General features: G+C 64.2%; 53 protein-coding genes, 1 tRNA gene and 1 pseudogene (1 of these 55 cut by a window edge). 34 read left to right on the top strand and 21 right to left on the bottom strand.

All coding sequences use genetic code 11. The features are described 5' to 3' along the window. From AWB75_RS09755 to pssA, 5 genes are all read left to right on the top strand, one after another. Positions 1-89: the end of an acetolactate synthase 3 catalytic subunit gene (locus AWB75_RS09755; protein WP_061123891.1), read on the top strand. It extends 1,675 nt beyond the left edge of the window; the window shows 89 of its 1,764 coding nt (coding positions 1,676-1,764); its start codon lies off the left edge, out of view; the stop codon is at positions 87-89. A gap of 108 nt (positions 90-197) precedes the next feature. Beyond that, the gene (gene ilvN / locus AWB75_RS09750) at positions 198-689 is read left to right on the top strand and encodes an acetolactate synthase small subunit (RefSeq protein WP_008341906.1); all 492 of its coding nucleotides are present in this window, start codon (positions 198-200) and stop codon (positions 687-689) included. A gap of 63 nt (positions 690-752) precedes the next feature. Continuing rightward, the gene (gene ilvC, locus AWB75_RS09745) at positions 753-1,769 is read left to right on the top strand and encodes a ketol-acid reductoisomerase (protein WP_061123890.1); all 1,017 of its coding nucleotides are present in this window, start codon (positions 753-755) and stop codon (positions 1,767-1,769) included. A 105-nt stretch (positions 1,770-1,874) separates the two neighbouring features. Further along, positions 1,875-2,519, top strand: coding sequence for a phosphatidylserine decarboxylase (locus AWB75_RS09740; RefSeq protein WP_061123889.1), 645 nt, complete (start codon positions 1,875-1,877; stop codon positions 2,517-2,519). 13 nt (positions 2,520-2,532) lie between these two features. Then, positions 2,533-3,399: a CDP-diacylglycerol--serine O-phosphatidyltransferase gene (gene pssA / locus AWB75_RS09735; RefSeq protein ID WP_061123888.1), complete on the top strand. Its 867-nt coding sequence runs from the start codon at positions 2,533-2,535 to the stop codon at positions 3,397-3,399. An 82-nt stretch (positions 3,400-3,481) separates the two neighbouring features. Here pssA and AWB75_RS09730 read toward each other — a convergent pair whose 3' ends face one another. From AWB75_RS09730 to AWB75_RS09710, 5 genes are all read right to left on the bottom strand, one after another. Next, a complete protein-coding gene (locus AWB75_RS09730; RefSeq protein WP_061123887.1) occupies positions 3,482-4,222 on the bottom strand; it encodes a glycine zipper 2TM domain-containing protein in 741 nt (246 codons plus the stop codon). 274 nt (positions 4,223-4,496) lie between these two features. Further along, positions 4,497-6,023 (bottom strand): lysine--tRNA ligase, encoded by a 1,527-nt coding sequence (lysS, locus tag AWB75_RS09725; RefSeq protein ID WP_061124053.1) that lies wholly within the window; start codon positions 6,021-6,023, stop codon positions 4,497-4,499. Between the two features lie 85 nt (positions 6,024-6,108). Then, positions 6,109-7,213, bottom strand: a protein-coding gene (gene prfB, locus AWB75_RS09720; protein WP_096031691.1) for a peptide chain release factor 2 whose coding sequence is annotated in 2 segments (ribosomal slippage) — positions 6,109-7,131 and positions 7,133-7,213 — 1,104 coding nt in all. Because the reading frame shifts where the segments join, the coding sequence is not laid out codon by codon here. Between the two features lie 82 nt (positions 7,214-7,295). Next, complete coding sequence (gene recJ, locus AWB75_RS09715; RefSeq protein ID WP_061123886.1) at positions 7,296-8,999, bottom strand: single-stranded-DNA-specific exonuclease RecJ; 1,704 nt, start codon at positions 8,997-8,999, stop codon at positions 7,296-7,298. 13 nt (positions 9,000-9,012) lie between these two features. Continuing rightward, the gene (locus AWB75_RS09710) at positions 9,013-10,107 is read right to left on the bottom strand and encodes a hypothetical protein (RefSeq protein ID WP_061123885.1); all 1,095 of its coding nucleotides are present in this window, start codon (positions 10,105-10,107) and stop codon (positions 9,013-9,015) included. Between the two features lie 161 nt (positions 10,108-10,268). On the opposite strand from AWB75_RS09710, the gene AWB75_RS09705 reads away from it, so the two are divergent. The 9 genes from AWB75_RS09705 to ftsB all read left to right on the top strand — a co-directional run bounded on the left by AWB75_RS09705 (position 10,269) and on the right by ftsB (position 21,254). Then, positions 10,269-11,522 (top strand): lipoprotein-releasing ABC transporter permease subunit, encoded by a 1,254-nt coding sequence (locus AWB75_RS09705; protein ID WP_061123884.1) that lies wholly within the window; start codon positions 10,269-10,271, stop codon positions 11,520-11,522. After that, the gene (gene lolD, locus AWB75_RS09700; RefSeq protein WP_061123883.1) at positions 11,515-12,228 is read left to right on the top strand and encodes a lipoprotein-releasing ABC transporter ATP-binding protein LolD; all 714 of its coding nucleotides are present in this window, start codon (positions 11,515-11,517) and stop codon (positions 12,226-12,228) included. The genes AWB75_RS09705 and lolD overlap by 8 nt, the downstream gene beginning before the upstream one ends. 35 nt (positions 12,229-12,263) lie before the next feature. Continuing rightward, positions 12,264-13,052, top strand: a complete 789-nt coding sequence (locus AWB75_RS09695; RefSeq protein ID WP_061123882.1) for a TatD family hydrolase — start codon at positions 12,264-12,266, stop codon at positions 13,050-13,052. 52 nt (positions 13,053-13,104) lie between these two features. Then, positions 13,105-15,588, top strand: a complete 2,484-nt coding sequence (locus AWB75_RS09690; RefSeq protein ID WP_061123881.1) for a ComEC/Rec2 family competence protein — start codon at positions 13,105-13,107, stop codon at positions 15,586-15,588. 18 nt (positions 15,589-15,606) lie between these two features. After that, positions 15,607-16,428, top strand: coding sequence for an alpha/beta fold hydrolase (locus AWB75_RS09685; RefSeq protein ID WP_061123880.1), 822 nt, complete (start codon positions 15,607-15,609; stop codon positions 16,426-16,428). A gap of 172 nt (positions 16,429-16,600) precedes the next feature. Further along, on the top strand, positions 16,601-18,295 hold the full coding sequence (locus tag AWB75_RS09680; RefSeq protein WP_061123879.1) for a CTP synthase: 1,695 nt from the start codon (positions 16,601-16,603) through the stop codon (positions 18,293-18,295). Beyond that, a complete protein-coding gene (kdsA, locus tag AWB75_RS09675) occupies positions 18,292-19,146 on the top strand; it encodes a 3-deoxy-8-phosphooctulonate synthase (protein WP_061123878.1) in 855 nt (284 codons plus the stop codon). The genes AWB75_RS09680 and kdsA overlap by 4 nt, the downstream gene beginning before the upstream one ends. Before the next feature lie 247 nt (positions 19,147-19,393). Beyond that, the gene (eno, locus tag AWB75_RS09670; protein WP_061123877.1) at positions 19,394-20,677 is read left to right on the top strand and encodes a phosphopyruvate hydratase; all 1,284 of its coding nucleotides are present in this window, start codon (positions 19,394-19,396) and stop codon (positions 20,675-20,677) included. A 112-nt stretch (positions 20,678-20,789) separates the two neighbouring features. Beyond that, positions 20,790-21,254, top strand: coding sequence for a cell division protein FtsB (ftsB, locus tag AWB75_RS09665; protein ID WP_061123876.1), 465 nt, complete (start codon positions 20,790-20,792; stop codon positions 21,252-21,254). 85 nt (positions 21,255-21,339) lie between these two features. Here the strand turns inward: ftsB and AWB75_RS09660 are convergent, their stop codons facing one another. From AWB75_RS09660 to AWB75_RS09650, 3 genes are all read right to left on the bottom strand, one after another. Further along, on the bottom strand, positions 21,340-21,690 hold the full coding sequence (locus AWB75_RS09660; RefSeq protein WP_061123875.1) for a hypothetical protein: 351 nt from the start codon (positions 21,688-21,690) through the stop codon (positions 21,340-21,342). Between the two features lie 164 nt (positions 21,691-21,854). Next, positions 21,855-22,805, bottom strand: coding sequence for an Hsp33 family molecular chaperone HslO (gene hslO, locus AWB75_RS09655; protein ID WP_061123874.1), 951 nt, complete (start codon positions 22,803-22,805; stop codon positions 21,855-21,857). A gap of 42 nt (positions 22,806-22,847) precedes the next feature. Then, positions 22,848-23,372, bottom strand: a complete 525-nt coding sequence (locus AWB75_RS09650) for a gamma carbonic anhydrase family protein (protein ID WP_061123873.1) — start codon at positions 23,370-23,372, stop codon at positions 22,848-22,850. A gap of 209 nt (positions 23,373-23,581) precedes the next feature. On the opposite strand from AWB75_RS09650, the gene AWB75_RS09645 reads away from it, so the two are divergent. The 10 genes from AWB75_RS09645 to AWB75_RS09600 all read left to right on the top strand — a co-directional run bounded on the left by AWB75_RS09645 (position 23,582) and on the right by AWB75_RS09600 (position 32,739). Beyond that, a complete protein-coding gene (locus AWB75_RS09645) occupies positions 23,582-24,421 on the top strand; it encodes a ferritin-like domain-containing protein (protein ID WP_061123872.1) in 840 nt (279 codons plus the stop codon). Between the two features lie 58 nt (positions 24,422-24,479). Continuing rightward, positions 24,480-25,364 carry an alpha/beta fold hydrolase gene (locus AWB75_RS09640; RefSeq protein WP_061123871.1) on the top strand — a complete coding sequence of 295 codons (885 nt, stop codon included), beginning with the start codon at positions 24,480-24,482 and terminating at the stop codon, positions 25,362-25,364. Positions 25,365-25,434: 70 nt separating this feature from the next. Beyond that, positions 25,435-26,265, top strand: coding sequence for a 3',5'-nucleoside bisphosphate phosphatase (locus AWB75_RS09635; RefSeq protein WP_061123870.1), 831 nt, complete (start codon positions 25,435-25,437; stop codon positions 26,263-26,265). 147 nt (positions 26,266-26,412) lie between these two features. Then, complete coding sequence (locus AWB75_RS09630) at positions 26,413-27,042, top strand: L-threonylcarbamoyladenylate synthase (protein ID WP_061123869.1); 630 nt, start codon at positions 26,413-26,415, stop codon at positions 27,040-27,042. 132 nt (positions 27,043-27,174) lie between these two features. Next, positions 27,175-27,840, top strand: coding sequence for a site-2 protease family protein (locus AWB75_RS09625; RefSeq protein ID WP_061123868.1), 666 nt, complete (start codon positions 27,175-27,177; stop codon positions 27,838-27,840). A gap of 4 nt (positions 27,841-27,844) precedes the next feature. Beyond that, positions 27,845-29,047, top strand: a complete 1,203-nt coding sequence (locus tag AWB75_RS09620; RefSeq protein ID WP_061123867.1) for a tryptophan--tRNA ligase — start codon at positions 27,845-27,847, stop codon at positions 29,045-29,047. Continuing rightward, positions 29,047-29,643 carry a class I SAM-dependent methyltransferase gene (locus tag AWB75_RS09615; protein WP_061123866.1) on the top strand — a complete coding sequence of 199 codons (597 nt, stop codon included), beginning with the start codon at positions 29,047-29,049 and terminating at the stop codon, positions 29,641-29,643. Before AWB75_RS09620 ends, AWB75_RS09615 begins: the two co-directional genes overlap by 1 nt. A gap of 63 nt (positions 29,644-29,706) precedes the next feature. Next, positions 29,707-30,612 (top strand): 4-hydroxy-tetrahydrodipicolinate synthase, encoded by a 906-nt coding sequence (gene dapA / locus AWB75_RS09610; protein WP_061123865.1) that lies wholly within the window; start codon positions 29,707-29,709, stop codon positions 30,610-30,612. Positions 30,613-30,803: 191 nt separating this feature from the next. Further along, positions 30,804-31,946: an outer membrane protein assembly factor BamC gene (bamC, locus tag AWB75_RS09605; protein ID WP_061123864.1), complete on the top strand. Its 1,143-nt coding sequence runs from the start codon at positions 30,804-30,806 to the stop codon at positions 31,944-31,946. 19 nt (positions 31,947-31,965) lie between these two features. Further along, on the top strand, positions 31,966-32,739 hold the full coding sequence (locus tag AWB75_RS09600; protein ID WP_061123863.1) for an MBL fold metallo-hydrolase: 774 nt from the start codon (positions 31,966-31,968) through the stop codon (positions 32,737-32,739). Between the two features lie 140 nt (positions 32,740-32,879). Here AWB75_RS09600 and AWB75_RS38430 read toward each other — a convergent pair whose 3' ends face one another. Together AWB75_RS38430 and AWB75_RS09585 are read right to left on the bottom strand one after the other, a co-directional pair. Further along, the gene (locus tag AWB75_RS38430) at positions 32,880-33,134 is read right to left on the bottom strand and encodes a hypothetical protein (RefSeq protein ID WP_087086556.1); all 255 of its coding nucleotides are present in this window, start codon (positions 33,132-33,134) and stop codon (positions 32,880-32,882) included. 268 nt (positions 33,135-33,402) lie between these two features. Beyond that, entirely contained in the window at positions 33,403-34,641 is a 1,239-nt protein-coding gene (locus tag AWB75_RS09585; protein ID WP_061123862.1) for a cupin domain-containing protein, read from the bottom strand. Positions 34,642-34,674: 33 nt separating this feature from the next. Here AWB75_RS09585 and AWB75_RS09580 point away from each other — a divergent pair, with 33 nt between their 5' ends. Beyond that, entirely contained in the window at positions 34,675-35,226 is a 552-nt protein-coding gene (locus AWB75_RS09580) for an FKBP-type peptidyl-prolyl cis-trans isomerase (RefSeq protein WP_061123861.1), read from the top strand. 44 nt (positions 35,227-35,270) lie between these two features. On the opposite strand, the gene AWB75_RS09575 is transcribed toward AWB75_RS09580, so the two are convergent. The 5 genes from AWB75_RS09575 to AWB75_RS09555 all read right to left on the bottom strand — a co-directional run bounded on the left by AWB75_RS09575 (position 35,271) and on the right by AWB75_RS09555 (position 42,391). Further along, a complete protein-coding gene (locus tag AWB75_RS09575) occupies positions 35,271-36,599 on the bottom strand; it encodes a hypothetical protein (protein ID WP_235012050.1) in 1,329 nt (442 codons plus the stop codon). After that, positions 36,586-39,297: a DNA mismatch repair protein MutS gene (gene mutS / locus AWB75_RS09570; protein ID WP_061123859.1), complete on the bottom strand. Its 2,712-nt coding sequence runs from the start codon at positions 39,295-39,297 to the stop codon at positions 36,586-36,588. Before mutS ends, AWB75_RS09575 begins: the two co-directional genes overlap by 14 nt. 226 nt (positions 39,298-39,523) lie before the next feature. Further along, positions 39,524-39,892 (bottom strand): DUF883 family protein, encoded by a 369-nt coding sequence (locus AWB75_RS09565; protein ID WP_061123858.1) that lies wholly within the window; start codon positions 39,890-39,892, stop codon positions 39,524-39,526. Positions 39,893-40,093: 201 nt separating this feature from the next. Continuing rightward, positions 40,094-41,392 carry a lysophospholipid transporter LplT gene (gene lplT, locus AWB75_RS09560; protein WP_061124052.1) on the bottom strand — a complete coding sequence of 433 codons (1,299 nt, stop codon included), beginning with the start codon at positions 41,390-41,392 and terminating at the stop codon, positions 40,094-40,096. Positions 41,393-41,587: 195 nt separating this feature from the next. After that, positions 41,588-42,391, bottom strand: coding sequence for an inositol monophosphatase family protein (locus AWB75_RS09555; protein WP_061124051.1), 804 nt, complete (start codon positions 42,389-42,391; stop codon positions 41,588-41,590). Between the two features lie 275 nt (positions 42,392-42,666). Between AWB75_RS09555 and AWB75_RS09550 the strand changes: the two genes are divergently transcribed. Continuing rightward, on the top strand, positions 42,667-43,437 hold the full coding sequence (locus tag AWB75_RS09550; protein ID WP_061123857.1) for an RNA methyltransferase: 771 nt from the start codon (positions 42,667-42,669) through the stop codon (positions 43,435-43,437). Between the two features lie 166 nt (positions 43,438-43,603). After that, complete coding sequence (cysE, locus tag AWB75_RS09545; RefSeq protein WP_061123856.1) at positions 43,604-44,404, top strand: serine O-acetyltransferase; 801 nt, start codon at positions 43,604-43,606, stop codon at positions 44,402-44,404. Here the strand turns inward: cysE and AWB75_RS09540 are convergent. The 4 genes from AWB75_RS09540 to AWB75_RS09525 form a co-directional block, all read right to left on the bottom strand. Then, the gene (locus tag AWB75_RS09540) at positions 44,401-45,201 is read right to left on the bottom strand and encodes a UDP-2,3-diacylglucosamine diphosphatase (protein ID WP_061123855.1); all 801 of its coding nucleotides are present in this window, start codon (positions 45,199-45,201) and stop codon (positions 44,401-44,403) included. The two genes, cysE and AWB75_RS09540, sit on opposite strands and share 4 nt — an antisense overlap. A 13-nt stretch (positions 45,202-45,214) precedes the next feature. Then, positions 45,215-45,706 carry a peptidylprolyl isomerase gene (locus AWB75_RS09535; protein ID WP_061123854.1) on the bottom strand — a complete coding sequence of 164 codons (492 nt, stop codon included), beginning with the start codon at positions 45,704-45,706 and terminating at the stop codon, positions 45,215-45,217. A gap of 104 nt (positions 45,707-45,810) precedes the next feature. Then, entirely contained in the window at positions 45,811-46,392 is a 582-nt protein-coding gene (locus AWB75_RS09530) for a peptidylprolyl isomerase (RefSeq protein WP_061123853.1), read from the bottom strand. A 117-nt stretch (positions 46,393-46,509) separates the two neighbouring features. Beyond that, positions 46,510-47,340, bottom strand: a complete 831-nt coding sequence (locus AWB75_RS09525) for a tetratricopeptide repeat protein (protein ID WP_061123852.1) — start codon at positions 47,338-47,340, stop codon at positions 46,510-46,512. Between the two features lie 469 nt (positions 47,341-47,809). On the opposite strand from AWB75_RS09525, the gene cysS reads away from it, so the two are divergent. From cysS to AWB75_RS09490, 7 genes are all read left to right on the top strand, one after another. Next, the gene (cysS, locus tag AWB75_RS09520) at positions 47,810-49,207 is read left to right on the top strand and encodes a cysteine--tRNA ligase (RefSeq protein WP_061123851.1); all 1,398 of its coding nucleotides are present in this window, start codon (positions 47,810-47,812) and stop codon (positions 49,205-49,207) included. A gap of 47 nt (positions 49,208-49,254) precedes the next feature. Further along, a complete protein-coding gene (locus AWB75_RS09515; protein ID WP_061123850.1) occupies positions 49,255-50,307 on the top strand; it encodes an endonuclease III domain-containing protein in 1,053 nt (350 codons plus the stop codon). A gap of 129 nt (positions 50,308-50,436) precedes the next feature. Further along, on the top strand, positions 50,437-51,408 hold the full coding sequence (locus AWB75_RS09510; RefSeq protein ID WP_061123849.1) for an acetyl-CoA carboxylase carboxyltransferase subunit alpha: 972 nt from the start codon (positions 50,437-50,439) through the stop codon (positions 51,406-51,408). A gap of 30 nt (positions 51,409-51,438) precedes the next feature. After that, positions 51,439-52,866 (top strand): tRNA lysidine(34) synthetase TilS, encoded by a 1,428-nt coding sequence (gene tilS, locus AWB75_RS09505; protein ID WP_061123848.1) that lies wholly within the window; start codon positions 51,439-51,441, stop codon positions 52,864-52,866. 332 nt (positions 52,867-53,198) lie between these two features. Continuing rightward, positions 53,199-54,449, top strand: coding sequence for an aspartate kinase (locus AWB75_RS09500; RefSeq protein WP_061123847.1), 1,251 nt, complete (start codon positions 53,199-53,201; stop codon positions 54,447-54,449). A 183-nt stretch (positions 54,450-54,632) separates the two neighbouring features. Beyond that, a tRNA-Ser gene (locus AWB75_RS09495) sits at positions 54,633-54,725 on the top strand. Between the two features lie 317 nt (positions 54,726-55,042). Next, positions 55,043-55,546, top strand: coding sequence for a hypothetical protein (locus tag AWB75_RS09490; RefSeq protein ID WP_061123846.1), 504 nt, complete (start codon positions 55,043-55,045; stop codon positions 55,544-55,546). A gap of 278 nt (positions 55,547-55,824) precedes the next feature. Here the strand turns inward: AWB75_RS09490 and AWB75_RS09485 are convergent, their stop codons facing one another. After that, positions 55,825-56,199, bottom strand: a complete 375-nt coding sequence (locus AWB75_RS09485; protein ID WP_143746416.1) for a hypothetical protein — start codon at positions 56,197-56,199, stop codon at positions 55,825-55,827. Position 56,200: 1 nt separating this feature from the next. Next, positions 56,201-56,596: pseudogene (locus tag AWB75_RS37665) on the bottom strand (hypothetical protein); the annotation flags it as partial.

Genomic DNA, 56,596 nt, shown 5'->3' with positions numbered 1-56,596 from the left:
TCCAGACCGATCCCACCGAAAACGTATTCCCGATGGTGCAGGCAGGCAAAGGCATCACGGAAATGCTGCTCGGCTCGGAAGATCTGTAACGCGGGCTCGTCACGCGAGGCTCGCACGCGCCTGTCTTCACAAAGGACAGTGCGGCGCGCGGGTTTTTCGGACGATTCCATTCTGGACATCAATCGGGAAACACGAACATGAAACACATCATCTCCGTGCTGCTGGAAAACGAACCGGGCGCGTTATCGCGCGTCGTCGGGCTCTTTTCGGCACGCGGCTATAACATCGAAACGCTGACGGTGGCGCCGACCGAAGACAGTTCGCTGTCGCGGCTGACCATCGTCTCGATTGGCTCGGACGACGTGATCGAACAGATCACGAAGCACCTGAACCGCCTGATCGAGGTGGTGAAAGTGGTCGACCTGACAGAGGGCGCCCACATCGAGCGCGAGCTGATGCTCATCAAGGTAAGGGCGGTCGGCAAGGAACGCGAAGAGATGAAGCGCATGGCGGATATCTTCCGCGGCCGCATCATCGACGTGACCGAGAAGACCTACACGATGGAACTGACGGGCGCGTCCGACAAGCTCGACGCGTTCATCCAGGCGCTCGACGCCACGGCGATCCTCGAAACGGTTCGCACGGGCAGTTCCGGCATCGGCCGGGGCGAGCGGATTCTCAAGGTTTAAGCAGCGATTCTTTCCTCCGCAGCGCGGAAGTAGCCCTCATTTTTCAAGACTCAAGGAACCACCATGAAAGTTTTCTACGACAAGGACGCCGACCTCTCCCTCATCAAGGGCAAGCAAGTCACCATCATCGGCTATGGCTCGCAAGGCCATGCGCACGCGCTCAACCTGAAAGACAGCGGCGTGAACGTGACGGTGGGCCTGCGCAAGGGCGGCGCATCGTGGAGCAAGGCCGAGAACGCGGGCCTGAAGGTCAAGGAAGTGGCCGAAGCCGTGAAGGGCGCCGACGTCGTCATGATGCTGCTGCCCGACGAGCAGATCGCCGAGGTCTACAAGAAGGAAGTGCATGACAACGCCAAGCAGGGCGCGGCGCTCGCGTTCGCGCACGGCTTCAACGTGCACTACGGCCAGGTGATCCCGCGCGCGGATCTGGATGTCATCATGATCGCGCCGAAGGCGCCGGGCCACACCGTGCGCAACACGTACAGCCAGGGCGGCGGCGTGCCGCACCTGATCGCGGTCGCGCAGGACAAGACCGGCTCGGCGCGCGACGTGGCGCTGTCGTACGCGGTGGCCAACGGCGGCGGCCGCGCGGGCATCATCGAAACGAACTTCCGTGAAGAAACCGAAACCGATCTGTTCGGCGAGCAGGCGGTTCTGTGCGGCGGCACGGTCGACCTGATCAAGGCCGGCTTTGAAACGCTGGTGGAAGCGGGCTATGCGCCGGAAATGGCGTACTTCGAGTGCCTGCACGAACTGAAGCTGATCGTCGATCTGATCTATGAAGGCGGCATCGCCAACATGAACTACTCGATCTCGAACAACGCCGAATACGGCGAATACGTGACGGGTCCGCGCATCGTCACGGAAGAGACGAAGAAGGCGATGAAGGCCGTGCTGAAGGACATCCAGACCGGCGAATACGCGAAAAGCTTCATCATCGAGAACCGCGCCGGGGCGCCGACGCTGCAATCGCGCCGCCGTCTGACGTCCGAGCATCAGATCGAGCAAGTCGGCGAGAAGCTGCGCGCGATGATGCCGTGGATCGCGAAGAACAAGCTCGTCGACCAGTCGAAGAACTAAATCTTTCGTCCGTCACGCTTTTTGCTTGATCGAAAGCCGCCCGGTTGCGCTGCGCGCCGGGCGGCTTTTGCTATCCTACGGTTTTTAAAAACACAGAACTCGTTCATGAACTATCCTCATCCGATCATTGCCCGCGAAGGCTGGCCGTTCATCGCCATCGCGGCAGTCGTGGCCATCCTCGTGCAAGCGCTGGGCGGCTTCGGCTTCGCCTGGATCTTCTGGCTGATCGTGATTTTCATCGTCCAGTTCTTCCGCGATCCGGCCCGCCCGATTCCCGCTCAGGCGAACGCCGTGCTGTGTCCGGCCGACGGGCGCATCGTCGCGGTCGAAACCACGCGCGATCCCTACGCCGACCGCGATGCGCTCAAGATCAGCGTGTTCATGAACGTATTCAACGTGCACTCGCAGCGCTCGCCGGTGGACGGCGCGATCACGAAGGTGCAGTACTTTCCGGGCGCCTATCTGAATGCGGCCGTCGATAAAGCATCGACCGAGAACGAGCGCAACGCGGTCGTGCTGCAGACGGCGGCCGGGCACACCGTGACGTCCGTGCAGATCGCCGGACTGATCGCGCGACGCATTCTCTGCTACGTGCACGTCGGCGAACCGCTCACGCGCGGCCAGCGCTACGGCTTCATCCGCTTTGGTTCGCGTGTCGACGTGTATCTGCCGGTGGGCAGCCGTCCGCGTGTGTCGATCGGCGAAAAGGTTTCGGCTTCGTCGACGATCCTCGCCGAGTTCGCGGAATAACGCGGAGGTCTCGATGGCGGCATTCAAACCGCGCCGTACCCGCGTGAACGGCGCATCGCCACGCGCGTTCCGACGTAACAAGGCCGCGCAGGACGTGGGCGTCGTCGAGACGCGGCGCGCGAAGCGGCAGCAGTTTTTGAAGAAGCGCGGCATTTATCTGCTGCCGAATGCGTTCACCACGGCCGCGCTGTTCTGCGGCTTTTTCGCCGTCGTTCAGGCGATGAACGTGCGTTTCGAGATCGCGGCCATCGCCATTTTCGTCGCGATGGTGCTCGACGGCATGGACGGACGCGTCGCGCGCATGACGCACACGCAGAGCGCGTTCGGCGAGCAGTTCGACAGTCTCTCCGACATGGTGTCGTTCGGGGTGGCGCCCGCGCTCGTGATGTACGAATGGGTGCTGAAGGATCTCGGGCGCTGGGGCTGGCTCGCGGCGTTCGTCTATTGCTCGGGCGCGGCGCTGCGGCTCGCGCGTTTCAACACGAACGTCGGCGTGGTCGACAAGCGCTATTTCCAAGGCTTGCCGTCGCCGGCTGCGGCGGCGCTGATCGCCGGTTTCGTCTGGCTCGCGACCGATAACCGTGTGCCGCTCAAGCTCGTGTGGCTGCCCTGGGTCGCGTTCGCGCTGACGATTTACGCCGGCGTGACGATGGTATCGAACGCCCCGTTCTACAGCGGCAAGGCGCTCGACGTGCGTTACCGCGTGCCGTTCGCGGGCGTGCTGCTGATCGTCGTGGCGTTCGTGCTGGTGTCGTCCGATCCTCCCGTCATGCTGTTTTGCCTGTTCGTGCTGTACGGCTTTTCGGGCTATATCTGGTGGGCGTATCTGGCGGCGCGCGGCAGGCCGAATCCGGCGAGAAGCTCACAGCGGGATCATTAGTTTTTATCTCACGCGTCTATTGCGCACACGAAAAAGGCGACGAGCTACACGGCTCGCCGCCTTTTTTGCTGCCGACTAACGCTTAGCCCGCGACGAGCGTGCCGTTCGAAATATGCACGCGCTCGCCTTGCTGGAACGGCGGCGGGTTTTTGTACGTGAAGGTGCGCGTCTTGCCGTTTTCCATCCGCACGTGCACGGAGTAATCGGTTTCGCTGCGGATATGTTTCTCGACCGAATTGCCCGCGAGACCGCCGCCGAGCGCGCCGAGCAAAGTCATCGCGGTCCGGCCGCCGCCGCGCCCGAACTGATTGCCGACGACACCGCCCGCCACCGCGCCGCCGACCGCACCGATCCCCGTCCCGTGACCTTCATGCTTTACGGCGGAAATCGCCTCGACGGTGCCGCAGGTCGAACAATACGCCGGATGCTGCGGCGCTTGCTGCGCATACGATGGTTGCGCGGGTTGCGGCTGCGCCGGCGCTTGCTGGGCTTGTTGCTGAGCGGCCTGCTGTGCCGCAGCCTGCTGCTGGGCGGCTGCCTGCTGAGCGGCTTGCTGCTGCGCCGCGGTCGGTTGCGCCGGGCTCGGCGCGACAGAGTTCACCGCGGGTTGTTGCGCGACCGCCGCGCTCTGCGTTTGCGGATTCTGCGCGGCATTGCTCGACGCCTTCGGGAATAGTCCTGTCATCGCAGCGGTCGCTACGAGGCTCGCGACGATGACCGCGCCCGCCGCCGTCGCGATGAGCGGATGCAACCGCCGTTGCCGCGGTTGAGCAGCGCCGCCAGAAGCAGGCGACGTGCTGAGTTTGTTGGTTCCGTTATCCATTGTCGAACCTCCGTTTCGAGGCGAATTCCGCTGCCGACGTCGGCAGCTACGACCCATTCTCGGTGAAACCGGGAAATCGCGCTTTTTCGGGTTGTAACAAATTCGCAGACGCGTCGTGTTTCGACGAAAGCAGAACCGGTGCCAGTCGCGTCGGCAGGCGCTGTCGACGCGCACGTCCATCGCAGGCTTTGGAATATTTACCAGCGCTTACAAGGAAGACGAAAAAAAGCGCGCCCCGCAGGACGCGCTCATCTCCGCCGCCAAAGCAGCTAAATCAGTCTTCCCGACGCAGATGCGGGAACAGAATCACATCGCGGATGCTCGGGCTATCGGTCAAAAGCATCACCAGACGGTCGATGCCGATGCCGCATCCGCCCGTCGGCGGCATGCCGTACTCGAGCGCGCGGATGTAGTCGGCGTCGAAGTACATCGCTTCTTCGTCGCCCGCGTCTTTCTGATCGACCTGCTTCTGGAAGCGCGCGGCCTGATCTTCCGGATCGTTCAGCTCCGAGAAGCCGTTGGCGATCTCGCGGCCCGTGATGAAGAGTTCGAAACGCTCCGTGATGCCCGGCACCGAGTCCGATGCGCGCGCGAGCGGCGACACTTCAATCGGGTAATCGACGATATACGTCGGCTCCCATAGTTGCGATTCCGCTGTCTCTTCGAACAGCGCGAGCTGCAGCGAACCGAGACCTGCGTTCAGGAAAGCGGGCTGCGTCGTATCGACGCAAAACTTCTTCAGTTCCGTGCGCAGGAACGCCGCATCGGACAACTGCCCGTCGGTGTATTGCGGCGCGTACTTCTGGATGGCCTGACTGATCGTCAGACGATGGAACGGCTTCGAAAGATCGAGCTCGCGCCCCTGATACGTGATGACGGCGGTGCCGAGCGCATCGATCGCGGCCTGACGGATCAGCGATTCGGTGAAGTCCATCAGCCAGCGATAGTCGGTGTACGCGGCGTAGAACTCCATCATCGTGAATTCCGGGTTGTGACGCGGCGATACGCCTTCGTTCCGGAAATTGCGATTGATCTCGAACACGCGCTCGAAGCCGCCGACGATCAGGCGCTTCAGATAAAGCTCAGGCGCAATGCGCAGGAACATCTGCATGTCGAGCGCGTTGTGGTGCGTCGTGAAAGGCTTGGCCGCCGCCCCGCCCGGAATCGGGTGCAGCATCGGCGTTTCGACTTCCATGAAGTTCGCCTGCGACATGAAATTGCGGATCGACGTGACAGCCTTGGTGCGCGCCATGAACGTCTTGCGCGATTCCGGCGTGACGATCAGATCGACATAGCGCTGGCGATAGCGCGTTTCCTGATCGGCGAGGCCGTGGAACTTGTCCGGCAGCGGACGCAGCGCCTTCGAGAGCAGCCGCAATTCCGTGCAGCGCACCGACAGCTCGCCCTTGTTCGTGCGAAAGAGCACGCCCTTCGCGGCGATGATGTCGCCCAGATCCCACTTCTTGAACGCGTCGTAGGTTTCGGCGCCGACATCCGCGGGCGTCACGAAGAACTGGATCTGGCCACTGCCGTCCTGAACGGTCGCGAAGCTCGCCTTGCCCATCACGCGCTTGAGCATCATCCGGCCCGCGATCGCGACGGGCAGGGGATTCGCTTCGAGCGCGTCCTTGTCGGTGTCGGCGTAATCGCTTTGAAGCGCGGCGGCCTGATGCGTCGGGCGGAAGTCGTTCGGAAAGGCGACGCCTTGCTCGCGCAGCGCGCGCAGCTTGTCGCGGCGCTCCGCGATGATCTGGTTCTCTTCCAGTTCGGGAGCAGCGCCCGGTTGAGTCGGTTCGGTCATGATGATTCTTGGGCTGAGATACGGAGAATGCGCGGCGGAATGAAACGAAAGCGGCGCGACCGGAAGGCCGCGCCGCTGCAAGACATCAAACGCCCTGTTTCAGACTCGCGCCGATGAAGTCGTCGAGGTCGCCGTCGAGCACGGCGCGCGTGTTGCTCATTTCGACGTTGGTGCGCAAGTCCTTCACGCGGCTCTGGTCGAGCACGTAAGAGCGGATCTGATGGCCCCAGCCCACGTCGGTCTTGCTCGATTCGAGCTTGTCCTGTTCGGCCTGGCGCTTGCGCATCTCGAATTCGTAGAGACGCGCTTTCAGCATCTGCATGGCTTCGGCGCGGTTGCGGTGCTGTGAGCGGTCGTTCTGGCACTGCACGACGATGCCGGTCGGCGCGTGCGTGAGACGCACGGCGGAGTCCGTCTTGTTGATGTGCTGACCGCCCGCGCCCGATGCGCGATACGTATCCGTGCGGACATCGGCGGGATTGATTTCGATCTCGATCGAGTCGTCGATTTCCGGATACACGAACACCGAAGAGAACGACGTATGGCGGCCGCCCGACGAATCGAACGGGGACTTGCGCACGAGGCGGTGAATGCCGGTTTCGGTGCGCAGATAGCCGTACGCGTATTCGCCTTCGACCTTGATGGTCGCGCTTTTGATGCCGGCGACGTCGCCTTCGGATTCTTCGAGCACTTCGGTCTTGAAGCCTTTGCGCTCGCAATAGCGCAAGTACTGGCGCAGCAGCATGGAGGCCCAGTCGCACGCCTCGGTGCCGCCCGCGCCCGCCTGAATGTCGATGAAGCAGTTGTTCGGGTCGGCCGGGTTGGAGAACATCCGGCGGAATTCCATGTCCTCGACGCGCGCGCGCAAGGCATCGGCGTCCGATTCGCATGCGACGAGCGTGTCCTCGTCGTTTTCCTCGCGCGCCATGTCGAACAGATCGCTCGCGTCGCGCAGATCGGTGTCGAGGGCGGTGAGCGTGGACACCACGCCGTCGAGCAGCTTTTTCTCGCGACCGAGCGCCTGCGCGTTCTTCGAATCGTTCCAGACGTTCGGGTCTTCGAGTTCCTTATTGACTTCGACTAGACGCGCGGACTTGGCGTCGTAGTCAAAGATACCCCCGTAGCTCGCCCGCGCGGCGGCGCAGGTCGGCCAGAAGGCTTTCGATCGCGTTGAGACGTTCCGCTTCCATTGTCGATCTTCGGCTTCGTAAAAAGATGAAATTATAGCCGAATGACCGGGTTTCCCCGCGCCGGACCGGCCGCCGGACGCCCTCAGCCCGCGTGCTCGACGATCAACTGCACCCGCGCGACCCCGTTCCACGAATCGCTGACGAGCCGGTACGCGACGGTCGCGCGCGGCGGCAGCGGATCGACGTGATTGAACCAGATCGCGTTGAAGCGCTGACGTCCGCGCAACAGCGACAGTTTCAGATGCTTGTCCTTCACGAGCGCCTGCGACGCGACTTCGAACTCGCCGGAAAATGTGGGCGCGGGAAAGCCCTGACCCCATACCGCGGCGTCCAGCATCTCGACGAATTGCGGCGTGAAGTACGCATCTTCGAGCTCGCCATCGGTTTCGACGGTGCGCGCGAGCGCTTCCGCCGTGAGCCACTCGCGGCCGACGGTTTCGAACGCTTGCGTGAAGCGCGCAATGTCGGCGGTGGCGAGCGTCAGGCCCGCGGCCATCGCGTGGCCGCCGAACTTGTGGATCAGGCCGGGCTCGCGCTTGCTGATGAGATCGACCGCATCGCGCAGATGGAAGCCGGGAATCGAGCGGCCCGAGCCCTTGCAAAGCGCGCCGCTATCGTCGGCGTGCGCGAACGTAAACGACGGCCGATGAAACCGCTCCTTCAGCCGCCCCGCGACGATGCCGATCACGCCCTGATGCCAGCTCGCGTCGTAAAGCGTGAGCGTCGCGCGCTCGCCGCAATCGAAAGTCTGCAGTTCGGCGAGCGCCTGCTGCTGCATGCCGGCTTCGATTTCGCGCCGTTCGCGGTTCATCGAATCGAGTTGCTGCGCGAGCTCCCACGCACGGCCGACGTCGTCAGTGGTCAGGCATTCGATGCCGAGCGACATGTCCGAAAGACGGCCCGCCGCGTTCAGGCGCGGACCGAGCGCGAAGCCGAGATCGAAGCCGGATGCGGCGCGCGCATCGCGGGCGGCGGCGCGGAAGAGGGCCGCGATGCCCGGCTGCATGCGCCCCGAGCGAATCCGCTTCAAACCCTGCGCGACGAGAATGCGGTTGTTGCAATCGAGCTTCACGACATCGGCGACGGTGCCGAGCGCGACGAGATCGAGCAGGCCGTCGAGGCGCGGTTCGGGCGTGCCATCGGCATACGCGCCCCGGCGACGCAACTCCGCGCGCAACGCGAGCAGCACATAGAACATCACGCCCACGCCCGCGATGCACTTGCTCGGGAACGCGCAGCCCGGCTGGTTCGGATTGACGATCGCGCGCGCGGCTGGCAATTCGTCGCCGGGAAGGTGATGATCCGTGACGAGCACGTCGATGCCGAGCGCGTTCGCCGCGGCGACGCCATCGACGCTCGCGATGCCGTTATCGACCGTGATCAGCAGATCGGGCAGGCCCCGCGGCGCGCGCGCGGCCAGCTCGACGATCTCCGGCGTGAGCCCGTAGCCGTATTCGAAGCGGTTCGGCACCAGATAGTCGATGGTCGCGCCGAACATGCGCAAGCCCCGCACGGCCACCGCGCACGCGGTCGCGCCGTCGCAGTCGTAGTCCGCGACGACGAGCATGCGCTTGCCCGCGGCGAGCGCGTCCGCGAGCACGATGGCGGCGTCGTCGCAGCCCTTCAGGCCGGCGGGCGCGTGCAGGCGCTTGAACTCGGTTTCGATTTCATCGGGGGAAGTCACGCCGCGCGCCGCATACAGACGCGCGATGACGGGATGCAGGCCGTGGCGCATCAGCGCTTCGGCATCGGCGGGAGAGGAGGCGCGGGTGACGATTCGCGTCATGCTGGAAGCAACCTTATTCGATTAAAAGCGCGGCGATTGGCCTGCGCCGCCAGAATTTGCGCAAGTCCGAGCGCGTGACGGAGAGCGTGACCGAGCCGGAGTCGCCGCAGAGCGTGAGATTCAGTCGGCCGAGCGCGCCATCGGTGAGCGCTTGCAGCGCGGGGGCGAACCACGCGGCTTCGAGCGATTTCAGCGAGTCGTTCCAGCGCGCCCAGTCCTGCTCGATGAACGGCGCGGAAAACGGATTCAGCTCGATGAGCGTGCTGCCTTCGGTCAGGCTGCCCGAGAGCGCCGCGAACGATTCGGGCGGCGGCGATGGCCTGATGCCCGCCGCGATCGCGAGTCCGCGTGTCGCGGCGGCGTCGGACATGACGTGCGTGAACGGGCTCCTGACGGGCCGCAGCAGGCCTTGCCCGTGCAGCCAGATCGAGTTGATCGCGGGCAGCCCGCGCGCTTCGCGCTCGAGATTCAGCGGATGCTCGAACCACGCCATCTGCACTTCGTTCTGCAGCTTCATCCACGCGCGCGAGCGCTCGCCGGTGCGGGCTTCGTGCGGCAGCCAGATTTCGATGTTGCGGCCCGTCGCGCGCAACGGCGATGCGCCCGCGAGCGCGCCGAGCGCTTCGCCGGACACGTACCAGCGCAGCGGCGTCGGCGCCTGCAGTTGCACGCCGAGCTCCTCGATCACGGGCCGCGCGGTGCGAAGCAATGCGCGCGCTTCTTCCGTGTGCACGCCGAGCGTGTCGGGATCGATCAGCACCAGATGATCGTGCGCGATGCGCACATGCACCGGCTCGATGCAGGCCCAAAGCGCGTCGCCGGGCGTGCCGCCGTCGGCGAGCAGCATGAAGGGCGCGAGCGGAGCATCGTCGGCATAGCGCTGGTCGGCGGGCGTGACGGCGTTGAAGCGGCGTGCGATCCAGCGTTCGTGCGGCAGCGTGCGCTGAAAATCCTCGCCGACGATGCGCTCCTCGAGGGTGGCGCGGGCGAGCAGCTTGTCGAGCGCCGCGCTCTCCAGTCCGTGCAGGGCGGTCGCGGCGTCCGCGGCCGAGGGCAGGGCGAACGGCAGCAGGAGATGGAGGTGGTGAACAGGCATGATGCTCGGCATTGTAGGGCAAAGCGCTTGCAGCGATGCGACGCCCGCGACCCGCGTCGAAGCGGTGCGCTTTCGTGTTCGCTAGCGTCCCGTTCGCCCCATGTATGGCAAACTTTCGCAAAATTGCGCCATCGGGGCACAACAATGCTGGGACAGCAGCAAAAAGGAATCGCTTGAAACTTCCGTACGAATGGCAGATCGGCTGGCGCTACACGCGCGCCAGCAAACGCACCACCGGTAACGGCTTCATCTCCTTCATCGCGCTCGTGTCGATGGCGGGCATCGCGCTCGGCGTCGCCGCGCTGATCGTCGTGCTGTCGGTCATGAACGGTTTCCAGAAGGAAGTGCGCGACCGGATGCTGTCGGTGCTCGCGCACGTCGAAATCTTCTCGCCGACCGGCTCGATGCCGAACTGGCAACTGACCGCGCAGGAAGCGCGCAAGAATCCCGAAGTGACCGGCGCGGCGCCCTATGTCGAAGCGCAGGCGCTGCTCACGCGCCAGGGCGCGGTGAGCGGCGTCGCGCTGCGCGGCGTGGAGCCGTCGCTGGAACCGGAAGTGTCGGACATCGGCAAGGAGATGCGCGCGGGCAAGCTCACGGATCTGAAGCCGGGCGAATTCGGCATCGTGCTCGGCAAGGATCTCGCGGTCAATCTCGGCGTGATGGACGGCGACAAGATCACGCTCGTCGCGCCCGAAGGCACCATCACGCCGGCCGGGATGATGCCGCGCCTCAAGCAGTTCACGGTCGTCGGCATCTTCGAGTCCGGTCACTACGAATACGATTCGACGCTCGCGCTCATTTCGATCAAGGACGCCGAAGCGCTCTTCCGTTTGCCCGCGCCGACCGGCGTGCGCCTGCGCCTGAAGGACATGCAGCGCGCGCCCGAAGTCGCGCGTCGGCTCGCGCGCACGCTCTCGGGCGATCTCTATATCCGCGACTGGACGCAGCAGAACAAGACCTGGTTCTCCGCCGTGCAGATCGAAAAGCGCATGATGTTCATCATCCTCACGCTGATCATCGCGGTGGCGGCGTTCAATCTGGTTTCGTCGCTCGTGATGACCGTCACCGACAAGCAGGCCGATATCGCGATCCTGCGCACGCTCGGCGCGCAGCCCGGCTCGATCATGAAGATTTTCGTGGTGCAGGGTGTAACGATCGGTTTCATCGGCACGGCGCTCGGGGTGTCGCTCGGCTGTCTCATCGCGTGGAGCATTCCGTGGCTCGTGCCGATGATCGAACATCTCTTCAACGTGCAGTTCCTGCCGTCTTCGGTTTATTTCATCAGCGAGCTGCCGTCCGAGCTCGTGCCGGGCGATGTGGCCAAGATCGGCATCATCGCGTTTGTGCTGTCGTCGCTCGCAACGCTCTATCCGAGCTGGCGCGGCGCGAAGGTTCGTCCGGCGGAGGCGCTGCGTTATGAGTGACATGATTCCCGCCAGCAAAATAGTTCTGCAAGCCTCAGCGATCTCGAAGACGTTCGAGCAGGGCGGCTTCAACGTCCAGGTGCTCGACAACGCGCAACTCGACGTGATGAAGGGCGAAAAACTCGCGATCGTCGGCGCGTCGGGTTCGGGCAAGAGCACGCTGTTGCACGTGCTCGGCGGTCTCGACGAACCGAGCGCCGGCAAGGTCTCGCTGCTCGGCAAGCCGTTCACCGAGCTGAAGGAAAAGGAGCGCAACGAGCTGCGCAACCGGGCGCTCGGCTTCGTGTATCAGTTCCATCATCTGCTGCCGGAATTCACGGCGCTCGACAATGTCGCGATGCCGCTGCGCATCCGCCGCATGTCGGAAGAGGACGCGCGCCGGCAAGCGCAGGAAATGCTGGAGCGCGTGGGCATCGGGCATCGCGCGAAGCATCGTCCGGGCGCGCTGTCGGGCGGCGAGCGTCAGCGGGTCGCGATCGCGCGCGCGCTGGTCACGCGTCCCGCCTGCGTGCTCGCCGACGAACCGACCGGCAATCTCGACGGCGGCACGGCGGACACGGTCTTCAATCTGATGCTGGAACTGTCGCAGACGCTGGAGACGAGCTTCGTGATCGTCACGCACGACGCGGATCTCGCCGCGCGCTGCGACCGCATCATGCGTCTGCGCGACGGCGTGCTGCACGAAGAGCCGTCGGTGCCGGTATAAGGCGGTTTAACGCATCGGGCGTCGCGGAGGCCGTCATGTGGATCGATACGCACTGTCATCTCGATGCCGGCGAGTTCGATGCCGACCGCGACGCCGTCGCCGATGCGGCGCTCGATGCAGGCGTGACGCGCATCGTGATTCCGGGCGTCGATCGCGGCAATATCGGCACGGTGCGCGCGTTGGCGCATCGCATCGCGGGCGGCGCGTACGCGCTCGGCATCCATCCGCTTTTCACGCCGGGCGCGCATGAGGACGACCTGCATGTTTTGCGCCGCGAGATCGAAGCGAGCCTCGACGATCCGTTGTTCGTCGGCATCGGCGAAATCGGGCTCGATTACTTCGTGCCGACGCTCGACGACGCGCGCCAGCAATTCTTCTACGGCGAGCAACTGAAGCTCGCCCGCGAGTACGATCTGCCGGTGATCTGCCATGTGCGCAAATCGCAGGACAAGGTGCTGAAGGGGCTGCGCGTGCACGATATCCATCGCGGCATCGCGCATGCGTTCAACGGCAGTTTTCAGCAGGCCGAGGCGTTCATCGCGCAAGGCATGCATCTCGGCTTCGGCGGCAATCTCACCTTCGAGCGCGCGCGGCAGATTCGCCGGCTGGCGGCCGAACTTCCGCTCGATGCAATCGTGCTCGAAACCGATGCGCCCGACATCGCGCCGGCCTGGCTCTACAAGCGGCGCAATTCGCCGGACCAGGTTGCGGCCATCGCGAAGGTGCTCGCGCAACTGCGCGGCATGGATGAAAACGCGCTTTCCCTAGGCACAACGGCTAACGCGCACGCCGCGCTCCCACGGCTCGCGCTCGCCTCTTCATAATCGTTCCGATCGACGCTGATGTGCGTCGCTACGAAGAACGAAGAGGAACGAAGTGCGGGCGATGCTGCTGGGTTTCGCGTTGGGCGTCTGGTGGTTGCAGCAACAGGCGCGCTTGCCGGATGGCGTCGTATGGATCGCATGCTGCGCTGTGTTCGCCTCCGTAGTGACGCTGGGCGCGACGAAGCCGCGCGTGCGCACCGCGAGCTTTGCGATTGCGGCTTGCGCATTGGGTTTCGCGTATGCGGCCTTGCGTGCCGAAGTTGCGCTGCGCGAGCGATTGCCCGTCGAGTACGAGCAACGCGATATCGAGCTTACGGGCTTCGTGCGCGGCCTTCCCGAGCAGCAAGCCGATGGCGCGCGCTTTCTCTTCGAAGTCGAGGCGAACGGCGCGCGTCTGCATCACTTTCCGCGCATCGTGCGCTTGTCGTGGATGTCTCCGGAGCCGATGAAGCTGCGGGCCGGAGAGCGATGGAAGCTGACCGCGCGCCTGAAGCGCGCGCACGCCAACGCGAACTTCGGCTTGCGCGATGCCGAAGCGACTTTGCTCGAACGCGGCATCCGCGCGACGGGTTCTGTATCGACGGCGCGCGCGCCACAACGTCTGCCTTTCGATGCGAGCGGCCCACGCCTGATGATCGATCGGTTGCGTGCCCGCGCGCGCGGTCGCATCGAGAGCGTGCTCGTGGACGCGCCGCATCGCGGGATCATCGTCGCGCTCGCGGTGGGCGCGCAGGACGCCGTCAGCGATGCCGACTGGGCGCTCATGCGTGCGACCGGGACGAGCCATCTCGTCGCGATATCGGGCTTGCATATTGGCTTCGTCGCGGGGCTGGCCGCTTTGATCGCGGGCTTCGTCTGGAAGCGCGTGCGATGGCGAGGCGTGCCCGCGCCGTTGATCGCCGCCGCGCCGAAAGTGGCCGCGGTCGGCGCGACCGTGTTCGCCGCGTTCTATGCCGCGCTCGCCGGATTCAACGTGCCCGCGCAGCGCACGCTCTGCATGCTGCTGATCTTCGCGGCCGCGTTTCTCTGCGGACGGCGGCCCGCGTCATCGCTCGTGCTGCTCTGGGCGCTCGCGTTCGTGCTGATCGCGGACCCGTGGGCGGTGACATCGCCGGGATTCTGGCTGTCGTTCGGCGCGGTCGCGGCGATCCTGCATGCGGTCGCGTCGGCGGGGCGCGTCGAATCGCAGGCGCGGACAGAGGATGACGATGACATCGATCAGTGGGATCGCGTCGATCCGGGCGAGGTCGGGCAGCGTCCGGCGCGGCCACGCAAGCGTAGGCCGTTTGCGTTCATCGACCGAATCTGGCGACGCGCGCGGCGTCAGGTCGCATCGGGCGCGCGCGTGCAATACGCCGTGACGATCGCGCTCGCGCCGCTCACGGTCTACTGGTTCTCGCAGATTCCGTTGCTCGGGCCGCTTGCGAACGCGTTCGCGATTCCGTGGATCAGCGTGCTCGTGACGCCCGCGACGCTCGCGGGCCTCCTGCTTCCCGCACCGCTCGACGCGCCGATGCTCCACGCCGCGCACGCGACGCTCTCCGTGCTGATCGATTTACTTGCGCGCCTGGCCGATGCCGTCCCGGCGCCGCTCTGGTTTTTGCCGCAGCCCAATACGTTCGCGCTCGCGGCATCGTGCGTCGGCGTCGCGTGGGCGCTCGCGCCGCGCGGCTGGCCGCTGCGCTTCGCCGCGCCGTTGACGTGGCTGCCGCTTCTCGCGCCCGCGTCGCATGCCGCGCCCGAAGGCGCGTTTCGCGTGACCGCGCTCGATATCGGTCAAGGCTCGGCGCTCGTCGTCGAAACCGCGCGGCATGCGTTGCTCTTCGATGCCGGTCCGGGCCCCGAATCGACGCACGCGGGCGAGCGCATCACCGTGCCGTATCTGCAAGCGGCGGGCTTGTATGCGCTCGATACGCTCGTCATCAGCCATTCCGATTCGGATCACGCGGGCGGCGCGCCGGCCGTGCTGCAGTCGATCGCCGTGCGGCAGATGCTCGCATCGCTGCCCGCGAAGGACGCGCTCTGGTCCGATGCGCGTGCGCGCCGCGCAGAGACGTTGCGCTGCGCTTTCGGGCAGCGCTGGACGTGGGACGGCGTCGAGTTCCGCGTGTTGTGGCCGGAGCCGGGGCCGCTCGCCGGCAAGCCGAACCATCAGTCGTGCGTGCTGAAGGTGACGAGCGCGGCAGGGCGCGCGGCGCTGTTTGCGGCGGATATCGAAGCGGACGTCGAACGCATGCTGATCGCGCGCGATTCCGCCGCGTTGCGCGCCGATGTGCTGATCGTGCCGCACCACGGCAGCCGCACGTCGTCCACCGAGCCTTTCCTCGATTCCGTCGGGCCGATCGCGGCGATATTTCAGGTAGGCTATCGCAACCGCTTTCACCATCCGCATCCGACCGTGTTCGCGCGCTATGGGCTGCGCGACATCGCGCTCTCGCGCAGCGACGACGACGGCGCCGCGCGCATCGACGTCGGCTCTGCAGTCGTGCTCGAGCGCTATCGGGACACGCACGCGCGCTACTGGATGAATCACTAGAAAAAGTAAAGGAGCCGCTTGAAAGACATCATCCATTTCTCGCACGCGAACGGCTTTCCGGCGTCGACGTATCGCACGATTTTCGCGGAGCTTTCCGACGATTACGACATTCGCAGCATCGAGCGCTTCGGCCATGACGCACGCTTTCCGGTTACGCGCGACTGGCCGTATCTCGTCGATCAACTCATCGACGACATGAGCCGTTACCGCCGCGAGGCGGGGGGCGATCATCCGAAAGTGTGGCTCGTCGGGCATTCGCTCGGCGGCTATCTGTCGATGATGGCGGCGCTGAAGCGTCCGCAATGGGTGAAGGGCGTCGTGATGCTCGACTCGCCGGTGATCGCCGGCTGGAAGAGCGGCCTTCTGCGCGTCACGCAATGGACCGGGCTCGACGAGCGCCTGTCGCCCGCCGCCGCGACGAAGAAGCGCCGCACGCGCTGGGCGAGCCGCGACGAGGCATGGCGGCATTTCCTGGCGAAGCCCGCGTTCGCGCGCTGGGACGAGCGCATGCTGTCCGACTACATCGACTTCGGCATTCCGCAGAGTCAGGCTAACGGCGCGCGTGCGCTCGCGTTCGATCGTCACGTCGAATACCTGATCTACCGGACGCTCCCGCATACGCTCGGCGCGCGGCTTGCGCACGGCGCGCCGGCGCCGGTCGGTTTCATCGCAGGGACACGGTCGCGCGAAGTGCGGCAGGTGGGCCTCGGCATGACGCGGCGCATCGCCGGAGAATATTTCGACTGGATGGAAGGAAGCCATCTCTTCCCGATGGAGCGCCCGATCGACACCGCGCGCGCCGTGCGGCGCCTCTTGAAAGCGATGCGGGCATCGCTGTGACATTCTGCTCAAAGGGGCGCAAGCAGGCGCGCGGGACTTGACGGGCGGCCGGTGACGCGTTCCGCAAAAATCGCGCCGAAAAGCGCGCATTTGTAGCCAATTCCGGCGGCGCGCGCGCTTCGTGGGAACCTGCCTTTACGGTATAATCCGTTTTTCCCGCGAGCATCTAGCGATGACCAAATATGTATTCGTCACCGGCGGCGTAGTTTCGTCCCTTGGCAAGGGTATTGCCGCCGCCTCCCTCGCCGCGATCCTCGAATCGCGCGGTCTCAAAGTCACTCTCCTCAAGCTCGATCCCTACATCAACGTCGACCCCGGCACGATGAGCCCGTTCCAGCACGGGGAAGTGTTCGTGACGGAAGACGGTGCGGAGACCGACCTCGACCTCGGCCATTACGAGCGCTTCATCAGCACGAAGATGCGCAAGGCCAACAACTTCACCACCGGCCAGATCTACGAGTCCGTGATCCGCAAGGAACGCCGCGGCGAATATCTCGGCAAGACGGTGCAGGTCATTCCGCACATCACCAACGAAATCCAGGCATTCGTGGAGCGCGGCGCCGCAGCGGCGACGTGTGGCCAGCCGGACGTGGCGATCGTCGAGATCGGCGGCACGGTGGGCGACATCGAATCGCTGCCGTTCCTCGAAGCCGTGCGTCAGATGAGCCTGCGCATGGGCCGCAACAGCGCGTGCTTCGTGCACCTGACGCTGGTGCCGTTCATCGCCACCGCCGGCGAGCTGAAGACCAAACCCACGCAGCACAGCGTGCAGAAGCTGCGTGAAATCGGTATCTATCCGAACGTGCTCCTGTGCCGCGCCGACCGCCCGATTCCCGACGACGAACGCCAGAAGATTTCCCTCTTCTCGAACGTGCAGGAAGACGCGGTCATCTCCGTGTGGGACGCGGACAGCATCTACAAGATTCCGCAGATGCTCAACGACCAGCATCTCGATGACATCATCTGCGAAGAGCTGAAGCTCTCGCCGCCGCCTGCCGACCTGACGATGTGGTCGGACCTCGTGCAGAAACTCGAGAACCCGAAGAGCGAAGTGACCATCGGCATGGTCGGCAAGTATGTCGAGCTCACGGAGTCGTACAAGTCGCTGATCGAAGCGCTGCGTCACGCGGCCATTCATACGTCGACGAAGGTCAACATCGAGTACATCGATTCGGAGCAGATCGAAGCCGAAGGCACCGACGCGCTGAAGCATCTCGACGCCGTGCTGGTGCCGGGCGGCTTCGGCCGTCGCGGCACGGAAGGCAAGATCAAGGCGATCCGCTATGCGCGCGAATCGAAGACGCCGTATCTCGGCATCTGCCTCGGCATGCAGCTCGCGGTGATCGAATTCGCGCGCGATGTCGCCGGTCTCGCCGATGCGAACAGCACCGAGTTCGATCAGGACACGAACAACCCGGTCGTCGCGCTCATCACCGAGTGGTACGACCGCGCGGGCCGCATCGAAAAGCGCAGCGAAGAGTCGGATCTCGGCGGCACGATGCGTCTCGGCTCGCAGAAGTGCCCGATCAAGCCCGGCACGATGGCCGGACGCATCTACGGCACGGATGTGAACGAGCGTCATCGTCACCGTTATGAAGTCAATAACCGTTTCGTGCCCCAGCTCGAGGCCGGCGGCCTTATCATCAGCGCCCGTACTCCGAGCGAGGATCTGCCCGAAATGATGGAGTTGCCGCAGTCGCTGCACCCGTGGTTCGTCGGCGTGCAGTTCCACCCCGAGTTCACGTCGACGCCGCGCGACGGGCATCCGCTGTTCAAGGCATTCGTCGAAGCGGCGCGCACGCATGCCGAAGGCGCGGGCGCAAAGACGCCGGCCCGCGCGGCGGCCACCGCGGGAGCGCAAGCATGAAGCTGTGTCACTTCGAAGCCGGTCTCGACCAGCCGTTCTTCCTGATCGCGGGCACGTGCGTCGTCGAATCGGAGCAAATGACGATCGACGTCGCCGGGCGGCTGAAGGAAATCACGCAGAAGCTCGGCGTGCCGTTCATCTACAAGTCGTCGTTCGACAAGGCGAACCGCAGCTCGGGCAAGTCGTTTCGCGGCCCCGGCATGGACGAAGGCCTGCGCATTCTCGGCGAAGTGAAGAAGCAGCTTGGCGTGCCGGTTCTCACGGACGTGCACACGGAAGAGGAAATCGAAGCGGTCGCATCGGTCGTCGATGTGTTGCAGACGCCCGCGTTCCTGTGCCGTCAGACCGACTTCATCCACGCGTGCGCGCGTTCGGGCAAGCCGGTGAACATCAAGAAGGGCCAGTTTCTCGCGCCGCACGACATGAAGAACGTGATCGACAAGGCGCGTGACGCCGCGCGCGAAGCGGGGCTGTCGGAAGACCGTTTCATGGCGTGCGAGCGCGGCGTGTCGTTCGGTTATAACAATCTCGTGTCCGACATGCGCTCGCTCGCGATCATGCGCGAAACCAGTGCGCCGGTCGTGTTCGACGCAACGCACTCGGTGCAGTTGCCGGGCGGGCAGGGCACGAGCTCGGGCGGCCAGCGCGAATTCGTGCCGGTGCTCGCGCGCGCGGCGGTCGCGACGGGCGTCGCCGGTCTCTTCATGGAAACCCATCCGGACCCGGCCTGCGCGAAGTCGGACGGCCCGAATGCGGTGCCGCTGCATCATATGGAAGCACTGCTCTCGACGCTCATCACGATCGATCGCGCCGTGAAAAGCGGCTCGTTCCTCGAGAACGATTTCAACTGAGCATCGGCAGCAACAGGTAGGGCAATGCGGGCGTCATCATCGGCGCCCGTGTCGCGACAACGGGTCACATGGGCCGCATCGCCGGTCCCGAACGACCGCTCTGTGCGCCGGAGTTGAACCCGGCGATCATCGAAAAGGTCTGAGCGAAGCCAGTGAAGCGCGCGCCGAAAGGGTGTATCGAAGTGTAAAAACAGGCGGCGCGCTTCGTTGTGACTGACAGAATTCATCGTCATTTCTTGAGGAAACCATGAGTGCTATCGTAGATATCATCGGCCGCGAGATTCTCGATTCGCGAGGCAATCCGACCGTCGAATGCGACGTGTTGCTCGAATCGGGCACGATGGGCCGCGCGGCGGTTCCGTCGGGTGCGTCCACCGGTTCGCGCGAAGCCATCGAACTGCGCGACGACGAAGCCGGCCGCTACAACGGCAAAGGCGTGCTGAAGGCGGTCGAACACATCAATACCGAGATTTCCGAAGCCATCATGGGCCTCGACGCCTCGGAGCAGGCTTTCCTCGACAAGACCCTGCTCGAGCTCGACGGCACGGACAATAAATCGCGTCTCGGCGCGAACGCGATGCTCGCCGTCTCGATGGCCGTCGCCAAGGCCGCCGCTGAAGAAGCCGGCCTGCCGCTGTACCGCTACTTCGGCGGCTCGGGCGCGATGCAGCTTCCGGTGCCGATGATGAACATCGTCAACGGCGGCGCGCACGCGAACAACAGCCTGGACATCCAGGAATTCATGATCGTGCCGGTGAGCCAGCCGACGTTCCGCGAAGCGCTGCGCTGCGGCGCGGAAGTGTTCCACGCGCTCAAGAAGATTCTGGCCGATCGCGGCATGAGCACGGCAGTGGGCGACGAAGGCGGCTTCGCGCCGAACTTCGGCAGCAACGACGAATGCCTGTCGACCATTCTGCAAGCCATCGAGAAGGCTGGCTATCGTGCGGGTGAAGACGTGCTGCTCGCGCTCGACTGCGCGGCGAGCGAGTTCTATCACGACGGCAAGTACCAGCTCGCGGGCGAAGGGCTGCAACTGTCGTCGGGCGAATTCGCGGACTATCTGGCTACGCTCGCAGACAAATTCCCGATCGTGTCGATCGAAGACGGCATGCACGAAAGCGACTGGGAAGGCTGGAAGATTCTGACCGACAAGCTCGGCAAGAAGATTCAGCTCGTCGGCGACGATCTCTTCGTCACGAACACGCGCATCCTGAAGGAAGGCATCGAGAAGGGCATCGCGAACTCGATCCTGATCAAGATCAACCAGATCGGCACGCTGACGGAAACGTTCGCGGCAATCGAAATGGCCAAGCGCGCGGGTTACACGGCGGTCATCTCGCACCGCTCGGGCGAGACGGAAGACTCGACGATCGCGGATATCGCGGTCGGCCTCAACGCTGGCCAGATCAAGACTGGCTCGCTGTCGCGCAGCGACCGCATCTCGAAGTACAACCAGTTGCTGCGCATCGAAGAAGATCTCGGCGATATCGCAAGCTATCCCGGCAAGTCGGCGTTCTACAACTTGCGCTAAAGCTTTTGCCGCTTTAGTCGATAAAGGACGTTAAGTCATCTTTTGAAGCCCGCGGCCCACGGTTCTCGAAGTCAATCGAGGCCGCCGGGCTGCGCTTATTTCGGCTACGTGAATGCGGCTCGTAACTGTCGTTCTGATTCTGTTGCTGGTGTCGATCCAATACCCGCTCTGGTGGGGGCATGGCGGCTGGCTGCGCGTGCATGAATTGCAGCAGCAGCTTGCGCAGCAGACGGAGAAGAACACGAACCTGCGATTGCGCAACGAGCGCGTCCAGGGCGAAGTGCAGGACCTGCAAGGCGGCACTGCCGCCGTGGAAGAGCGCGCGCGTTATGAAATGGGCATGGTGAAGGACAGCGAGGTGTTCGTGCAGTTCGTCTCGCCGAATTCCACCGCACCGGTCAATTCCGCGAATGTGCCGGGGATGAACGGCTCGACGCGCGGTCAGGTCTCGGCGGCGCCGCTGCGCGTGGTGCCGAATCCCGTCTCACGCTCGAAGCAGGAGTTGCGCGATCTGGACAAGAAGGCGCAGAAGGACAAGGCGGCTGAAGCGAAGAAGCAACAGGGCGCGGCTCAATAGCGGTGCGGTTTTATCGAACTGCATAAAAAATGGCGCGGTCATCGACCGCGCCATTTTTGTTTCTGCGGACGTAAGCCCGGCCCGCTTACCACGCGGTGCCGAATCCGACGCCCGTGCCCCAGTACGGGCCGCCCCAGCCGCCGCTCGAATATCCGCCATACACCGAGACTGGCATCGGCGCATAGAACTGCGACATCGTCTTCGCGGCATTGCCCGCGGCGGCGGCCTGCTGCGACTCGTTCAGCGCCTGCTTGTCGATGGCGTTGTAGCGTTCCATCTGCTGTTGCGGCGTCAGTGCCTGTTGCAATGCCGGCGGCGTGTCCGGCAGACGGCTATAGATCGGCGAAGGGCCGGGCGGGTCCATCGCGCAGCCGGCGAGGAGCGCCGCGCCGGCGACGTACGACATGAGATTCCGGTTGAACGTCGAGGGTTTCATTTTGCGACCTCCAGCGGGTCGGACAACTAAGCAAGACTCTCATCATAGCGTGCGTCGGGTCTCGCGAGACACCCGACGCGGGTGGGCGCGACGATCATCCGCCATGCCTCCGGCGCCGCGATGAACGCGACGCCATCTCCGCCGGATAAGGCTTCGCGCCGCGCTCAGTGACGCTGGCCCGGCGCCGGGCTCACGCCTTGTGAGAGTTCTTTTGCGACAAAAAGTTGCGCGACATCGACGGCGTCGAAGTCATAGCGCTGGTTGCAGAACTCGCAATGCACTTCGACCTCGCCGCGCTCCGCGAGCACGCCGTCGACTTCTTCACGGCCGAGCATCTTCAGCATGCCGCCGACCTTCTCGCGCGAGCATGTGCACTGGAAACGCGCCGCCGCCGGCTCGAAGTGCTGCACGTTCTCCTGCCAGAAGAGGCGCTTGAAAACCGTCTCCGGCTCTTCCTTCAGCAATTCTTCGGTCGAAAGCGTGCTGCCGAGATGGCACACGCGCTGCCAGGTGTCGGCGTCGTGTTCGCCCGGATGCGGGACGATGCCGCCGTCGCCCGGCAGCTTCTGCAGCAGCATGCCGACGGCGCGATTCGTGTCCGCGGCGAGCCACAGGCGCGTGTCGAGCTGCTCGGAATGGTGCATGTAGTGCTCGAGCACTTCAGCCATCGACGAAAGCGGACCATGCTCGCCCGACAGCGGCACGATGCCCTGATACGGCTGCTGTCCCGGCTTCTTGTCGGCGGGATCGAGCGTGATGACGCAGCGGCCCCGGCCGTGCCGATTCAGCAGATTGGCGAGCGATATCTCGTTTTCGAGCTCGGCTTCCGCGCCTTCGGCGAGCTTCGCCGTGGCGCGCAGCGACAGGTTCGAGTTGCATTGCACGACCAGCATTTTCACCGGGCCGTCGCCGTAGATCTGCATGACGAGCGTGCCGTCGAATTTGAGATTTGCCGACAGCAGCGCGCACGCAGCCATCATCTCGCCGAGCACATTGCGCACGGCCTGCGGATAGGCGCGGCGCGCGAGCACTTCCTGCCACGTGCTGCGCAACGAAACGATCTCGCCGCGCACGGGCGCCGCGTTGAACATGAATTTCTGCAACTGGTCGTTCACAACTTTTCCTTGGGTGTTGAGGCTTGCCCGTTCTTCGGGTCTTCAGCCGATGCGCACGAGCTGCGCCTTGTAGTATTCGCGCCGGTCGGCGTAACTTGCCGTGGCCGCGCGCATGCGGGCGATGTCCGCCTCGCCGATTTCCCGCACGGCCTTCGCGGGCGAGCCGAGAATCAGCGTGTTGTCCGGGAACACCTTGCCTTCGGTGACGACGGCGCCCGCACCAACCAGACAGTTGCGGCCGATCACCGCACCATTCAAGACCACGGCCTGAATGCCGATCAGCGAGCCTTCCTTGATCGTGCAGCCGTGCAACATCGCCTGATGGCCGACGGTGACATCGTTTTCGATCGTCAGAGGAAAGCCCGGGTCCGCATGCAGCACGGCGCCTTCCTGCACGTTGCTGCCGCGCCCGACGACGATCGGCTCGTTGTCGCCGCGCAGCGCGGCGGCGGGCCAGACGCTCGCGTTTTCCTCGAGCGTCACGCGGCCGATGATGGTCGCGGTATCCGCGAGAAACACGCTTTCGTGGATGGTGGGGGCGTCGTCGCCGAGTTTATAGATGGCCACATTGTCTCCTGAGGCGTGGTGTCGTGAGGATGGGACGCGAGGCGCGCCGCGGCCGGCGGCGCTAAAATGCGCGCCTGCCGGAGCGGCGCGGCGGATTTCGCCGCACGATCGTTGCGCGGATTGCGACGCTCACCGGGATTACTATTTTAGCTGTTTGCGACATCCGTCCGCCGGACTGCCGCGTTCGACGCCGTTTCCGAGATAGTTCGATGCACGACCCTGCGATGTTCCCCGAAGCCAGCACCTGCGCGCGTCGCGCGTCGCTCGACATCCTGCGCGAGCGCGCGCCCGTGCTCAAGGCGGCGCACGCCCGCGCGTTGTGGGAAGCGGTGCGCGCGGCGCCTGAGCGCATCGATCCGGACGCGACGTTCGAGGAGCCGGGCGACTTGCCGGGCCGGCCCATGCGGCCGCAACTCGTCGCGCCGTCGTCGCTGAAGCGCCGCAGCATGCAGTCCGATGCGGGGCGCGCCGTGTTGTTGCACGCGCTCGCGCACATCGAATTCAACGCGATCAACCTGGCCCTCGATGCCGTGTGGCGCTTCTCGTCGATGCCGCCGCAGTTTTATCTCGACTGGTTGAAAGTGGCGGCGGAGGAAGCGCATCATTTTTCGCTCCTGAGCGCGCGCCTCGCCGAATTCGGGCATACATACGGCGATTTTCCGGCGCACGACGGCCTTTGGGAGATGGCGCAACGCACGCGCGGCGACGTGCTCGCGCGCATGGCGCTGGTGCCGCGCACACTCGAGGCGCGCGGGCTGGACGCATCGCCGCCCATCAGAAAGCGTCTCGCGCAGGCGGGCGATCACGCATCGGCGGCCATTCTCGATGTGATCCTGCGCGATGAGATCGGCCATGTGCTGATCGGCAATCGCTGGTTCCGCTTTCTCTGCGATGGCCAAGGCCTCGATCCGCATCCGGCTTACGAACGCCTCGCGGAGCAATATCACGCGCCGAAGCTGCGCGGGCCGTTCAACTTCGATGCGCGTCGCGACGCCGGTTTCGACGAGGCCGAACTGCGCGCGCTCGCCGGCCTCGACGATGCGAAGTAGCGCAGCGTCGCTATAATCGAACGATCATATCTTTTCGCAACCGATGCGAGACGTGACCATGAAAGAATCGCGCTCCGATTTCATCGATGCGCACGGCGTGCGTCTGCACGTGCGCCGCTGGGGTCCGCCCGACGCCCCCATGCTGTTCATGCTGCACGGCTGGATGGACGTTTCGGCGTCGTTCCAGTTCGTCGTCGATGCGCTCGCTGGTGACTGGCAAGTGCTCGCGCCCGACGCACGCGGCTTCGGTCTGTCCGACTGGCCTGTCGCGCAAAAGGGCGGCGGCTATTATTACTTTCCCGACTATCTCGCAGATCTCGACGTGCTGCTCGACCACTACGCGCCGGGCGCGCCAGTGAGTCTCGTCGGCCACAGCATGGGCGCAAACGTGGCGCTGCTCTATGCGGGCGTGCGGCCCTCGCGCGTGCGCCGCGTAGTCGACCTCGAAGGCTTCGGTCTGCCGGCGACGCGCGCGTCGCAATCGCCAGGGCGTCTCGCGCAATGGCTCGACGATCTGCGCGCGCCGCCTGCGCTGCGCAGCTACGCGAGCCTCGACGAAGTCGCCGATCGGCTGATCCGCACGAATCCGCGTCTGCCGCTCGCCCGCGCGCGCTATCTCGCGCAGCACTGGTCGCGCCAGGAAGCGGACGGGCGTTTCCATCTGCTCGCCGATCCGGCGCACAAGTTGCGTGGACCGACGTTGTACCGGCTGGACGAGGTCACTGCGGCGTGGGCGCGCGTCGCGGCGCCGGTGCTGCACGTCGAAGCGAAGGATTCGCCGACGCTCGCGGCTTTCGCGGGTGAGACGCCCGTCGGGGAGTTCAAGACGCGCTTTGCCGCTTTTCCCGACTGGCGCGAGGAAATCGTCGACGACGCCGGCCACATGATCCATCACGATCAGCCGGAACGCGTTGCCGCGCTCGTCGAAGCGTTCTGCACGTGAAGGCAGGCACTACATAACCTGCGTGTCATGCCGTTGCAGTTAGAATGTCATTGAAACCCAAGAGTCCACGATGAACGCCGATCTGCATTGCCACTCCACCGTGTCCGACGGCCAGTTCGCGCCCGCCGAGGTCGCGGCGCGCGCGCATGCGAACGGCGTGACGCTGTGGTCGCTCACGGATCACGATCAACTGGGCGGGCAGGACGAAGCGCGCAAGGCGGCCGAGGCGCTGGGCATGGGCTACCTCGCGGGCGTCGAGATCTCGGTGACGTGGGCCTCGCGCACGGTGCATATCGTCGGCATGAACGTCGATCCGGCCAACGAAGCGCTGCTTTGCGGGCTCGCGTCCACGCGCAACGGACGCGCGGCGCGCGGCGTGGCAATCGGCGAGGCGCTCGACGCGATCGGCATTCCCAATTGCCATGAAGGCGCGCTGCGCTACACAGACGATCCCGACATGATCTCGCGCACCCATTTCGCGCGTTATCTCGTGGAGGCGGGCTATGCGCAATCGACTTCCGACGTCTTCGCGCGCTATCTCGGCGACGGCAAGCCGGGTTTCGTCGGTCATCGCTGGGCGAAGCTTGCGGACGCGATGAAGTGGATCAAGGAGGCGGGCGGCGAGCCGATCATCGCGCATCCCGGCCGCTACGACTACACGCCGGTCGAATTTGCCGCGCTCTTCGACGAATTCATCCAGCTCGGCGGCCGTGCGATCGAGGTCGTGACGGGCAGTCACACGCCCGATCAATACCGCGAGTATGCCGATGTCGCGCGCCGCTACGGTTTCGAGGCATCGCGCGGCTCGGACTTTCACGGCGCGGGCGAAGGACGCGTCGATCTGGGCAAGCTTCCGCCGCTGCCCGACGATCTCACGCCCGTCTGGGAGCGCTGGCTTTAGCCTCCCTCGGCGCGCATCTTTGCCGCGCGCGCACGGTCTTTGCATCAACGGTATTTCCGCACGCACCATCCGGGAAGGCGCGTGGGCATGCGCGGTCCGCGCCGCGCGCCGCCTTTTCGATAACGATCGAAACAATAAGGCGTCGCCATGTCTCAATTCTTTCGCATTCATCCGGACAATCCGCAGCCGCGGCTCATGAATCAGGCCGCGGAGATCATCCGCGGCGGCGGACTCGTCGCATTGCCGACCGATTCGAGCTACGCGCTCGCCTGCCATCTCGACGACAAGGATGCGGTCGAGCGATTGCGACGCATCCGCGGCATCGACGACAAGCAACTGCTGTCGCTGCTCGTGCGCGATCTCTCCGAGCTGTCGAATTTCGCGATGGTCGATAACCAGCAATACCGGCTGATCAAATCGGTGACGCCGGGGCCCTACGTGTTCGTGTTGCAGGCGACGAAAGAAGTGCCGCGCCGGCTGTCGCATCCGTCGCGCAAGACGATCGGCCTGCGTGTGCCGGATCACCGGATCACGCTCGATCTGCTGGAAGCGCTCGGCGAACCGCTGCTCGCATCGACGCTGATCCTGCCGCCCGACGCCGAGCCGCTCAACGATCCCGAAGAAATCCGCGAGCGGCTGGAAAAGCAGGTCGAGCTCGTCATCGATTCGGGGGCGTGCCCGGCGGAGCCGTCCACGGTGATCGATCTTTCTTCGGGGGAGCCAGTGCTCGTGCGCGCGGGGAGAGGCAGTCTCGAACCGTTCGGGCTCACGGCGTAGGCGCCGCGCAGTTGCGCACACGGGCGTAATTTCCGAATCCGTGTTCCGGCATATGTCGAGGGCGAAATTGTGCGCGCCCAGGCCCGTCACGCGCGTCTGTCGAGACCTGCCTGCTTGATACAATAACGCCCTATGGATCCTTCCCTGATACAAACCATCGCGGTCTACGCGCTCCCGGTGATCTTCGCGATCACGCTGCACGAGGCCGCGCATGGCTATGCCGCCCGGCTGCTCGGCGACAACACGGCCTACGTACTGGGCCGCGTTTCCATGAACCCGATGCGTCACATCGACCCGATCGGCACGATCGTGATTCCGATCGTCCTGTATTTCGTGACGAGCGGCGCATTCATGTTCGGCTACGCGAAGCCCGTGCCGGTGGCGTTCGGCAATCTGCGCAATCCGCGCTGGGGCAGTCTGTGGGTCGCCGCGGCCGGCCCCGGCAGCAACTTCGTACAGGCGATCGTCTGGGGCGTCGTGTTCGTTCTGCTCAGGGCCTATCACGTCGATGAGCCATTCTTCACAGGCATGGCGCAGGCGGGCATCAGTGTGAATCTCGTGCTCGGCGTGCTCAATCTCTTCCCACTGCCGCCGCTCGACGGCGGACGGGTCGTCATGGCGCTTCTGCCGGTGCGCGCGTCGATCGCGTTCTCGAAGCTCGAACCGTACGGCTTCTTCATCGTGATGGCGCTCGTAGTCACGGGCGTGCTGACGCGCTTCTGGCTCGGGCCGCTCGTGCATGTCGGCTATTCGGCGGTGTCGGCCATCCTGAATCCCCTCGCTTCACTATTCCCATAACATCATGTTCCCTGACCGTATCTTCTCCGGCATGCGGCCCACCGGGTCGCTGCATCTCGGCCACTATCACGGCGTGCTGAAAAACTGGGTGCGGCTGCAGTCCGAGTACCCGTGCTTCTTCGCGGTGGTCGACTGGCACGCGCTCACGACGCACTACGAGACGCCCGAGGTCATCGAGAAAAGCGTCTGGGAGGTGCTCATCGACTGGCTGGCGTCGGGCATCGATCCGGCGCAGGCCACGCTCTTCATCCAGAGCCGCGTGCCGGAGCACGCCGAGCTGTCGCTGCTGCTCGGCATGGGCACGCCGCTCGGCTGGCTCGAACGCGTGCCGACCTACAAGGAGCAGATCGAGAAGCTGAAGGAAAAGGATCTCGATACGTACGGCTTCCTCGGCTATCCGGTGCTGATGGCGGCGGACATTCTCCTGTACCGCGCGTCGCTGGTGCCGGTCGGCGAGGATCAGGTGCCGCACGTCGAAATGACGCGCGAGATCGCACGCCGCTTCAACTATCTTTATGGCCGCGAGCCGGGCTTCGAGGAAAAAGCGATGGAAGCCGCGAAAAAACTCGGCGGCAAGCGCTCGAAGCTGTATCACGAACTGCGCGTCGCGTATCAGCAGGAAGGCGACGACGAAGCGCTCGAACAAGCCCGCGCGATGCTGCAGGAATCGCAAAGCCTGTCGATGAATGACCGCGAGCGGCTTTTCGGCTATCTGGAAGGCTCGCGCAAGATCATTCTGGTCGAGCCGCAGGTGTTGCTGACGGAAGCGTCGCGCATGCCGGGCCTCGACGGTCAGAAGATGTCGAAGTCCTACGGCAACACCATCGGCTTGCGTGAAGATGCCGCGACCATCGAGCAGAAAGTCCGCAAGATGCCGACCGACCCGGCGCGCGTGCGCCGCACCGATCCGGGCGATCCGGACAAGTGCCCGGTGTGGAAGCTGCACGAGGTCTACACCGACGAAGAGACGCACAAGTGGGTGCAGAAGGGCTGCCGCAGCGCGGGCATCGGTTGTCTGGAATGCAAGCAGCCGGTGATCGAAGGCATCCTGCGCGAGCAGCAGCCCATGCTCGAGCGCGCGCAGAAGTACATGGACGATCCGTCGCTGTTGCGCGCGATCGTCGCGGACGGCTGCGACAAGGCCCGCAAGTTCGCCACCGAAACGATGCGCGACGTGCGCGAGACGATGGGCCTTTCCTACAACTGATGGAGAGCGCGCCGAGCGGTTGGGTCGCTCGCTGGGCGCATCTCGCCGCGCCCGGCGGCACGGTGCTCGACGTCGCCGCGGGCAGCGGGCGCCACGCGCGCTGGTTCGCGTCGCTCGGGTTTCGCGTGCTCGCGATCGATCGCGACGCCGGCGCGCTCGCGTCGATGGTCGGGTGCGCGGGCGTCGAAACGCTGGCGGCGGACATCGAAGGCGCGCCCTGGCCGCTTTCAAAAACCCGCACGTTCGATGCGGTCGTCGTCACGAATTATCTCCATCGCCCGCTGTTCGGCCATCTGACCGATGCGCTCGCGCCCGGCGGCGTGCTGATCTACGAAACTTTTGCGGCGGGCAACGGCAGCACCGGCAAGCCGTCCAATCCCGCCTTCCTGCTTCAGCCCGGCGAATTGCTGGACGCCGTGCGTGGCCGTTTGCGCGTGATTGCCTACGAGGACGGATTCGTCGAAGACCCGCGTGCTGCCTACGTGCAGCGAATCTGCGCCGTTCGCGAACGGCCGGCAGTCGACGCATCGGCGGAAAATGCGCTCACGATTGGTAACACACCCCCGGGTCCGCCACGTTACGCGTTGACCGGCTAATCCGCTACAATCGCGTAATATCGCTTTTCGCGATTAAATTTTCGATTAAATTCATAGAGTTTCATGACAAACGGAACACACGGCGGCATCCAGATCCGCGGCAGCATTCCTGCCATCGTCACACCGATGCACGAGGACGGTAGTCTCGATCTGCCGGCGTTTCGAAAACTGGTCGACTGGCACATCGAACAGGGCTCGAACGGTCTCGTCGTGGTTGGCACGAGCGGCGAGTCGGCCACTTTGTCGGTCGAAGAGCACATCCTGATGATCCAGACGGCGGTCGAGCATGCGGCGAAGCGCTTTCCGATCATCGCGGGCGCGGGCGGCAACTCCACCGCGGAAGCCATCGAACTCTCGAAGCACGCGAAAAAGGTCGGCGCCGACGCCACGCTGCAAGTCGTTCCGTATTACAACAAGCCGACGCAGGAAGGCATGTATCGCCACTTCAAGGCGATCGCCGAAGCCGTCGATCTTCCGGTCATCCTCTACAACGTGCCGGGCCGTACCGTTGCCGACATGAGCAACGAGACGATCCTGCGTCTCGCCGGCGTGCCGGGCATCATCGGCGTGAAGGAGGCGACGGGCAACATCGACCGCGCGGCGCATCTGATCAAGCACGCACCGGCGCAGTTCAGCATCTTCAGCGGCGACGATCCCACGGCCATCGCACTGATGCTGCTCGGCGGTCACGGCAACATCTCGGTGACGGCGAACGTCGCGCCGAAGGAAATGAGCCAGTTGTGCCGCGCCGCGCTGGAAGGCGACGCCATCACCGCGCGCCGCATCCATCTGAAGCTGCTGTCGCTGCACAAGCAACTCTTCTGCGAATCGAATCCGATTCCGGTCAAGTGGGCGCTCGCCGAACTGGGCCGCATGGAAGGCGGCATCCGTCTGCCGCTCACGCCGCTCGATGCGCGCTATCACGACGTCGTGCGTGACGCGTTGCGCGAGTCCGGCCTTCTCGCCTGATCACGTGAGGCGGCGCGCCAAGCCACAGGGAATCGAAATACCGCGCCGCCGCAAGTGATCGAATTGAACCACACCTTCAGTCATCAACCGCCGCTCGTTGGCCTCGCATTGGCCTCGTATTGGCTTCGCCGACCTGCCCGGGAACGGGATGGGCGCAAGGCAATGCGTCATCGGCAGCAAAGAAGGACCTCATGAAACGTTCCGCTTTTCTTACGCAAGCCAAACGCCTGAGCGTGCTTTCGCTCGGCGCCGGCGCGGTTTTCGCGCTCGCGGGTTGCGACACGCTCAACGACTGGCTCGCGCCGGATCGCGTCAACTACAAAGCTGCTGAAACCGCACCGGCGCTCAGCGTGCCGTCCGATCTCAGCACGGCCGACATCAGCCAGCGCTATGCCGCACCGCCCAAGGTGAACGCGCTCGGCGGCGGCGCGGAGCGCGCGGTCACGCCGGCGGGCAACGCGACGCTCGGCGTGCCGACGGCGCAAGATCCGTACGGCATGCACGTCGAGAAGGACGGCGATCGCCGCTGGCTCGTGGTCGATGGCCGCTCGCCCGATCAGGTCTGGGGCCCGCTCAAGGAGTTCTGGGAAGACAACGGCTTCACGCTCAAGACCGACGCGCCGCAGACCGGCATCATGGCGACCGACTGGGCCGAGAACCGCGCGAACATTCCGAACGACTGGTTCAGGAACAGCGTGGGCAAGCTGCTCGATTTCGCGTATTCGTCGGGTACGCGCGACATGTTCCGCACCCAGGTGGATCGCGCATCGGACGGCTCGACCGACATCTCCATCACGCACAGCGCAATGGAAGAAGTGCTGACCGGTCAGGACAAGACCTCATCGCGTTGGGAAGCGCGTCCGCGCAATCCGGCGCTCGAATCGGCGGTTCTTGGCAAGCTGATGCAGAAATTCGGCCTGACCGAAGACCAGTCGAAGAAGCTGATCGCCGATGCGCGTCCGGCTGGCGCGAAGGTGGCGGTGGACCCGGGTACGAACGGCTCCACGCTCGATCTCGCCGAGCCGTTCGATCGCGCGTGGCTGCGCGTCGGTCTCGCGCTCGACCGCACGAACTTCACGGTCGACAATCGCGATCGCGAGAAGGGCATCTACTACGTGCATTTCTCCGATTCGATGGCCGAGTTGAAGAAGGAAGGGCTCTTCGGCAAGATGTTCTCGAGCAATACGCCGAAGCCTACGCGCCAGTTCCTCGTCAACGTGAAGCCGAAGGCGGATTCGGTGACGCAGGTCGGCGTCGTCGATGCGAACGGCCAGCCGGACACCTCGTCCGACGCGCAGCGCATCGTTTCGTTGCTGCACGCGCAGTTGAACTAAACGACATGCCGAAGCCATCGTGAGATTCGCCAGTCTCGGCAGCGGCAGCGAGGGCAATGCGTTGCTCGTCGAGGCATCGAGCGGCGCGACCACTACGCGCGTGCTGCTCGATTGCGGATTCTCCGGCAAGGAAGTCGCGCGCCGTCTTGCACGCCTCAACTGCCGCGTGGAGGATCTCGACGCCATCGTCATCACGCACGAGCATACGGACCATATCGGCAGCGCGCTGACGCTCGCTCGAAAATGGTCCATTCCGCTGCATATGAGTTGGGGCACGGCGCGCGCGATCGGCGCCGATGAAGCCGACGTCGAACTGAACGTGTTGTGGGGCGACGAGAGCGTCGCTATCGGCGATCTGAGCGTGTTGCCCTATACCGTGCCACACGACGCCCGGGAACCGCTGCAGTACGTCTTCTCCGACGGCGCTTGCCGCCTCGGCGTGCTGACGGACGTCGGAGTGTCGACGCCGCATATCACGAACGTGTTGAGCGGCTGCGACGCGCTCGTGCTCGAATCCAATCACGATGTCGAGATGCTTGCCGGGAGCCGCTATCCGCCTTCGCTCAAGGCGCGCATCGGCGGGAATCACGGACACCTGAACAACGAGGCGGCGGCGGCCATACTGGCATCGCTCGATCGTTCGCGGCTGCGTCATCTCGTAGCCGCTCATCTCAGCCAGCAGAACAACCTGCCGCATCTCGCGCAGACGGCGCTGGCGGCGGTGCTGGGTGCGTCGGCCATCGATATCGTCGTCGCAACGCAAGCCGAAGGCTTCGACTGGATCGCGCTCTAGACGCGGCGCGCATACCTAAAAACTCGCAGAACGCAGATACGAAAAAACCGGCCCAAGAGCCGGTTTTTTCGTTGACAGACCGCATCGAGCGGCCTGTCAGCGGCCTGTCATGTGGCGCTGCGATAGAGCGCCGACAAGCCTTACTGGCTTGCGCCCGATGCCGGGGCAGCAGCCGAAGCGGCGGCGTCCGAAGCCGCGCCAGCAGCCGATGCTGCGTCGCTTGCGGCGGCCGAAGCGCTCGATGCAGCAGCGTTTGCGTCCGAAGCAGCAGCAGCCGGAGCCGAAGCCGCCGTCGTATCGCTTGCAGCGCTCGGAGCAGCCGTTTCGCTAGACTTGTTGCATGCAGCCAGAGCAACAGCAGCCAACAGGGATGCTACGAGGAGGGATTTCTTCATGATCACGTCCTTTTATGGTTAAAGGTAAGCAACAGCGCAAAGTACCGGTAATGTGTGCTCCAACACCGACCTGGGCCGCTGTGGAGACTCACAATTCTATTTTGTGTGAGACTTCCTACGGCTTGGCCGGAAATTATAGGCACTTTCGTAACGACCGTCGATAAATCAGGGGACGATGCGTTGTCTTTCTCATACAAACTTTCATATTGCGGAACAGCATGATTTTACCATCCGCAGCCTGCCGGCAAGTCTCTTGGACGCAAGCCTGTCAAGGCAAAGCGCCTATCTGAATCCAGCCCGCACGATACCATTCGTGCAGCAGCGCTGTCATTGACGATTCGTCTGTAAGTGTTACAAAGCGTTTCGCCTCCAGACGCCGTGAATCGGCCAATTCGGGGAGCCACTTTTTCAGCTTCGACGACAGCGCCGCGGCTTCTCCATTTACGAAATATGACTTCCCGTCGTAGAGCAAAATAGTCTTTCTATTCAGCTCGATACCCGTTTTCTTTGCTCGCTCTACAAATTTTTGCTCATTCAACACGCGTTCGGGCGAGTCGAATACGACGTTGGCTTTCGGTTCGCTCAAATAAGCGCCCAGAAAGTCGGCGACGTCCTTTTGGTTCCAATCGACGTTCGCAAGGATCGCGCCAACGCGCTCGACGAGCAACGCCGGCAGCGCCGCAGGATTCGCCACGGGCTCCTGACCCGGATCGCGGTAGCGCGCGTTCGCGCGGCCGCTGTCGGGCGCATCGCCGGTGCGCTCGGCGAGGTGATACAGGAACTGCGCCGTCAGCTCGTGCGCGGACGGCGCGCGAAAGCCGATCGACGCCGTCATGCATTCGCCCTCGGCGATCCCGTCGTGCGCGATGTGCGGAGGAAGGTACAGCATGTCGCCGGGCTCCAGCAGCCACTCTTCCTCGGGCTCGAAGTGCTGTAAAACTTTCAACGGCAATCCGGGTTTTAGCGAGAGATCACGCTGTGCGCCTATGCGCCAGCGGCGCTTGCCATGAACCTGAAGCAGAAAGACGTCGTAAGAGTCGAAGTGCGGTCCCACACCGCCGCCATCGGTTGCGTAGGAGATCATCAGATCGTCGAGGCGCGCGTCCGGAATGAAGCGGAAACGGTTCATCAGCGCGTGCGCGCGGTCGTCGTGCAAGTTCACGCCTTGCACGAGCAGGGTCCACTCGCGCTTCTTCACGGAAGGCAGTTCGTCGGGGGCGAAGGGGCCGTGTTCGAGATTCCACGTCTTGCGAAAATGCGTGATGAGACGGGCCTCGACGTCCTCGAGATCGGCGAGTTCGAAGAGTTCGTCGCGCGCGAGCGGAGCCGCGATACCGGGAAAAGCCTGGCGAATTAAAAGCGGCTTTTTCTGCCAGTAACGCCGCATGAACTGTCGCGGCGTGCGGTTGCCCAACATGGGCGTGAGTTCGTCCGGAAGAGGCGCGCGAGCATGCCCGGGAAGGCCGGAAACGGGGATCGGTGTTGCGTGGTGGGGCCGCTTGGGCATCGTATAATCGAGGCTTGTATCTTGGAGGATCCAATGAAAATTGCGAAAGACACTGTCGTTTTGGTCGCGTACAAGCTATCGGATGCGCAAGGCAATCTGATCGAGGAGAGCGACGAGCCGATGGTCTATCTGCACGGCGGCTATGATGGCACGTTCCCCAAGATCGAGGAAGCGCTCGACGGTCACGAGGCCGGCTATGAAACGATGATCCAGCTCGAACCGCAGGACGCGTTCGGCGAGTACGATCCCGAACTCGTGAAGATCGAAGAGCGCAACCGTTTTCCGGAACCGCTGGAGGTCGGCATGCAGTTCGAAGGCACGCCCGAAGATGGCGACGACGACATCGATTCGCTCATCTATACCGTGACCGATGTCGCCGAAGACAAGGTCGTGCTGGACGGCAATCATCCGCTCGCGGGCATGGCGCTGCGCTTCGCGTTGTCGGTGCAGGAAGTGCGCTCGGCGACCGAAGACGAGATCGAACATCAGCACGCGCATGGCGCGGACGGCCTGCACGTCCTCGACGAGGACGAAGACGACGATGACGACGAACCGCGCAAGGACGCGGGTCCGACGCTGCATTGAGCGCATCGGCCGAAGAAAGGAAGCGCAGCCCGGGGCTGCGCTTTTTATTTGCCGACGGCATTTGCAGGCGCTGCCGGCACAGGATAAATCGGCGGCAAAGACTGCGGTGACAAGGACGGCGCCGGCGAGGACTGCGGCGGCGTGAGGATCGGCGGCAAGTCGGAGGCCGGCAGCGGCATCGACGGCGGCGCGGGCAAAGACTCGGGCAGATCGTTGCGCGGCAGGGCGGGCGGCAGCGACGCGGGCAACGTGGGCTGCGGCGCGGAAGACGGCGTCGGATAAGCATCCGGATACGGTACGTAAGGCGTGCTCGATTGCGCGGGCGCCTCGGACGGCGGCGCAACCGGTTCGTGCGCGCGTGTCTCCTTCACGTCGCGCACGCGCAGCCGAAACGGTGGACGCCATTGCGGATCGCTTTGCACTTCGAGCCATTGCGATTGCGGCTTCCTGAACGCGATCGCCACGCGCGTGAGATTCGTGACGATCAAGCCCTTGTCATTGCGCACAGGTTGATCGATGTGAAAGCCGTTCGGCTCGGGCGCATCGGTGCCGTGAATCACGATGACCGGCCCGCGAAAAGTCTCCGCCGCCTTTACGAGACTGCGCTTGAGTTCGAGGAAGCCATCGCGCGGCTGGTTCGAGTGCGAGAAACGCAGCCATGCGAAGCGCTCGCGGCGTTCGTAGCGCGAGAAATCCGGATCGCCCTGAAGGATCACGACGAGCGCGCGCATCTCGCTGCGCCGCGCCGATTCCGCTGCGTGTTCGAGCCAGAAGGTCGTGGCGACGGCGCGGTCTTCGAACTCGCCGTTGCGCCCGCCCGCGGTCAGATAGTGGTTGTTCGGGCTCGGCACATTGAGGCCGATGAACGCGATGCCTCGTGCCTGCCAGCGCACGATTTCCCGGAACGTGCGAAAACGCGCGACATCGCTTTCTCTCGATAGCGTGAGCGGGCCTTGTCCGAGCGCATTCGCATCGGCGAAAAAAAGCTGACGGACGAAATCGAGCCGTTCGACCGGGTCGTAGGCGCCGGCGTGCGCGCCGCTGCAATCAGCCCAGTCGTGCTGGCCGAGCAGCAGCACGAGCGGCGTGCGCGACGCGTCGAGCACGTCGTGCCGCGACTGATAGACGCCGTCGCGGCAGGGTTCGCCACCGCCCTTGAGATTGCCGTCGTAGACGATGAACGCGATGCTGCCGTCGCGCCCGATCGCATCGAGCATGCGGCGCACGGGCGCTTCGTCGGCGGGGCGGGTGAGCGCATCGGCAATCACGGCGAAGCCGAGCGTATTGCCCTGCGCATGCGCCTGCCGCTGCGCGCCGAAGAGCAGCGCGCCGCAGACTAGCGCGGCCGCGACGGCGCGCTCAACGCGAGGCATCCGGCGGAGCGTTCGCCAGTTCATGCAGTTCGTACAGCAGATCGAGCGCATCGCGCGGACGCAGATCGTTGGGGTCCAACGCGCGCAGCTTCTGCATCGCCGGATGTTCGGGCGCTTCGGCCTTCGCTTCGCCTTCGTCTTCGTGCGGCGGCTCGTCTTCGTAAGGCGCGTACGGCTGGCTTGCGAACAGATCGAACTGCGCCGTGGGATGGCCGATCGACTGCTGCTCCAGATGCACGAGATGCTTGCGCGCCGCGCGGATCACCGCGGCCGGCACACCCGCGAGTTGCGCGACCTGCAGGCCGTAACTCTGATTGGCCGGCCCTTCGCTCACCGCATGCAGAAACACGATGCCGTGATCGTGCTCGACCGCCGACAAGTGCACGTTCGCGGCCTGCGCGAACTCGGCCGGCAGTTGCGTGAGTTCGAAGTAGTGCGTCGCGAAGAGCGTGTAGCAGGCGTTGTGCGTCAGCAGATGCCGCGCGATGGCCCAGGCGAGCGCGAGGCCGTCGAAGGTCGACGTGCCGCGCCCGATCTCGTCCATCAGCACGAGGCTCGATGCGCTCGCGTCGTTGAGGATCGCCGCCGCTTCGGTCATCTCGACCATGAAGGTCGAGCGTCCGCCCGCAAGATCGTCGGCCGCGCCGATGCGCGTGAAGATGCGGTCGAGCGAGCCGAAACGCGCGCGCTTCGCGGGCACGTAGCTGCCGACGTAAGCCATCAGCGCGATCAACGCGGTCTGCCGCATGAAGGTCGATTTGCCGCCCATGTTCGGGCCGGTGATGAGCAGCAGCTTGCGCTCGTCGCTCAGACAACAGTCATTCGCGATGAACTGCTCGACCTGCGCCTCGACGACCGGATGCCGGCCCTGCTCGATATCGATGCCCGCATCGGCGGTGAATGTCGGCGCGACCCAGTCGAGCGCGCGGGCGCGTTCGGCAAATGCGCACAGGAGATCGAGTTCCGCGAGCGCGCCCGCCACGCGCTGGCAGTCCGCTATGAAAGGCAGCAGGCTTTGCAGCAGCGCATCGTAAAGGGCGCGTTCACGTGCGAGTGCGCGCTCCTGCGCGGACAGCGCCTTGTCTTCGAACGTCTTCAACTCCGGCGTGATGTAGCGTTCGGCGTTCTTGAGCGTCTGACGGCGGCGATAGTCGTCGGGCACCTTGTCGGTCTGCCCGCGCGTGACTTCGATATAGAAGCCATGCACCTTGTTGTACTCGACGCGTAGATTCGCGATGCCCGTGCGCGTGCGCTCGCGCGCTTCGAGATCGATCAGGAACTGATCGCAGTTCTCCGAAATATCGCGCAATTCGTCCAGATCGGGATCGTAGCCGCGCGCGATCACGCCGCCGTCGCGAATCAGCGCGGCGGGCTCGGGCGCGATCGCATTCGTCAGGAGATCGAGACATTCGTGCGGCGGTTCGAGCGCCGCGTCGATGCGTTCGAGCGCCGACGCATGCGCCGCCACGCCCGCGACGAGCGCGCGCAGATCGGGCAGCGCGGCGAACGTGTCGCGCAGGCTCGACAGATCGCGCGGCCGCGCCGACAGCAACGCGAGACGGCCCGTGATGCGCTCGATGTCCGAGATCTTGCGCAGCGCGCCGCGCAGCGTGTCGAGCCCGGCGCTCGTGGGCGCGTCGAGCAAGGCGCCGATCGCTTGCTGGCGCGCCTGCGCAACCGATGCATCGCGCGGCGGATGATGCAGCCAGTGGCGCAGCAGGCGGCTGCCCATCGTCGTGCAGCAGGTGTCGAGCAGCGAGAACAGCGTCGGCGATTCGGTGCCGCGCAGTGTTTCCGTGAGTTCGAGATTGCGCCGCGTGGCGGGATCGAGCCCGATGTATTCGGATTCGTACTCGACCTTCAGGCTGCGCACGTGACGCAACTGCTGGCCTTGCGTCGCGGCGGCGTAGAGCAGCAGCGCGCCGGCCGCGCCGCACGCGCACGTGAGCGTCTGCGCGCCGAAGCCGTCGAGGCTCGCGACATCGAGCTGTTCGCGCAGCCGTTGCGTGCCGGAACCGACGTCGAAGTGCCAGGCCGGAACGCGCGTGGTCGCGCCGGGATGCGTCACGCCGAGCGACGAATTGACGTCGGTGATCGAATCGGCGATGAGCGTCTCCGCGGGACGAATGCGCTCGAGCGCCGTGCTCACTTGCCCTGGCGCGACTTCCGCGAGGCGCAGCGCGCCGCTTGCGAGATTCAGCCACGCGAGCCCGACGCTCGTCACCACGCCGCGCCGGTTGTGCGCCGGGCAGAGCGCGAGCAGATAGACATCGCTTTTATCGGAGAGCAGCGCGGCGTCGGTGAGCGTGCCCGGCGTGACGACGCGCACCACCTTGCGTTCGACCGGACCTTTCGATGTCGCCGGGTCGCCGATCTGCTCGCAGATCGCCACCGATTCACCGAGCTTCACGAGCTTCGCGAGATATTGCTCGCACGCGTGATGGGGCACGCCCGCCATCCGGATCGGATTGCCGCCCGACGCGCCGCGCTGCGTGAGCGTGAGATCGAGCAGACGCGCGGCCTTCTCGGCATCGTCGAAGAAAAGCTCGTAGAAGTCGCCCATCCGGTAGAAAACGAGCGTGCCGGGATGCTCTGCCTTGATGCGCAGATACTGCTGCATCATGGGCGTGTGCTGCGACAGGTCCGCGAGCGGCGCGGCGTCGGAAGAGGTGTCGGGAGTTGCCGTGTGATTGCCCATCGTGCGTGCTGTGGAAGCAAATGCGGCGAGACGGCCGGGCGCGACGTGCGCCGGCCGCCGATCAGCCGATAGGGCATGAGTTTAACCTGTCGTGGGATGGGCGCGAGTCGGCCGAATGGCCAACGCTGATCGCAGCGCGTCGCTCGCGCACGCGTGGAGTGAGGGCGCCGAAACGAACGCGGGTCCGTTCCGGCGCTGCTTTACCGAAGAAGAAAGTCAGAACGCGTCACGCGCGCCCGGCGAGATAACCGACGAGCAACGCGAGTCCCGCCACTGCGCCGAGCGTATGCCACGGCCTGTCATGCACGAAGTCGTCGGCGTAGCCGGCGGCGTCGCCGAATTTGCCCGAGATCGCGCCGCCCGCGCCGTTCATCTGCGAGCGCGCGGTTTTGAGCTTCGATTGCAATTCTTTACGCAGTTTGTCCGCATCGATGTCCTTCGCGTTCTGAATCGAACTTTCCAGATCGTCGAGCAGGCTGCGCAACTGGCCGCTGGCCGAATCGACCGCGTCGCTCGCACCGCGCACTGCGCGCTGGCCGATATCGGCGGCGCCATTGATTGTGCTGTCGAGCGTCGAACGTGTGAACAATCCCATTTTCCATGCTCCTTTATTGACGTTGCCGAGGAAGAATCACGCCGGGTTCGTTGTGTATGCCTCGTGTCGCGCGCAAATGCCCGGCGCGCCGCTTACAACCGCTATGCAACATTACGACTTGGCCCCGCCGCCCGCGTTCCCTGTCGTTCATCCTCGTCGGCAGCTGCGGGTATGAACCCAGAATACACCGTCGAGCAAGGTTCATTCCTCGACGAGCGCAACCGAGTCCGTTTCCCGCTCGTTTTGCGCGTGGCGGCGCATCGCGAGCGCCATCATCAGGCACACGAAAAGGCCGAACACGACGATGATCCATTGCACCGGCACCTCGACGGTCAGAAGCAGCGCGTAGGCGCCAAGCATCGACAGCACGGCGAGGTTCTGATTGAAATTCTGCACGGCGATCGAATGACCTGCGGAAAGCAGCGTCGCGCCGCGATGCTGGAGTATCGCGTTCATCGGCACGATGAAAAAGCCGGACAGGCCGCCAAGCGCGATCATCAGCGGATAGGCCATGAGGATGTACGCCGGCGCGAAAATGGGGCCGATCTGCACGCCCGCGCCCGCCGGAAAAAGGTCCTTGTTGTAGAACGCCATCGCGACCGCGACGGCCCCGATCATCACGCCGACCGGCAGCACCCTGAGCGACTGGCGCAGTACGATCCACGCGGACGCCGCGACGGCGCCGAGCGCGATGCCCACGCCTGTCACGCCCTGCAGCACGGCGGCCTTCGACAGCGTCAGGCCGAGGTTCGCGTCGGCCCACTTGAGCACGAGCAGTTGCAGCGTGACGGCCGCGCCCCAGAGCAGCGTCGTGACCCACAGCGCGATCTGCGCGAGCTTGTCGCGCCACAGGACTTTGAAGCAGCGGGAGAAATCGTGGACGAGCTTCGTCGGCTCGTTCAGCAGGTTCGGATAGCGCGCGCCGGTGTCGGGAATGAACACGTTGATGAGCGCCGCCGACGCGTAAATGAGCATCACCGCGAAAAGCGCGGCGTGCGCGGCGGTGGCGACGAACGGCAGATGCGCATGCGTCACCCAGCGCGCGACGACCTGCGACACGAGCGCGCCGCCGATCACGGTGCCGAGGATCGTCGAGCCGACCGTCGCGGATTCGAGCCACGCGTTCGCCGCGATCAGCTTTCGCGGCGGCAGGAGTTCCGTGAGAATGCCGTACTTCGCGGGCGAGTAAGCGGCCGCTCCCAGACCGACGACGCCGTACGCGATCATCGGATGCGCGCCCGCGATCATCATCGCGCAGCCGGCGGCCTTGAGCGCGTTCGAGATGAACATGACGTGGCGCTTCTGGATGGCGTCGGCGAAAGCGCCGACGAACGGCGCGAGCAGCACGTAGGAAATCGTGAAGAAGATCTGCAGAAGCGGCGTGACCCACGGCGCCGAATGCACGACGGCGAGCATGGCGATCGCGGCGATCAGGAGCGCGTTGTCGGCGAGCGACGAAACGAATTGCGCGGCGATGATCGTGTAGAAGCCTTTTTTCATGAGCGGGCTTGGCGGTAGGCGCGGCGCGCGGCGGAAAAGCGGGAGAAGGGCGAGTGCGCGCGCATCGCCCTTGAGCGACGCCGGCAAAAGTTGCACTGTAACGGAGCCCTGCATTCGTTGCAGAGCAGGCGGCGCGCCAGGCGCGCGCATAGGGAACAGCAACGGGACGCGATGCCGCGTCCCGCCGGATACAGCTTATTCGCCCGTCAGGCGCGTGCGCGAGTACATGTCGAGAATCTTGACCATCTGCGCGTAGACCTTCGGATTGGCGGTGACGATCTCGTTCTTGAACAGGAAATCCGATTCGCCGGTGTAATTGCCGACGAGCCCGCCCGCTTCCGTCACCATCAGGCTGCCCGCCGCGACGTCCCACGGATGGATGCCCTGCTCGAAGAAGCCGTCGAGGCGACCGGCCGCGACGTTCGCGAGATCGAGCGCGGCCGCGCCCGGACGGCGCAGGCCGGCGCACGACAGCGTCATTTCGCTGAAGAGGCGCATGTAGGCGTTCAGGCCCTGGCCGTCGCGGAAAGGGAAGCCCGTGCCGATCAGCGCGTCGGACAGACGGTCCAGCTTGCCGACGCGAATGCGCCGCTCGTTCAGATACGCGCCGCGGCCGCGCGAGGCGGTGAAAAGATCGTTGCGCGTCGGATCGTAGATGACGGCCTGCGTCACGATGCCCTTGTGCGCAAGCGCGATCGACACGCAGTAGTACGGAAAGCCGTGGATGAAGTTGGTGGTGCCGTCCAGAGGATCGATGATCCACTGGAATTCCGATTCGCGATCCGTTGCGCCGGATTCTTCCGCGAGGATGGAGTGGTCGGGATAGGCGGTGTGCAGCGTCTCGATGATCGCGGCTTCGGACGCCTTGTCGACTTCCGTCACGAAGTCGTTGTGCTGCTTCTTGCTGACCTGGAGGCGATCCAGATCGAGCGACGCGCGATTGATGATCTGTCCGGCGCGGCGCGCGGCCTTGACAGCGATATTGAGCATCGGATGCATGAGCGAAATCCTCTGGCCGCCCGGCGCGGGTGTGAACGCGCGGGCGAAAAAGTTGGCGACAACGACTATGTCGACGAAAGACGAATTGAATAAGAGCGGGGCGTTCGCGCGAGGGTTCGACTTGAACTGCAAACCCGTTCGCGGCGCGCGAAGGCGACATTTTACCCGAAACTCGCAGTCAGGCCGCGCCGCACGACACGGGTTTGAGGCATGTCGCCAAAGCGCGTTAACATAGCGGGTTCACACTCTCATCGAACTTCAGCACAAACCGCGCCTTGGAACCCAACGATCTTTCCGCGCCTGCCGGCGGCTTCACGTCCACGCGCTTCATCCTCGTCGAGCCGAGTCATCCGGGCAATGTCGGCGCGGCTGCGCGCGCGCTCAAGACGATGGGCTTCGCGCGCCTCGTCCTGGTCGCGCCGCGCGTGCCCGACGTCAAGAACGAGCCGGAAGCCATCGCGATGGCCTCCGGCGCCGACGATGTGCTCGCGTCCGCCCATGTCGTCGACACGCTCGCCGATGCGCTCGTCGGCGTGCGCTGGTCGGTCGCGCTGACCGCGCGCATGCGTGAATACGGCCCGCCGCAAATGCCGCCGCGCGCGCTGGCCGAACGCGCGCACGAATACGTCCGTCACGGCGACATCGCGCTCGTGTTCGGCAACGAGCGCACCGGTCTGTCCAACGTGGATGTCGAGCGCTGCAGCGCGCTCGCGCATATTCCGGCCAATCCCGCGTACAGCTCGCTCAATCTCGCGCAGGCGGTGCAGGTGCTCGCCTACGAGTTGCGGGTCGCGTTTCAGGCGCCCGGGAGCGCGCTCGCCGCCGTCGAGCCGGCGGGGCAGAGCGCGGCGAGCGATGAAATCGAGGGCATGTATGCGCATCTCGAAGAAGCGCTCGTCGCGCTCGAATTTCTCGATCCGGCCAATCCGAAAAAGCTGATGTCGCGCGTGCGGCGGCTGTTTGCGCGCTCGGGGCTGGAGCGCGAAGAGGTGAATATTCTGCGCGGCATCGCGAAGCACATCCTGCTGCGATCGAAGAAAGACTGAACGCGCGTGCGCTCTTTGGGACGCTGGCAGCGACCGCGCTGCCATCGGGGGCATCGGGCAGACTCGCCGCGCTCGTCCTACAATCGGCGAAAAACGGCGACAGCCGATATAAGCTTTGCACGGTCCGTGCATTGGCCGAATCCCGCCCCCACTCAGAGACATCGCCATGTTCGACCGACTTCGCGAAGACATCGCCGCCATCCGCGAGCGCGATCCCGCCGCCCGCAGCGCCTGGGAAGTCGTCACGTGTTATCCCGGTCTGCACGCCATCGTGCTGCATCGCTTCGCACACGCGTGCTGGCGCGGGCAAAGGCGCTGGCTCGGGCGCTTCGTGTCGCAGATCGCGCGCTTTCTCACGGGCATTGAAATCCATCCGGGCGCGACGCTCGGACGGCGCGTGTTCATCGATCACGGCATGGGCGTCGTGATCGGCGAGACGGCCGAAATCGGCGACGACTGCACGATCTATCAGGGCGTGACGCTCGGCGGCACGTCGCTCACGCGCGGCGCGAAGCGCCATCCGACGCTCGAACGCGGCGTGATCGTCGGCGCGGGCGCGAAGGTGCTCGGCGGCTTCACGATCGGCGCGGACGCGAAGATCGGCTCGAACGCCGTCGTCGTCAAGCCGGTGCCGGCGGGCGGCACGGCGGTGGGCAATCCGGCGCGCATCGTGATGCCGGCCGTGTCCAGGGCGCAGGAAACGAAGCGCGAAGGCTTCTGCGCCTACGGCATCACGCCGAACGCCGACGATCCGGTCTCGCTCGCGATCCACGGTCTCATCGATCACGCGTCGACGCAGACGCAGCGCATCGACGAGATCGTCGCGGCGCTCGAACGGCTCGGTGCGCGCGTGGAGGCGCTCAATGGCGTGGATGGCGCCGCGCTCGTCGATCTGAAGCGCCTATGCACGTCGATGGACGGCCAGTGCGACGAGCAGGCGGAACGTAGCGCTGCGCTCGGGCGTTAAAGCGGCAGCGCGCTCACGCCGTTCTTGTCCAGACGCAGATAGCCGCCGCGCGGCGTGTCTGCATCGAGTTCCCAGTCGGGCAGGACCCAGCGCACGCCTTCGACTTCGCGATGCATCGCGGGGCGGTGCGTATGGCCGTGAATCAGCGTATCCGTGTGATTGCGGATGAAAACATCCGACACGGCTTTTTTCGTCACGTCGTATTTCGCCGAGACGCCCGTCACGCGCGCGCCCTCGCTCTTCGTGCGCATGCGCTGGCCGATGCCGAGCCGCGTCTCTAGCGGCAGCGCGAGAAAGAGTCGCTGCGCGAATGCGTTGCGCGCGAAGGCGCGAAAGCGTTGATAGGCGCGGTCCGCCGTGCAAAGACCGTCGCCGTGCGCGAGCACGATGCGCTTGCCGAATGCGGTGATGACGAACGGATCGGGCAGGGACATCGCGCCCGCGTCTTTCATGAAGCGCCTGCCCAGCAGGAAATCACGATTGCCGCGCATCACGTAAAGACCGATGCCGCGCTCGGTCAGCGTGTGCAGCTTGTGCGTCATGCGGCGCGCGAAGCTGGCGCGCGGGTCCGTTGCGGACGCATCGAGAATGTCGTCGCCGATCCAGAACTCGAACAGGTCGCCGAGGATGAAAACGGAGTCGGCGTCGTTCGCCGTGACGTCGATGAAATGCTCGAACGCGGCGACCGTCTTCGGAATCGCTTCGGAGAGATGCAGGTCCGCAATGAAAAACAGCGGACGCGCTTGATTCGCTGCGCCCGCTGCTTCGCGATCGGAAGAAGTCTTCGTATCGATCATGCAATGACCGGGATCAGACCACGACGGCCTTCTCGATCACCACGTCGTCGACCGGCACGTCCTGATGGAAGCCCTTCGAGCCGGTCTTGACCTTCTTGATCTTCTCGACCACGTCCATGCCTTCGACCACACGGCCGAACACCGTGTAGCCCCAGCCTTGCGGCGTCGGCGACGAGTGGTTCAGGAAGTCGTTGTCCTTCACGTTGATGAAGAACTGCGCGGTCGCCGAATGCGGATCGTTCGTGCGCGCCATCGCGACGGTGCCCGTGTCGTTCGTCAGACCGTTGTTGGCTTCGTTGTCGATCGGCGCGTCGGTCGGCTTCTGCTTCATGCCCGGCTCGAAGCCGCCGCCCTGGATCATGAAGCCGTCGATGACGCGGTGGAACACGGTGTTGTCGTAATGACCCTTCTTCACATAGTTGAGGAAGTTCTCGACGGACTTCGGCGCCTTCTCCGCGTCCAGTTCGAGCTTGATGACGCCGTGGTTCGTATGCAGTTCGACCATGATGATGTTCTCTCCTGTGTGTTTGATTGAGCCGCGGCGCAAAGCGTTGCGCGCCGCGGGAGTGAAGGGCGCTTCGTGTTGCTGCGCGGTGTTAGTGCGACGTGTTACTGCGGAACCACCGTGGCCGCTTCGATCACGGCCGGCTTTTGCGGAACGTTCTGCATCGGGCCGCGCGAGGTGGTCGGGCTGCCTTCGATCTTCTTCACGACGTCCATGCCCGCGACGACCTTGCCGAACACCGCGTAACCGTTGCCGTCCGGGCTCGGATAGTCGAGACCCGCATTATCGACCGTATTGATGAAGAACTGCGCGGTGGCCGAATTCGGGTCGCTGGTGCGCGCCATCGCGATCGTGCCCGTCATGTTCTTCAGGCCGTTCTTACTTTCGAGCGGAATCGGCGCGCGCGTCGGCTTCTCGGCGAAGCTCGTGCTGTAGCCGCCGCCCTGAATCATGAAGCCCGGAATCACGCGATGAAAGATCGTGCCGCTGTATTGACCGGACTTCACGTAATCCAAAAAGTTCGCCACGGTCTTCGGCGCCTTTTCCGGATACAGCTCGACCTTGATGTCGCCTTGCGTGGTCTTGATGAGCACGACGGGGTGCGCGGCCTGCGCGTTCGGCTGGGCGAACGCGGGCGCGCTCGCGATCAGGGCAGCGCTCGAAAGCGCCAACATCAGGAATTTCATGAAGGATCAATCCTCGTGTGGTGAATGCAAACAGTCGGCCGCGAAGCCAGGCGCGCCCGATACCGCGATGCAAGGCGACAGCTTACCGCGCGCAGGTCCGCGCGCTTACGGTTGCGCTCACGGCTGCGTTTTTGGCGCCACATAGGGCGACGTCGGCAGCGGGGTGGTCGGGCCGCCGAATGGTGAGTATTCGTCGGGCGAGGGCATCGTCCCCGTGCTCGTTCCGCTCGTTCCACCGGTGCCGGACGCTGGCGCCCATTCGTCCGCGGCCGTGTTGGGAACCGTCGCAGCGCGCGCGCCCGAGGCCGTATCCAGAGCGGACGCGCGTTTCTTCGGCGGCGTGTAGATGTTCTGGATCGCCGCGATGCGCTGGCTCGTCAGAGGGCTCTTCGAGCCGAGCGATTGCGCACGCTTGTACGACTCGCTCGCGAGCCGCAGGTAAAGATCGCCCAGGTTGTCGTACGCGAGCGCATAGCCGGGGTTCGCCTTGACCGCGGTTTCGAGCGCGGCGCGCGCGTCCTCATAGCGTCCTTTCTTCGCATAGAGCGCGGCGAGGTTGTTGTACGGCTCGGGCAGTTCGGGGTACGTCTGCGTGAGCTCGGTGAAGGCGGCGATGGCTTCGTCGTCGCGATTCAGGCGCGCGAGCACGGTGGCGCGCTTGAACTTCGCCTGCGCGTCGCGCGGATTGCTCGCGATGCGCGCATCGAGCTGCGTGAGCGCGTCGGTCCACTGCTTGTTCGCGATGGCGGCATCGATTTGCGGCGTGTCGTCGCGCGTGGCGGGCGAAGTCTGCGCGAACGCGGCGCCCGACACGCCGATGCATGCGGCCAACCCGAGCGTCGCGATGGCGAGCGTGCGTGCGGCGAATGTGTGGAGCGTGCCGGGCGCGAACCGGGAGACGGACCGGCAAGAGAGTTGCAGAGGCGTGCGCGCTTTGCGATGGATCACTTGGAATCGAGTCAATGAATGGTGCAGCGAAAGAAGCCACGAAAGCGGCCGAATGGACAAAACGGACGGTGAAAGAGACGGCGCAGGCTTCGATGCGCGACTCATGAAGCGAGCAGAAACGCCCGATGCGGCATGCTGTCCGGAAAGGCTTTCGACCGGGCGCAAAGCGCGGCATGTCATACCCGCCGCGCGGCCGCTTCGACATTTCATAGGCTCAGGTCCCGGTGTTATACTCCGACCCATTCTAACAAAAGGTCTGCACGTCCCGCGCACGCGTCTTGCGCTTGGTGTTCCAAGCTCGCATCCGGCGCCGGCCCCAGACTGTCTTTCGCCACTCGTGGCCGTCTCCGTCCTGGTCGCATGACCGTCGTGTCCGCGCTCGCGTGTGCGTCTTTCAGACTCTCGCCCGCGTCGTTCACGCCGTCTGCTTTCCGGTACACGGACGCTTCCGGCCTACGCTTCGCCTTCTATGAATTCGCTGCGCATCTACAACACGCTCGCCCGTGACAAGCAACCCTTCACGCCGCTTCGCGAAGGCGAGGTGCGCATGTATGTCTGCGGAATCACGGTCTATGACTATTGTCACGTCGGGCATGCGCGCATGTTCGTCGTGTTCGACATCGTGCAACGATGGCTGCGCGAGTCGGGCTATAAGGTCACGTACGTGCGCAACATCACGGACATCGACGACAAGATCATCCGCCGCGCCGTCGAGAACAACGAGCCGATCAAGACGCTCACGCATCGTTTCATCGCCGCGATGCACGAGGACATGGATGCGCTCGGTGTCGCGCGCGCGGATATCGAGCCGCGCGCGACCGACTTCATCCCGCAGATGCTCGGCATGATCGATGCGCTCCACGCGAACGGCTACGCGTATCACGCGAAGGACGGCGACGTGAACTACGCGGTGCGCAAGTTCGCCGACTACGGCAAGCTGTCGGGCAAGTCGATCGAGGACTTGCGCGCGGGCGAGCGCGTCGCCGCGAACGACGCGAAGGAAGATCCGCTCGACTTCGTGTTGTGGAAGCAGGCGAAGGCCGGCGAGCCCGCCGACTCCGGCTGGGACTCGAAGTGGGGGCGCGGGCGTCCGGGCTGGCACATCGAATGTTCCGCGATGGGCTGCACGCTGCTCGGCGAGCAGTTCGACATCCACGGCGGCGGCATGGATCTGCAGTTCCCGCATCACGAGAACGAGATCGCGCAGAGCGAAGGCGCGACGGGCAAGCACTTCGTGAACTACTGGATGCACAACGGCTTCGTGCAGATCGACAGTGAAAAGATGTCGAAGTCGCTCGGCAACTTCTTCACGATCCGCGAAGTCCTTGAAAAATTTGATGCCGAAGTCGTGCGCTTCTTTATTGCGCGGGCACACTATCGGTCGCCGCTGAATTACAGCGACGTGCATATCGACGACGCAAAGAATGCACTGACGCGTCTATATACGGCGTTGAAGGATGTCGAGCCGGACAATCAGCAACTTGACTGGAGCGAAGCGAACGCGCAGCGTTTCCAGTCTGCGATGAACGACGACTTCAACACGCCGGTGGCCGTGTCGGTGCTGTTCGATCTCGCGAGCGAAGTGAACCGCACGCGCGATGCCGCGCTCGCTCGCCAGCTCAAGGGACTCGCGGGCGTGCTCGGCCTGCTCGGGCGCGAACCGCGCGTCTTTCTGCAGCAGGCGAGCGGCACGGGCTTGGAGCCAAGTCTCACGCCGCAGGAGATCGAAGCGAAGATCGCCGAGCGCATCGCCGCCAAGCAGGCGAAGAACTATGCCGAAGCAGACCGGATTCGCGCCGAATTGCTCGAAGCCGGGATTGCTCTTGAAGACAAACCGGGTGGGTCGACCGAATGGCGCCGCGTTTGAACGCGGTCATTCGAACCCTCTGATCGACTCACCAGGCAGGAGGCAAGATGGCAACGGCCAGGAAGACGCCGGTCAAACGACCCGCGTCTGTTAGCGATGCGTCGGGCGCAACGAAGCGACCGCGCAGCGCGCAAGCGAAAACAACCACGCAGAAGATCGATGGCGTCGTCGCGGGGAGCGAACGCAACACCGCGATGAAGCGCACGGCCGCGGGCGTCAAGCCCGCCAGAAGCGCCGCGCTCAAAGCCGCGAAGCCCGAGACCGCGACACGTCTGAACGGCGCCGCGCGCGCGTCGAGGGCAGGCACGGAAGAAGCCGAGGCGTCGCCCGTGAAAGGCAACGGCCGGGCCGTCGCCGGCGATGGCGCGAATGCACAGGCGATCGTTCCGGACACGCAGCAGGGCGAGGTCGTGCGCAAGTCGCGCGTCGTCACGTCGGATGCAGCGGTGCCGGTGCAGATCGGCGGACTGACACGCGAAGTCACGCGTCCCGATTACTGGGACCGCGCGTGCGCCGATCTCATGAAGCGCGACCGCATCCTCAAGAAGCTGATTCCGAAGTTCGGCGAGATCCATCTCGTCAATCTCGGCGATCCGTTCTCGACGCTCGCGCGTTCGGTCGCCGGCCAGCAGATCTCGACGAAGGCCGCGCAGGCCATCTGGGAACGCGTCAAGAACGCGTGCCCCGAAGTCCATCCCGCGCATTTCATCAGGCTCGGTCACGACAAGCTGCAGGCGTGCGGCCTGTCGCGTCGCAAGGCCGAATACATTCTCGATCTCGCGCAGCACTTCGAGTCGGGCGCGCTGCATGTCGATGCCTGGACATCGATGGACGACGAAGCCGTGATCGCCGAGCTCACGCAGATTCGCGGCATCGGCCGATGGACGGCGGAGATGTTCCTCATCTTCAATCTGTCGCGTCCGGACGTGTTGCCGCTCGACGATCTCGGCCTCATTCAGGCGATCAGCGTCAACTACTTCAGCGGCGAGCCGGTCACGCGCAGCGAAGCGCGCGAAGTCGCGGCGAACTGGGAGCCGTGGCGCACGGTCGCGACCTGGTATATGTGGCGCAGCCTCAATCCGATCCCCGCTGACCACTGACCTGACCATTGACGTCAGCCAGCGGATCGCGGAACTATCGTTGATTTATAATCCATAGCTTCCGCGCGCATTGATCAGGGACGGACGCGGTTAGAATACGCGCTGCCCGATGTTCTAGGACTCGAACACATGAAGACCACGTTTCTGGATTTCGAGCAGCCGATCGCTGAACTCGAAGCGAAGATCGAAGAACTCCGCTTCGTTCAGGACGATTCCGCTGTCGATATTTCGGAAGAAATCGACCGGCTTTCGAAGAAGAGCCAGCAACTCACGAAGGATCTCTACGCGAATCTGTCGCCCTGGCAGGTTTCGCAAATTGCGCGTCATCCGCAGCGTCCGTACACGCTCGACTATGTGAGCGAACTTTTCACCGATTTCCACGAACTGCATGGCGACCGCGCGTTTGCGGACGACCTCGCGATCGTCGGCGGCTTCGCGCGTTTCAACGGTCAGCCATGCATGGTGATCGGCCATCAGAAGGGCCGCGACACGAAGGAGCGCGCGCTGCGCAACTTCGGCATGCCGCGTCCGGAAGGCTATCGCAAGGCCGAGCGGCTGATGCGCACCGCTGAAAAATTCAGCCTGCCCATTTTCACGTTCGTCGATACGCCGGGCGCGTATCCGGGCATCGGCGCGGAAGAGCGCGGCCAGTCGGAGGCGATCGGCCGCAATCTCTATGTGATGGCGGAACTCAAGACGCCGATCATCACGACGATCATCGGCGAGGGCGGCTCGGGCGGCGCGCTCGCGGTCGCCGTCGCGGACGTCGTGATGATGCTGCAATTCTCCACGTACTCGGTCATCTCGCCCGAAGGCTGCGCGTCGATCCTGTGGAAGAGCGCGGCGAAGGCGCCGGAGGCGGCCGAAGCGCTGGGTCTCACCGCGCATCGACTGAAGGCGCTCGGTCTCATCGATAAAATCGTGAACGAGCCGCTCGGCGGCGCGCATCGCGATTCGAAGGGCATGGCCGCGCTGCTGCGCCGTGCGCTCGCCGACTCGCTGCGTCAGTTCCAGGGCATGAGCGTCAACGACCTGCGCGAGCGCCGCTTCGAAAAGCTGATGGCGTACGGCAAGTACAAGGAATCGCTGCCGGGCGCGTAACCGGTTCTTTCTTACCTCTCACGAACTCTCGTGACGTCCGATAACGAAACCCCGGCCGGCCGCCTCGTCTACGAGGCGGTGCGCGCGGCGGTTTCGGACGCGGATCTTTCCTCCGATGCGCCTCTCGCCGTCGCACTGAGCGGCGGACTCGACTCGACCGTGCTGCTCGATGCTGCCGTGCGCTGCTTCGGCGCGCAGCGTGTCGTCGCGCTGCACATTCATCATGGGCTGAGTCCGAACGCCAACGCATGGGCCGCGCATTGCGAGCGTTTTGCGGCGTCGCTCGACGTTCGCTTTGCAGCGCGTCATGTCGATGTCGCGCGCGCGGGCGGCGAAAGTCTCGAAGCGGCGGCGCGCGATGCGCGTTATCGTGCGCTCGACGCTCTCTGCGACGAACATGGCGCGAGCGCGCTGCTGATCGCGCATCACGCCGACGATCAGGCCGAGACCGTGCTGCTGCAACTGCTGCGCGGCGCGGGCGTCGCGGGCCTCGCGGCAATGGCGCCGCAGCGGTTCGATGGCGCGGTGCCGCGTCTGCGGCCGCTCTTGCGCCTGTTGCGCGCGCAACTGGAGCAGTACGCGCACGAGCGCGACCTCGTCTGGATCGACGATGAATCCAATGCCGACACGCGCTATTCGCGCAACGCGCTGCGGCATGACGTGCTGCCGGTTCTCGCGGTGCATTTCCCCGGCTTCCGCGATGCGCTCGCGCGCACCGCGTCGCATGCGGCGTCGGCGCAGCGGCTGCTGGATCAGCTCGCGCGCATCGACTACGAGCACGTGCAGAGTGCGGGCGAAGAGGGCGCGCTCGCGCTCGACGCGCTCCTCGCCCTCGACGACGAACGCGCGATCAACCTCATGCGCCACTGGATTCGCTCGCGCGGATTGCTGACGGCATCGACGGCGCGCATCGCCGACATGCTGCGCCAGTTGCGCGATGCCGCCGCCGCGCGCGACGGTCACGCGTTGCGCGTCGATCATGCGGGGCATTGTTTGCGCGCGTATCGCAATGTGCTGTCCTGGGAAGCGGGCGACAGCGGCGATGCGCCCGATCTCGACGAAGGCGTGCCCGCGCTCAAGGCCGCGGCGGAACTGCAATGGCAGGGCGAAGAAGTATGGCGTCTGCCGCAATGGCGCGGCTCGTTCGTCTTCGAGCCCGCCGATGCACCCGCCGACGATGTGGTCGGCGAGGGCGTGCTGCGCGCGGCGCCGCTCGTCGCGCGTTCGCGTGCGGGCGGCGAGCGCATGCGCGTCGCGGGCGAAGCGCCGAGCCGCACGCTCAAGAATCTTTTTCAGGAGCGCGGCGTGCCGGCCTGGAAGCGGGACGTGCCGCTGCTGTTCATCGGTGAAGCGCTGCTGTTCGTCCCGCACGTGGGCGTGAATCGCGAAGCCGCGCCGAGCGCCGGGCACGGACCGCTGCGCCGCATTTCGTGGCGGCCGGATCTGCTGCTGGCCTGATCGAAGAGAAGCCGTTGTGCCGAAGCCGGTAAAATCGCCGCGACATTCGGTAAAGGGCGCCGCGAGAGGGCGCCTCATCTTGTAATTTCGGCTTCGATCGGGTACGGTTACTCGTTTCGCCCAAGCGCGTTTTTGCGCGGCATCTCCGTTCAAAAGACTCGATTTCGCCCGCAACCACGCATCCGTGCGCAGGTAAGCAAGCGCGCGGCGGGCGTGCGGCAGCGCCACACTGTTCGCAGGCTTCAACATCCCCGAAGCCGGGTCGAGCGCGAGTCTCTAGCGCTGCGCATCGAGCGCGTGAAGCGCGGTTTTCCCTCCAGTTCAAAACGCAAATGGCACTCATCGTACACAAATACGGCGGCACTTCGATGGGCTCGGTCGAGCGCATCAAGAACGTCGCCAAGCGCGTCGCCAAATGGCACAAGGCCGGCCACAAGATGGTCGTCGTGCCCTCGGCGATGTCCGGCGAAACGAACCGCCTGCTCGGTCTCGCGAGAGACCTCAAGGCCGACCCGGACCCGCGCGAACTCGACATGATTGCCTCGACCGGCGAGCAGGTGAGCGTGGGGCTTCTCGCCATCGCGCTGCACGCCGAAGGTCTCGAAGCCGTGAGTTACGCCGGCTGGCAAGTGCCGATCAGGACCGACAGCGCGTTCACGAAGGCGCGCATCAGCGAGATCGACGGCGAGCGCGTGCTGAAGGAGCTCGACGCGGGCAAGGTCGTCGTCATCACGGGCTTCCAGGGCGTGGACCCCGAAGGTCATATCGCGACGCTCGGCCGCGGCGGCTCGGATACCTCGGCGGTGGCGATCGCCGCTGCGCTCGAGGCGGACGAATGCCTGATTTATACCGACGTCGACGGCGTCTACACGACCGACCCGCGCGTCGTCGAAGAAGCGCGCCGGCTCGACCGCGTGACTTTCGAAGAGATGCTGGAAATGGCGAGCCTCGGCTCCAAGGTGCTGCAGATCCGCTCGGTGGAATTCGCCGGCAAGTATCAGGTGAAGACGCGCGTGCTCTCCAGCCTGACCGATCCGCTGATGCCGCTCGCAGACGAGATGCACTCCGGCACGCTGATTACTTTTGAAGAAGACGAGAACATGGAAAAAGCAGTGATTTCTGGCATCGCGTTCCAGCGCGACGAAGCGCGCATCGCGGTCATGGGCGTGCCCGACAAGCCGGGCGTCGCGTATCAGATTCTCGGGCCGGTCGCCGATGCGAACATCGACATCGACATGATCATTCAGAACCAGAGCGTGAACGGCAAGACCGACTTCACGTTCACGGTCGGCCGCGGCGACTATCAGCGCGCGCTCGAAATCCTGAATAACCAGGTGAAGGGCCACGTCCAGGCGGAAACCGTGCTGGGCGATCCGAAGGTGTCGAAGGTCTCGGTGGTGGGTGTTGGCATGCGTTCGCACGTGGGCATCGCGAGCACGATGTTCCGCACGCTGTCGGAAGAGGGCATCAACATTCAGATGATCTCGACGTCCGAAATAAAGATTTCCGTGCTGATCGACGAGAAGTACACAGAACTCGCCGTGCGCGCGCTGCACAAGGCGTTCGAGCTGGACCGCGGGTAATTCGCCGTGTGTTGTAGCGCCGATGTGGAGGCTCGCGGGCATTCACATCGTTGCGGTTTGCGGAGCACGGCGTTTCGGCATTGATGATCTGAAAAAAATCGTCATGCGAATTTGACCGGCGCGTGCGAACACGCTATTATCTCGATCTCGTTGCACTGCACTCCCGGTGCAACGAAAAGTTTGGGAGACGTGGCCGAGAGGTCGAAGGCACTCCCCTGCTAAGGGAGCATCTGGCTAAAAACTGGATCGAGGGTTCGAATCCCTCCGTCTCCGCCAGTAGTGGTAAAGAAACCCCGTAAGTTCAAAGACTTACGGGGTTTCTTCTTTTTCAGCCCATCAAATAGCCCATCAGCAGGCGCGGGCTACGGTCGTTTGTCGTCCTGATTATCCGCGCGTGATGTGTTGTCGAAACGATACAGCGGATTGTTCTGGATGGTTCTACCTGTCTCTGGAAGGTCTCGTCCTTCATCGGCATTTATAAGACAAGTCCCATTCTGATAGCATCATCAAGACTGCTGAAATTTTGAGTAGACAGGGGTGATGCCGCGTCTTTGTTGCGGCTTGTGCAATGTCTTTGCGTAGGGGAGAAACGCATGGGCAAACCTTGGGAAGACGATAGCTGCGCTACGGTGCTGGCCTGTTATTCGGTCTATCACGTTCCGGTCGCCGCAGCCATGTGGTGCGGATTGACCGCCGATGAAGTAGAAAAGGAATTGAAACTCGCGCGGCCAATCGGCGAGCAAACTGCGCTCGCGCGGGCGACGTTGCGCCATCCTTATATCAAGTGCTTGGGGCCGCGCATTCGGGCGATTCATCAAGCGATTGACGCTGGAGAACTGTCAGTGTGTCGCGAAGACGGGCGCAGAATAACGGACGAACACGTTGGTTACGAACGACGACACGTCTACGGGCTGGACTTGAAAGAATGGGCCAAGAAGATCGTGCCAAGCGAGCGCCCGGTTTTCCTGTTCGATGAAATCGAGCGCGGCGTTCATCCGGCTATCAGCACGGAGGCGTATCAAGCGCTGGAGGCGGCGCTCGCAGCGAAGACGCACAAGTTGGAACAAGCCGACGCTCGGGGCGGGCGGGAACAGTGACAAGGTTGGCGGACCGGAGCCTCAAACCACTAACCGGCAACCCTTTCGGGTTCCCTGCCACGTCCCGCCCATAGGCGTACGAAAGCACCGCGCCGCTTTGGTCAGGAGCGGGCGGGGTCCAACTAACGCTTCGCCTGCATTGCGCAGGCGTCACGGGTTTGAGGATGACAGGCCGCCAAGCCTGTTCCGGCGCAACCACGCGCCAGACTTCGCAGAATACGATAGAACCGCAGTAAGGATTCTAGAGATTCGTCCAATTCCGTGTCGACTTCCTTTTGCTATTCGGACTCCACGTCTACCGAATCGAACTCTATGAGCAGATCAGCGCCGATAGATGCGCTAATAGAAGCAATCGGCTTGGGCGGTTTATCTTTACCCCATGGATAAGAACAGTCTAAAGCTGAACGGGCTTGTTTGAACTCTTGAGACTCGAAATCCGAAAGCACATCTACAGAATAGATAATGTTCTGAATCAGAAAATCTTTCACCAAGCAGCGAGTTGCTCCGCTGAACCTCAGGCGAGCGCGATCCTTTCTGTTGTCGAACATCAATGTCAACTCGACAACCTTGCTAAACATATCGGCTGATACGCCGCACAAGTACCAGTCATGAAACGAATGATACCGGGCGATAACGCTTGAATTTTCTTCCATGTTAAGGATTCCAAGGACTGAAAGGGACAACATCGCTGCCGCCGTCTCTCACACCATCATTCCAATTGTGGGCGTGCGGACGAAGACCGTTATGTACGTGATCGAAGTCGAGATCAATCACTGGCGCACCGGTATCCCCGAATAGGCGCATTTGCGCACTGCCGGGATTCGTATACCACGTTCTAGGATCACCCGTGTTTGGTGTCTTGATTTTCTGCGAAGCGACCTCAAAGACTTCACCAACTGGCATGTCCGGCTGGTACTCGAACGGTTGCGCGTCACTGAGCAACGAACTAGCGTTGCCAGTATCAGTATCGCTCAAGCTCTTGAGCATCGAATCGCCGTCGCTCGAACCCGCGCCGCCAAGCACCGCCCCGGCGACCCCTTCAGCCGCGCC

The sequence above is a fragment of the Caballeronia catudaia genome, from assembly GCF_001544755.2.
Lineage (GTDB): Bacteria > Pseudomonadota > Gammaproteobacteria > Burkholderiales > Burkholderiaceae > Caballeronia > Caballeronia catudaia.
Note: the sequence above shows the minus strand (reverse complement) of the source record. Positions and strands in the feature narration are given on the sequence as shown.

Excerpts from the sequence above, each read along its gene's own strand:
- ilvN (WP_008341906.1), top strand. The coding sequence starts at position 198 with ATGAAACACATCATCTCCGTGCTGCTGGAAAACGAACCGGGCGCGTTA.
- ilvC (WP_061123890.1), top strand. The coding sequence starts at position 753 with ATGAAAGTTTTCTACGACAAGGACGCCGACCTCTCCCTCATCAAGGGC.
- AWB75_RS09740 (WP_061123889.1), top strand. The coding sequence starts at position 1,875 with ATGAACTATCCTCATCCGATCATTGCCCGCGAAGGCTGGCCGTTCATC.
- pssA (WP_061123888.1), top strand. The coding sequence starts at position 2,533 with ATGGCGGCATTCAAACCGCGCCGTACCCGCGTGAACGGCGCATCGCCA.
- AWB75_RS09730 (WP_061123887.1), bottom strand. The coding sequence starts at position 4,222 with ATGGATAACGGAACCAACAAACTCAGCACGTCGCCTGCTTCTGGCGGC.
- lysS (WP_061124053.1), bottom strand. The coding sequence starts at position 6,023 with ATGACCGAACCGACTCAACCGGGCGCTGCTCCCGAACTGGAAGAGAAC.
- recJ (WP_061123886.1), bottom strand. The coding sequence starts at position 8,999 with ATGACGCGAATCGTCACCCGCGCCTCCTCTCCCGCCGATGCCGAAGCG.
- AWB75_RS09710 (WP_061123885.1), bottom strand. The coding sequence starts at position 10,107 with ATGCCGAGCATCATGCCTGTTCACCACCTCCATCTCCTGCTGCCGTTC.
- lolD (WP_061123883.1), top strand. The coding sequence starts at position 11,515 with ATGAGTGACATGATTCCCGCCAGCAAAATAGTTCTGCAAGCCTCAGCG.
- AWB75_RS09695 (WP_061123882.1), top strand. The coding sequence starts at position 12,264 with ATGTGGATCGATACGCACTGTCATCTCGATGCCGGCGAGTTCGATGCC.
- AWB75_RS09680 (WP_061123879.1), top strand. The coding sequence starts at position 16,601 with ATGACCAAATATGTATTCGTCACCGGCGGCGTAGTTTCGTCCCTTGGC.
- kdsA (WP_061123878.1), top strand. The coding sequence starts at position 18,292 with ATGAAGCTGTGTCACTTCGAAGCCGGTCTCGACCAGCCGTTCTTCCTG.
- eno (WP_061123877.1), top strand. The coding sequence starts at position 19,394 with ATGAGTGCTATCGTAGATATCATCGGCCGCGAGATTCTCGATTCGCGA.
- ftsB (WP_061123876.1), top strand. The coding sequence starts at position 20,790 with ATGCGGCTCGTAACTGTCGTTCTGATTCTGTTGCTGGTGTCGATCCAA.
- AWB75_RS09660 (WP_061123875.1), bottom strand. The coding sequence starts at position 21,690 with ATGAAACCCTCGACGTTCAACCGGAATCTCATGTCGTACGTCGCCGGC.
- AWB75_RS09645 (WP_061123872.1), top strand. The coding sequence starts at position 23,582 with ATGCACGACCCTGCGATGTTCCCCGAAGCCAGCACCTGCGCGCGTCGC.
- AWB75_RS09640 (WP_061123871.1), top strand. The coding sequence starts at position 24,480 with ATGAAAGAATCGCGCTCCGATTTCATCGATGCGCACGGCGTGCGTCTG.
- AWB75_RS09635 (WP_061123870.1), top strand. The coding sequence starts at position 25,435 with ATGAACGCCGATCTGCATTGCCACTCCACCGTGTCCGACGGCCAGTTC.
- AWB75_RS09630 (WP_061123869.1), top strand. The coding sequence starts at position 26,413 with ATGTCTCAATTCTTTCGCATTCATCCGGACAATCCGCAGCCGCGGCTC.
- AWB75_RS09625 (WP_061123868.1), top strand. The coding sequence starts at position 27,175 with ATGGATCCTTCCCTGATACAAACCATCGCGGTCTACGCGCTCCCGGTG.
- AWB75_RS09620 (WP_061123867.1), top strand. The coding sequence starts at position 27,845 with ATGTTCCCTGACCGTATCTTCTCCGGCATGCGGCCCACCGGGTCGCTG.
- AWB75_RS09615 (WP_061123866.1), top strand. The coding sequence starts at position 29,047 with ATGGAGAGCGCGCCGAGCGGTTGGGTCGCTCGCTGGGCGCATCTCGCC.
- dapA (WP_061123865.1), top strand. The coding sequence starts at position 29,707 with ATGACAAACGGAACACACGGCGGCATCCAGATCCGCGGCAGCATTCCT.
- bamC (WP_061123864.1), top strand. The coding sequence starts at position 30,804 with ATGAAACGTTCCGCTTTTCTTACGCAAGCCAAACGCCTGAGCGTGCTT.
- AWB75_RS38430 (WP_087086556.1), bottom strand. The coding sequence starts at position 33,134 with ATGAAGAAATCCCTCCTCGTAGCATCCCTGTTGGCTGCTGTTGCTCTG.
- AWB75_RS09585 (WP_061123862.1), bottom strand. The coding sequence starts at position 34,641 with ATGCCCAAGCGGCCCCACCACGCAACACCGATCCCCGTTTCCGGCCTT.
- AWB75_RS09580 (WP_061123861.1), top strand. The coding sequence starts at position 34,675 with ATGAAAATTGCGAAAGACACTGTCGTTTTGGTCGCGTACAAGCTATCG.
- AWB75_RS09575 (WP_235012050.1), bottom strand. The coding sequence starts at position 36,599 with ATGCCTCGCGTTGAGCGCGCCGTCGCGGCCGCGCTAGTCTGCGGCGCG.
- mutS (WP_061123859.1), bottom strand. The coding sequence starts at position 39,297 with ATGGGCAATCACACGGCAACTCCCGACACCTCTTCCGACGCCGCGCCG.
- AWB75_RS09565 (WP_061123858.1), bottom strand. The coding sequence starts at position 39,892 with ATGGGATTGTTCACACGTTCGACGCTCGACAGCACAATCAATGGCGCC.
- lplT (WP_061124052.1), bottom strand. The coding sequence starts at position 41,392 with ATGAAAAAAGGCTTCTACACGATCATCGCCGCGCAATTCGTTTCGTCG.
- AWB75_RS09555 (WP_061124051.1), bottom strand. The coding sequence starts at position 42,391 with ATGCATCCGATGCTCAATATCGCTGTCAAGGCCGCGCGCCGCGCCGGA.
- cysE (WP_061123856.1), top strand. The coding sequence starts at position 43,604 with ATGTTCGACCGACTTCGCGAAGACATCGCCGCCATCCGCGAGCGCGAT.
- AWB75_RS09540 (WP_061123855.1), bottom strand. The coding sequence starts at position 45,201 with ATGATCGATACGAAGACTTCTTCCGATCGCGAAGCAGCGGGCGCAGCG.
- AWB75_RS09535 (WP_061123854.1), bottom strand. The coding sequence starts at position 45,706 with ATGGTCGAACTGCATACGAACCACGGCGTCATCAAGCTCGAACTGGAC.
- AWB75_RS09530 (WP_061123853.1), bottom strand. The coding sequence starts at position 46,392 with ATGAAATTCCTGATGTTGGCGCTTTCGAGCGCTGCCCTGATCGCGAGC.
- cysS (WP_061123851.1), top strand. The coding sequence starts at position 47,810 with ATGAATTCGCTGCGCATCTACAACACGCTCGCCCGTGACAAGCAACCC.
- AWB75_RS09515 (WP_061123850.1), top strand. The coding sequence starts at position 49,255 with ATGGCAACGGCCAGGAAGACGCCGGTCAAACGACCCGCGTCTGTTAGC.
- AWB75_RS09510 (WP_061123849.1), top strand. The coding sequence starts at position 50,437 with ATGAAGACCACGTTTCTGGATTTCGAGCAGCCGATCGCTGAACTCGAA.
- AWB75_RS09500 (WP_061123847.1), top strand. The coding sequence starts at position 53,199 with ATGGCACTCATCGTACACAAATACGGCGGCACTTCGATGGGCTCGGTC.
- AWB75_RS09490 (WP_061123846.1), top strand. The coding sequence starts at position 55,043 with ATGGGCAAACCTTGGGAAGACGATAGCTGCGCTACGGTGCTGGCCTGT.
- AWB75_RS09485 (WP_143746416.1), bottom strand. The coding sequence starts at position 56,199 with ATGGAAGAAAATTCAAGCGTTATCGCCCGGTATCATTCGTTTCATGAC.